We start from the raw sequence: 51,388 nt of genomic DNA, 5'->3' as shown, positions 1-51,388 counted from the left end.
AGAGCCCACTCAACCACTGCGTCTTGCTCGACAATCCAAAAACAATTGAGAGGCTAGGACTTTTGTCCCAGCCTCTTCTACGAGGAAGTAATTTCCTCTATTTTTTCATTTGCTTCATTAGGCTAATTTGATACAGAAGGCATCCCAAGGGGCCAACTTGCCTGATTCGAGGACTTGTTCTACCTTGGTATTGGCAATGAGAACCTCTTCAACCCCATTAACGAGCGGTAAGTCTTGCTCTTGACTGGAGAGATTGACAACCACCAAATAGGCTTGCTCTCCTTCTACCCGCTTGTAGGCAAAAACCTTGTCTGCTGCATCCACCAATTCATAATCAGCAGTCACAAGCCAAGGGTGTTCTTTTCTCAAAGCAATGAGGGCTTGGTAGGTATAGAAAATAGAGTCTGGATCTGCGAGGGCAGCCTCTACATTGATCTCTTTGTAGTTTGGGTTGATCGCAAGCCATGGACGACCTGTCGTAAAGCCAGCTTCTGCTTCACTATTCCACTGCATCGGTGTCCGGGCATTGTCCCGACCAATATGGCAGATTTGATCCATGATCACTTCGAGCGGCACGCCTTTTTCTAAGGCTTCATGAGCATAGTTGATCGACTCAATATCTTCTACGTCCTCAAGGGTCTTAAATGGATAATTGGTCATCCCGATTTCTTCCCCTTGATAGATATAAGGAGTTCCCTTCATCAAGTGAAGCAGAATCGCTAAAGCCTTGGCAGATTTGACACGATAGTCGCCATCATCCCCCCAAGTTGACACAATCCGTGGCAAATCGTGGTTGTTCCAAAAGAGGGAATTCCAGCCTTCCTCTTCTCCTAATTCCGTCTGCCACTTGGTGAAAATTTCCTTCAATTTAGGCACATCCAATTCCTTAGCGTAGTGCCACTTTGGTTGACCCGGTTGGTATTGAAGGCCGATGTGTTCAAATTGGAAAACCATGGACAATTCTTGATTTTTTGGATTGGAGTATTGCTTGGCAATCTCTGGAGTTGCTCCCCAAGTTTCTCCCACTGTGAGCAGATCCTTATCGCCAAAGGTCGCTTGATTCATTTCCTTCAAGTAAGGATGGAGCATGGGACCATTGCTGATGATTTCCTGATCTGGGATCTTACCGATCATATCGATCACATCCATACGGAAGCCACCAATTCCCTTGTCAATCCAGAAATTCATCATGTCATAGATCTGATGGCGAAGCTCCTCATTTTCCCAGTTAAGGTCTGGTTGCTTCTTGCTAAAGTTATGCAGGTAGTATTGACCAGAAGCTTCATCGAACTCCCAAGCAGAGCCACTAAAAGCAGAAATAATGCCATTGGGCTCATCGCGCCAAATATAGAAATCCCGCTTTGGACTGTCTGGATGTTCACGCGCCTCGATAAACCAAGCATGCTCATCAGAGGTATGGTTGACCACCAAGTCCATGATGATTTTGATCTTACGTTTCTGACCTTCTGCGATTAATTCTTCCATATCTTCCATGGTACCAAAGATGGAGGCAATATCCTCGTAATCCGAGATGTCATAGCCGTTATCATCCATGGGACTCTTGTAGACTGGTGAGAGCCAGATAGCTGTGATCCCTAGCTTTTCCAAATAGTCTAGCTTGCTCGTGATCCCCTTGAGATCCCCGATGCCATCGCCATTACTATCCTTGAAACTTTTTGGATAAACTTGGTAAATTACGGCATTATGCCACCATTTTTGTTCCATTTTTTCTTCTCCTTTATGATTGTGAAATCACTTTCATCATACAAAAATAGGAGTGAAATTGCAAGAATTTACAAGTCTTCATTCTCTTCACTGGAATAAATCACTTCAAAGAGACGTTGGCGCAAGCCTTCCTCCAAAGGCGTGATGACCTTCATCAACTGTTTCCAATCCTTCGCTCTTGAACAAGCCGCAAATAATTCATTTTTCCTATCGTAGGCCAGGTTGGCAGATTTTAAGAGTTCAAACATCCGATCTTCTTTGGCAATCGGATGCGATTGCAGCTCACCCATCGCAATTTCCTGACTTTGATTGTCCACTAAAATAGGGGCTGTCTCAAAGGTATGGAGCAAGAAACGGTGCTGTCTCTTTTCAGGAAGCAAGGCAATCTCACCTGTTAAATCCAGCATAATCTTTCTTTCATCCCAATCGACTGTTAGGCGGGTTTCAACCTTGCTAGCTCCTTCTCCTTCGACGAGTACGAAGGAACGATTGTCACCTGGGAAGAGATGCCAGTCCAGCATTTCTGGAAGGTCCACTCCTGTCTGTGGTTGTGCATCCATAGGGATGATGGCTCCCGCACGTGCAAAGACTGGAATATCCTGGCTGGTCCTAAAGACCGTGAGATTGCCTCTTCCTTCATACTTCCAGTCATGGAAGAAATCATACCAAACGCCGTCTGGGAACCAAACACTCACAGAAGCACTATGAAAGACCGGATCCAGTGCTTCGGTAATCGGTGCCACCATGAGTTCACTGCCAAAGAAATATTGATTTTTCGCTTCATAAGCCTCTTCTTCATTTGGGTAATGGTAATAGAGGGGCTGAACCAAAGGCAGTCCTTCTTCATGCGTCGCCACATTCATGGTGTAAAGATAAGGCAGTAAGCTGTGACGCAGGCGCAAATACTGCTTCATCCAGCGACAGGTCTCAGGCGAGTAAAACCACGGTTCCTTGCTGTTAAAGGCATTACAAGAACTATGGAGACGATTGATCGGGCTAAAGACCCCAAATTGCAACCAGCGAAGAGCCAAGTCTTCATCATAGTAACCCCGCATATGGCCACCAATATCGTGACTCCACCACGTATAACCGATATTGGAAGCTGTGCTGGTAAAATAGGGTTGAAAGGCTAGGGATTCCCAAGTCACAATGGTATCCCCTGAAAAACCGATCGGATACCGGTGGCTGCCAGGACCCCCATAACGCGATAAGATGAGACCAGCTTGGCCTTTTCGACAATTGTCTAGATAATGATAGTGATTTAACAACCAAAGGGGATCCATCTTGCCATGACTACCTTGCTGCCAATCAATCCACCAAAAGTCCACTCCTTGATCTTCCAAGGGATGGTGGACATCTTCGAAATAGGCTTCGCGAAAGGCTGGACTGTAAAAGTCAAAGCTAGCCGCTTCTTCTTTTTTCGCATCTAATCCCAAGCGTTTTGCGACCATGGGATAAGCATCTTCGAAGGCGCGAATGCCATCTGCTGGATGGACATTTAAGGTCACCTTTAAACCACGCTCATGAAGACCATGTAAGAAGGCAGCAGGATCAGGAATCAAGTCCCGGTTCCAACTATAGCCCGTCCAACCACTTCCAAAGCGAGCAGGAATTGCTGTCTTGTGCCAGTCCATATCGATCACACTGACAGCCAAAGGCACCCCTTCAGCCTTGAAACGATCCATCAAATCTGTGTACTCCTGACTGGTATAAGGCCAATACCGACTCCACCAGTTTCCCAGAGCATAACGTGGCAAGAGGGGTGGTTGTCCCGTCAGATGGTAAAAATCTTTCAAGGCCCCTAGATAATCGCGCCCATAACCGAAGAAATACAGATCCACTTCTGGACATGGCCGTGCTCTAAATCCGCTTTCGACATCATACAAGTAGGAACTGGAATCATCCAAAAGAGCATAACCGGCCTTGCTCAAGATCCCATCTTGCAACTCCATAGCCCCATCGACCTCGTCAAGCGTCCGACTGGTCCCCTTCAAGGTCTCAGGCTGATCTCCATAGTGCCACCGGCTACCATAGACTGCATACTGACCCTTGAGCTCGATAAAAAGTCGATCCGGTGTAAAAGGTCCCTTTTCAAAATGAAGGTGGAGATTCTCCGTATGCAGATCGAGGACCTCTTCTGTCTCTACGACCTCACAGGCTACAGGTCCAAAATCACGATTTTGCACAACTTGCGTCTGACCATCCTCAAAAACACCATCCTCTGAGTATTCCAAGCGCACCAAAGATTCCGTTAATACGGAGATTCGGTAGTTCTCTCCCTGTATCACTGATCCTGCCATTTGTCGTTCCTCCGCTTTTATGGGCATCTGACTGCCCGCTTTTTATCTGCTTCGCCTCGCTGTGTAAGCGTTTACGGTTATACTATAGCACTCAAAAAAAGGCCTGTCAACACCTGACAGAGCCTTTCCTAAAATTTTATAAGATCAACTTCCCCAACGGATCAAGAGATACATGAGACTCGAACCAAACATATCTGCCAAGGCATGCATGAGGAAAAATGGCAAGAGATTCTTGACGACCTTCTTGTACATGAAGTAATAAAAGAGTCCATAAATGACGCCAATCACAAGGGCCTAGAGAAGCCCCTGATAGGTGTGGAAAGAAAAACGGATCAAAGTTGAAAAGGCCAGCGCCTTCTATTTGTTCTTCTCACTTACCGAAGTCATTAAGCCCAAAAAGAATGGCCGTCACAATACCAATATCAAACCATTTGAGCTCTTTTAAGGGCTGTTTGGGTCGTATTCTGTTAAAAAATATCATCTTTCATCCTTCTATTCCCACAATGGAAGTGTTTTTGTTTCTCTTACTTTAGCAATCAACGCTTAAAGAAGAGTTAACCTAGAGAAGAAAAAAACGACCTTTCGGCCGTTTCCATTACACTATTAGTCTAACAAATCTTGGATTCTATCTAAATATTGGTTGTCTGTCACTGCCATCACACGCACCCCTTCAGGCCAGATAAAGTCGGGACCAATCTGAATATGAAGCGGTTGGTCTTCCGCATCTCGATAGCCGATAATATTGAGATGGTGCTCCTCTCTGACAGCCAAGTCCTGAAGGCTTTTTCCTACCCAGCTAGCTGGAACCGTAAACTCAGCCACCACCACTGCTTCATCCAACTGGAAGACTTCAATCCCGTGTTGGAAGAGGATCATCTTAGCTAGAGACATCCCCGCTTCTACCTCTGGTAGGATGACCAAATCAGCCCCAATCTTCTCAAGGACTTCCTTGGTCACTTCATTCTTGACCTTGGCAATGACGTGCTCGACGCCAAGTGCCTTACAGTGCATGACCGCCAGGACACTTGATTCCAAGTTTTCTCCCGTCGCAATGACGACTGTGTCACAGTTCCCAATATCTGCCGCATCCAAGAGGTCCATTTCCGTAATATCTCCAACAATTCCAGTTGTAATCATAGATTCATACTGGTTGATCACATCTTCATGATCGTCAATTGCAATGATATCCACATCCTGGTCCTGCAGGGTTTTTAAGACACTCTGTCCAAAAATCCCTAATCCCAGAATTCCAATGGTTCGATTTGCCATAAGTCTCTCCTATCCGATAATGATGTCTGCCTTGGCATACTGCAAGGCGTCTGCCTTTTTGGCCTTGTAATTGTTCAAGCTGACCATAAGGGTCAAGGGGCCGATTCGACCGATAAACATGAGCACCATGATGATCCCCAGACCTGCTCCATTTAAGGTTGAGGTCACATTGGCCGTCACGCCCACTGTCGCTAAAGCCGATACCACCTCAAAGACCAGGTACAGAAAACGTTGACCATCCGGCGTCACAAGACAAAGGCCAAAGAGACCCAGGATAAAGGTCAACTGGAAAATCACTGCTGTGCCCAAAGAACGTTGCACCAAGTCTGGTGCGATGGTTCGTTTGCCTAAATTGGTATGTGGCAAACCCAGCAATTCCTTGCGAGCTAAGAGGATCAAGACCAAGAAGGTGGTGATCTTCATCCCTCCTGCTGTCCCACCTGGTGCCCCACCTAGGAACATCTGGAGGATATAAACAAAGAGTGTCACAGGTCGGACTGCTGTATAATCCAGTGAGGCAAAGCCAGCCGTCCGCATACTGACAGTTTGGAAGAAGCTGACCAAGATCTTCTCTCCCAATGGAAGGGACCCAATCGTTGCTGGATTATTAAACTCTGTCAAGAGGCTAGTTACGGTCCCAAAGAGAAGGATAGCAGCTGTCAACCAGAGAACCACCTTGGTATGAAAGCGAAGAGTCCGGCGTCCAGATTGGTTGCGGGCCTTGGTCGCTAGGTCAAACCAGACCATAAAGCCCAAGCCCCCAGTAATGATCAGGGCAGATAAGGTCAGATTGACCAACCAATCGGTCTGGAAACTCATCATACTATCGCCCCCAAAATTATCAAAGCCCGCATTACAAAAGGCGGAAACCGCAACAAAGATGGAGTTGAAGATTCCATGACCCCAACCAAAGCGAGGAATAAAGCGAGTCATGAGAAGCAAGGCCCCGACACCTTCGATGGTAAATGTGGTAATAAAGATGGAGCGGACAAAACGGGTCAAACTTTGGTTATTGCTAAAACTAAAGCTATCCCGAATGGTCTGCCGGTCCTTGAAACTGAGCTTTTGGCGACTTTCCATAAAGAAGAGACCGATAAAGGTCAAAATCCCTAGGCCCCCAATCTGAATCAAGAGCATACAGATGAGTTGCCCCCAGCCGTTATAGGTCGAAGCCACCGACTGGGTAAAGAGTCCTGTCACACAGACCATAGAGACTGCTGTAAAGAGGTGGTCGATATAGCCTGCTGTTGAGCTTACTTGCTGGACAAAGGGCAAACTCAATAAGAGCGAGCCCACCAGGATAACCAAGGCAAAGCTGAGAAAAATTCGCCTTGCCGGAGACAGGCGAGTCAGTTTGGCCCGCCATTGTTTAAAAAATATTTTGTCTAACATAGCTTCATTGTATCATAAAAAGAGAAAAGACTTATAAGTGATGAACCATCTCTAGGCATAATTCTAAGGCCTTCTCAAAAGCTTCTGAGCCCCAGTCACGCTGGTCATAATTTTCCAGATCTGCTAGAGAATCTGCGGTAAATAGGAGCATGCCCCAAATCGCCCCACGAAGTTGGGCCACTGCAGCAAGTGAAGCACACTCCATCTCCACCACACTACACCCTTCTTCGATGCGATAGGCCACCTTGTCAGGTGTTTCCCTATAAAAACCGTCCGTCGACCAGGTCATGACCTCTTGATAAGGAATATCTTTTCCTTTCAAGACAGTTTCGATGGCGGTCAGTGCACGACTGTCCACTTCGATATAACGAGAAGGCGCTACATAATGGTAACTAGCTCCCTCATCTCGCAAGGCCTTGGTCGGGATCAAAAAGGCATTTTCTTCCATGTCCACCAAGACGCCACAGCTTCCTGAGGAAATGATTTTCCTCACCCCATAGCCAATCAACCAATCCATGAATTGGGCAGCAGGTGCAGATCCAACTGGCGCTTGTGCCAAGCAGAGTTTCTCCCCTTGGTGCTCCAGAACATAGACTGGATAAGCCTTGGTAGCTGAGACAAAGGTAGCCACTTGCTCAGCTCCAACAGTTTTGGCAAAGCGGTCAATCTCATCCGCTAAGAAAGCATAAACGCATTTTTCAGGCAGGTGCAGGTCTAACCCCTCATGGGTCGGCATCAGGACTGCCTGTGGGTTGTCGTCAAACTCTAAAATAGGAATTTCATGTTTTTGGATCATCCCTTCTCCTTTTTAATGGGTATTTCTTTAATGATACGGGCTGGGTTTCCTCCAAGAACTACATTATCTCCAAAGGATTTGGTCACGACTGCCCCAGCGCCAGCGACCACATTATCACCCAGCGTGACACCAGGAAGGATGGTGACTCCTCCTCCTGCCCAGAAATTGTCTCCTATCGTAATCGGAGCTCCGTACTCAAGACCCGAGTTGCGCTCATCTGGATCCAGCGGGTGTAAGGGGGTCAAAAATTGGCAATTAGGGCCAATCATGGCATTCTTTCCGATCGTAATGGGACAAATATCCAACATGGTCAAATTGTAATTGGCATAGAAATACTCTCCCAAATGGATGTTGACCCCATAATCCACAAGAACCTGACGATTGAGATAGAGGTTTTCACCAGTAGAGCCAAACCACTCTTTGATGATGGTGGCCCCTTTTTTAGGGTCTACTTCTTGGTTAAAGGCTTCTTGTTTCTCCCGAGAAGCTTTGGCCAAAGCCCGTAATTCAGGGTCCGCAGGTCTATAATAGTCACCTGCAATCATTTTTTCATATTCACTGGCCATAAGGAAACCTCCACGTTATTTTGACATATTATAGCAGAATTCCCCCCTTAAAACAAACGTCAGGAATAAGATTTTCTAAGAAAGAGATCATAAACACTTAAATACACTTAAGAAAACTTGCATCCGCTTGCAAAATGATGTACAATAAAGGCAAGAACAGCAATAAGGAGCGAATTCATGTACCAGGAACAACGGCTTGAAAAAATCCTAGAACTTTTAGAAGAGCGAAAACAGCTATCCGCTAAAGAAATGGTCGATTATTTCAAGGTCTCAAAAGATACTATCCGCAGAGACTTTGCCCTTCTGAGCCAACGCCAGCTAGTACGTAGAACCCATGGTGGACTTCTCCCCTTAAACAAAGAACCCGGACCTTCTTACCTAGACCGCAGTCAAAAGGCTAACAAGGAAAAGACTGCCATGGCTCAAAAAGCCCTGCAATGGATCCAAAATGGACAAGTGATCTTTCTCGATGCCTCTACCTCAATCACTTTGCTGGCAGGCCTACTTGATGGAGATCTTACAGTCTATTCGCACTCCCTTGACAATGCTATCCAACTCAGTAGCCATTCCCAGGTTGACTTTCATCTCTTAGGAGGAAAATTCTATCCCAAAAACCGCTTCTACTATGCTGCGGACCAAGCACAAATACTGGACAATCTTCGCTTTGATCTTGCTTTTTTTGGAGCGAGTAGCTTAGCCAATGGCGAAGTCACCTTTGAGGATGCTGAAGACGTTGCGGTCAAGTCTCTCGTTTTTGAGCGGACTCGTACAAAGGTGCTGGTAGCAGAAAGTGCCAAGTTCCACCAACATGCTAACTACTATCTCGCTCGTCTCCAGCAATTTGATTATTGGATAACCGACAAAAAACCAAGTCCTGACATCCTTAAACAAATCGGCAGTGAAACCACTATTCTCTATTAGGAGGGAATCTTTATGTCTCATATTCGTCTCATCATCAGCGACATCGATGGCACTATCTTAAATGACCACCATCGGATCGATCCACAGTTGGCAGCATTGATCCCGGATTTAAAACGCGAAGCCATTCCTTTCGTACTGGCTTCTGCTCGTTCTCCAAAAGGGATGGCTCCCATTGCCAAAGAACTCGGCATAGAAGACTTCCCCATGGCCTGCTATAATGGGGCCCTGATCCAAAAGGGAGAACAGGTTCTTTTCGAGCATCCTTTGAACAAGAATGAAGCTCGGCAGTTCATCAACTGGGTCCGAGAGCAATTTCCTCCAGTTTCGATCAACCTCTATAGCGGAAAAGACTGGATGACCGACTGCCTGGACCAATGGAGTCAAGAAGAGGCCCGTATTACAGGAGAAGAACCTCTCATTCTCCCTCTATCGGATCCTTTGCTCGATCCGACAAAGCCCCTTCACAAATTGCTCTTAATTGGAGAGCCGGAAGAGATCCAAGATCTCTATCGCGCTATTGCTACCAACGACTTCCCTTCTACTGCCTTTTATCTTTCCAAAGCCAACTACCTAGAAGTCACTGCTAAGCAGGTCTCCAAAGAGGATGCCCTGGTTGAGCTCGCCAACCACTACCACTTAAACTTGGAAGAAGTTCTCACCATGGGGGACAACTTCAATGATCTCCCTATGCTCAAAAAAGCTGGAATCGGGGTCGCTATGGGCAACGCTCCTCAAGAAGTGAAAGATGGAGCAAGAGTCGTCACAAAGACCAACAATGAAAACGGGGCAGGGCAAGCGGTTGAGACTTATGTCTTGATTTAGGGACATAAATAAAGTGACTAGCTAGTATTTTTTACGAATAAAAAATAGAGTAGAAATGCCGATAAAATAAGGATTCCTGCAAATTTGTGGAAATCCTATTTTCTTTCTTGTAATTTGTATATTTAAATTATTTTGTGTATATTTTTCTGATTCAACTTTTTATCAATAATTAGGGATATAAAAGTCGACAAAACCCTTGATTATTATACCGTTGACAAGCTTTTCAAAAACCTGTATGATAGAAAAAAGTTTATTAAAAAGGGGACGTATTTTGAAAAAATATACTATTTCACGTAAACAAACTTTAACTTTAGCTTCCGTTGTTTTAGGAACTGTCTTCACAGGAACGACTATTGCTTCTGCTGATGACGTTGCACCTGCAACAACCCAAGCTGCTCCTGCAACTACTACAGCAGCAAAATCACCTATTACGGCTGCAACAGAAGAAATCAACGCCAAAGCCAATACACCAGTTGTTCCTGCTGATAAAGCAAAAACTGGAGATGTAATCGCTGTGGACGTTAAAAAAACTGGCCCATCTGCTAAAACAGACGGCGCAGACACAACTACTATCTCAACAGCAACCATCAAAACGACTAGCTTAGCCGATCCAAACACACCTGTTGGCACTTCAAAACCAGTCTCTTCTACCAAGACAGCTACATCCACAAAAGAAACAGCTGACTACACTGAGACAACTACAGAAACTGTCAATAAAACAACTGTAGTCGAAGTGACAAAAGAAGCAGATATCGTCAATAAAAAAGAAGTCCAAGCAACATCCGACATCGTCTTTGTCATTGATAAATCAACCTCGATGGATTCACATATCAATGATACAATGAAGAACGTTGAGACCTTTGTTCGTAATTTATCTGCAAAAAATATCCAAGCACGCTTGGGATTGGTTGCATTTGAACGATCAGATCGTATACAATACTTTGATTTTAACGGATCAAAATTCACAACGGATCCAGAAAGTTTTATTTCTGCTCTGAAAACTATCAAAACCTATGGTGGTTATGAAAACACCACTGTTCCATTGCGCCACATCGCTACTTCAGAGGACTACAACTGGGGCACCGGAACAAACAATCATCGATTTGCATTCGTCATTACAGACGAGCCAATCGATATGAATACTCCATATAAGAATCCTCTCCCATCAAAAGAAGAAACTCTTCAATCATTGAAGGCAGCGAATATTTCCTTAACAGTTGTAGGACGCACAGTAGACCAGTCTGACTTTGCTCCATTGGTCAATGGAACAAATGGTCTCTACTTAGATATCGACAAAAACTTTGCTGACTTGTTGAACGTTCAATTTGCCAACAAAGTCGTTGAAACTGTCCAAAAAGGTCGTGTCTTCAAAGTCCAAACAGACAAGTATGAGTTGATCTCAAAAACTCATCGTGTGGCGAAAGTAAAACCACAAACTCCTAGCATCCAAACGCCTGCAACACCGACCCCTACCCCTCAAAAACCGGCTGTTGTAACCCCTGCGAAACCGACTGTATTCACACCTGCTAAAAACGAGCCTGCCAAAACAGCAGTCTATATCGCACCTGCAGCTCTTCCTCAAAAAGAAGCAAGTCTTCCAAATACAGGAAGCAAGACCTCAATTGCCTTGACAACTCTTGGCCTTGGTCTTCTTAGCATGAGTGCTGCCTTTGGCCTCTCTCGTAAAACAAAGAAAGACTAACATGAAAAGCCTAATCCGTTGATTGGGCTTTTTATCACTCAAAATTTCCCCTTTGCTATTTTCATTAGAAAGCGGAAATCTTCAACTTCTACCAAGAGATTCTTGTCCTCCGCTATGATATAATGGGGACAGTACAAGGGAGGAAACCAATGTTACAAGAACTAGCCTTTACAGGCCAATGGAGACGCTATCAAAAACGCGTTCTCGATAAGAGTGACGCTTTTATGGCGGATGGCCATCTGCATTTGGTAGCAGCACCTGGCTCTGGGAAAACAACCCTGGGTATCGAATTTATCCGGCGCTTTGGTCAGCCAACCCTGATCTTAGCTCCTACTGTCACCATTCGTCAGCAATGGGTGGACCGGATTATCCAGGCATTCTTGAAAGATGAAAGCCAAGTGGAGCAATTGATCTCTCAGGACCTCAAACATCCTAAGCTGATTACAGTGGCTACCTATCAGGCCCTACACAGCGCCATGAACCAAGTCGTCGGTCAATCGCAAGCTGAAGATACCGATGACCAGGCAGAGATTGAAACATTTGATTTCAAAGGCTTTGATATCTTTACTACTTTCAAGGCCACCTCACTTGGGACCCTTTGTTTAGATGAGTGTCATCACCTGCGCAATGAATGGTGGAAGAGTTTGGAAGCTTTTCGTCAAGCCTTCCCTGACTTAAAGATGATCTCCCTTACCGCGACCCCTCCCTATGAAGGGGATCCTGCCCTTTGGGATCGCTATATCCGCATGTGTGGTGAGATCGATGAGGAAATCACCGTCCCAGAATTGGTCAAGGAAGAAACCCTTTGTCCCCACCAAGACTATGTTTACTTCGCCTTTCCAACCAAGGAAGAGCAAGAGCAGTTGGATGCTTTTAGCCAACAAAAGAATGCTCTCTTGCAGCAACTGACTTCCGATCCCCTCTTTTGCCAACACCTCCAAACCTGCCAGGCCTTATCGGGTCAGATCAGCGATGATGAATTGCTCAATGAGCCCAAGTATCTCTCTGCTACCCTGATCTTTCTTCGAAGCAAGGGAATTGAGTTTCCCAAACGTTTCCAGGAGCTTTTAGGAGCCAAGAAACTACCTGCTTTCACCATGGACTGGCTTGAAACTCTTCTGCAAGGCCTGCTCTTTCAGGTTCCCCACTGGTACAATCTACCAGAAGAATACGAAAAGCAACTCCTCCATGAATTAAAAGCAGCTAGTTTAATCGATCGAAAACAAATCAAACTAGTCCGCAACAAAAAACAAGACCTCCTGCTCAATCAATCCCTCGGAAAACTCAATGCGGTTCGAGAGATTTTCAAGGCGGAATACCAGGCTCTTGGAAGCCGACTGCGCCAACTGGTGCTAACAGACTATATCCGTCAAGACTTTGAAGTTCATCTAGGAGATAAGGACGCCCAATTCACTCAATTGGGAGTTCTCTCCTATTTTGAATCTATTCGCAGGGAAAGCTTAGAGCTAACTAGTCCTCCTGCCATTGCTGTCTTGACCGGTAGCATCGTCATCATCCCGACAGTCGCTAAGCCAAGATTAGAAGACCTTCTAGGAGCGGACAGGTTGACTTACCAAAGTGTCGGCCAATTATCTCCTGATGACTTTCTCAAGGTTCGTTTGGTTGGTTCTCAACATGATTTGGTGACAGCTGTGACCCAGCTCTTTCAAGAAGGGCTCATCCAAGTCGTCATTGGAACCAAGTCACTTCTAGGAGAAGGCTGGGATGCTCCTTGTGTCAACTCTCTAATCCTAGCGAGCTTTGTCGGCAGTTTTATGCTCAGCAACCAAATGCGGGGTCGTGCCATCCGAGTGTGGCCTGAGGATCCAGACAAGACCAGTAACATCTGGCACCTGGTCTCCATCAATCTTTCCCTAAAGAAATGGTATGAAAAGTCCGATCTTGAAAAGGAAGAGATCGAGGCTATCACTGATCAACTGAAAGAATACAGTCCTGATCTGGAGCTCTTAGAAAGACGGATGAAGCAATTTTTAGGTCTCCATTACAAGGAGCCCTTCATCGAATCCGGTATCGAACGCCTAGCCTTTGACAATATCCGCTATACCAAAAAACAGCTGCAAAAACTCAATGAGGAAACCTTAGAGCGCTCCACCCATCGCCAAGAGCTCCGAGACGGCTGGCAAAAAGCCCTTCCGATTCTGGAGAATATGGAGATTGCAAATGAGGTCCAAGTGGATAAACACTTCCTGCCCCTAGCCCTATTTTTTGACGCCAGGAAGCTAGCTCGTTGGCTGACGGCCGCCACTTTGACCGATGCTTTCGCCAACCTTTTTTACTATTCACATAGAGGAGGAGGGAATAAAGCGTCTCTAATTCTTCTATTCTTCCTAGCTGTTTTCGCTCTCCTTGCTTGGCTCCGCTACTATCTCTATAAGAGTCCTTATAAACGGCTAGAAATCTTTGGCCAGGCTATTCACCAAGCCCTGCTCCTTTCTGGCCAGATCCAGACCCAGGAGACCCGTATCCAAGTCGTACGAGACAGAAAGGATGCCATCAACACGCTGATCTATTTGAAGGGCGGAACCATGCGGGAGAAGGAACTCTTCTCGCAAACCATGATCGAGTTTTTCGCGCCGATTGAAAATCAGCGCTATATCCTGAAAGCACAGGAAAAAGTATCCGATCAGACAGAATATTTCGCTGTACCAAGCCTCTTTGACAAACGGAAAGAGGATGCTCAAGCCTTTGTGGCGCAAATTCGAAAGAGTCTGGGCAAGTATGACCTCGTCTATACCCGAAGTGCCGAAGGCCGTGCCATTCTCCTTGATGCGCGCATCAAGGCCCTAGCCAACAAACAAGAGCGCACCTTCACCAAGAAACAAGTGATGTCGGATTTGAAATAAGATTTTATTTCACTACAAAAAATTCTAGTAGACAGCCTCTACTAGAATTTTTTTGTTAGTCAAGTACAATCATGGCCTTGATAGTCTTGCGTTCATCCATGTCTTTATAGGCTTGATCAATCTCATCCAAGCTATAGCTATCAGTAAAGACACGACCCGGATTAATATCACCGTCAAGAACTGCTTTTAACAAAACTTGTTTATCATAAGTAGTAACTGAGGCTGCTCCACCTGCCACAGAAATATTTTGGGCAAAGGTTGAACCAAGGGCACGGTTATTGTAGTGAGGCACACCGACAAATCCCATGCGTCCTCCATTATGGAGGACTCCAAGGGCCTGCTCAACAGCTGCTGCGGTACCGACACATTCGAGAGCAGCATCTGCTCCACCACCGAGAATTTCTCGCACCTTGGCAATGCCTTCTTCACCACGTTCAGCCACAACCGCTGTCGCGCCTGACTTCAAGGCCATCTGTTGACGGTCTTGGTGGCGACTCATAAGGACAATTTGAGAAGCTCCACGCATCTTAGCTGCGATCACCGCACATTGACCCACGGCACCGTCCCCGATAACGACTACCTTGTCACCCTTTTGCACATTAGCCACACGCGCTGCATGATAGCCCGTCGGCATGACATCAGCAAGTGTCAAGAGGGATTTAAGCATGGCTTCTGTATAATCAGATGGTTGACCTGGAATCTTGACAAGGGCCCAATTAGCAAAGTGGAAACGGATGTACTCTGCTTGGACCCCGTCAGACCAGTTGGTGCCAATGTGGCGGTCACATGTCCCATCATAGCCAGCACGACAGGCATCACACTCCCCACAACCATGGGTAAAAGGCGCGATGACAAAGTCTCCTGGTTTGACCGTTGTAATGGCCTCACCGATTTCTTCGACAATCCCAATGGCTTCGTAGCCACTATTTTGGTGCCCCGCTTCAATATCTGGATTACGGTAGCTCCATAGATCGGATCCACAGACACAGGTGCGAACGATACGGAAAATGACATCATCTGGCGCTTCGATCTGTGGACGTTCCACTTCTACAAGGCCCACTTGCCCAGCTTTTGTATAGACTGTTTTCTTCATAAGAACAACCTACTTTCTATTGCTTACTTACCTACAGTATACACTTTTTCTTAGGCTTCTGCTCGTACCAACTCGTCATTAATGGTGGTGATGATCATGCCCATGTTGTTGATCCACTTCCAACTCTTCGATCTTGCGTTTATGGGCTCGGTGGGTTGCCAAGTCTTCATCGACCTCAATGGTGACGTTTTGAAAGCCACAATCTTTGAGCAAGGTACGAATCGATTCTTTACAAACCTCCATGTGGTTGACATGCTCTAGACAAACATGGACAATGGCGTTTTTTTCCAAACCATCCATGGTCCACAGATTGAGCTGGTTGATACTAGCCACATGGTCCAACTGCTCCAAATCACTCTTAACTTGCTGGATATCTACTCCTTCTGGTACAGCATCGAGGAAAATCCTGAGCGTGCTCCAAAAACGTGGAATGGCTTTTGACAGAATAAAGATGGAAATGGCAAGAGATAAGAGCGGATCCAGAATATACCAGTCAGTAAATCGTAGGACAATGGCCATTAGGATAACAGCCACCCAACCCAAGGTATCTTCCAGAAAATGCAGGCTGAGAATGGATTCGTTCTTGGTTTGTCCTTTGCGAATGACGAGACTCGCTAGCACATTGATGCTGACGGCTATGATTCCAAGCCAGAGGATGCCCTCATCGTTGACAGGTTGTGGGTGAACCAATTTCGTTATATTTTCCAAAATAACCAGAACGGACCCTGTCATGAGAATCACAGCTGTTACCATGGCCCCTAAAAGGCTAAAGCGCTTGTAGCCCAAGGTATAGTGGCTGTCTTCTTCACGATTGGAAATACTCTCCAAAAAGGCGGAGATCCCAATAGCGATTGCATCCCCCAAGTCATGGACCGAATCCGCAAGGACTGCACTGGATCCAAAAATCCCTCCTGCAATAAACTCAACAATGGCATAACTCAAATTCAAGAAAAAAGCGATCCAGACCGCATGTTTTGTCTTCATAATCCTTAATCCTCTGATATAATAGATTCATGAACATCATGTTCATTATCTATTATCCACTACTATCAACAGAAAGGATAGGAGCAAACTGTTTAGGGTGTACGTTACTGAACAATTTGTTCAAATTGTCCATATGAATACTCAGGATCGTCGCATCACCAAAACTCGAAAAGCTATCTATCAAGCTTTCTTACACTTACTCAACCAAAAAGACTACGAGGCCATCACCGTTCAGGAAATTATAGACCTTGCTGATGTGGGGCGCTCGACCTTTTACAGCCATTACGAGAGCAAGGAATTATTGCTAGATGAACTCTGTCAAAAACTCTTTCACCATCTCTTTGAGCGTGCTGAACACCTCTCACCACAAGACTATCTGGCCCATATCTTTCAGCATTTCAAGAAAAATCAAGATCATGTGACCAGTCTCTTGCTCTCTAAAAACGATTATTTTATACGGCAACTGCGAAAAGAACTAGAACATGATGTCTACCCAATGGTAGCCGACGAACTCATCAAGGCCCATCCAACTCTCCCTCACTCTTACCTCAAACACTTGGTCGTCAGCCATTTCATCGAAACCCTCAGCTGGTGGTTGAAAAAAGGCAAGTCCTACACCGAACAAGAAGTGATCCAATTTTATTTGGAGATTCTAAAAGTGGGCTCGAACTAGAAGGGAGTATTTTCAATGACCAGCGTGCAATTTTACTTTCTATTTCCATCACTCTTCATGCTTCACGAACTCGAAGAAATCGTTTGGATGCCATCCTTTGTCAAAAAAATATCAATCCAGTATCCAAACAATCGAATCCTAACTTATTACACTCCTTTTGCTTTCAACTTTATTGTCTTGGAACAATTTCTCATCCTAATGACGTCGCTATATCTTAGTTACCAGTTTAATAACTATAGCATTTACGCAAGCATCATAATCGCTTATATCTACCATGTGTTCGGACATCTGATTCAGACAGTCGTTATTCGAAAATATGTGCCTGGGTTGTTAACGGGCATTTTAACAAGTTTGTTTGCTCTTTGCAATCTCAAAAATGAATTTCCAATTAAACTTTATGGTTACTCTCTTTTTACCTTATTGGTTATTATTTTAAATCTTGTAGTATCATTTATGATTCTTCATAAAATCAGTCATAAAAAATAGTACTCAGGCAATCATATCTTAGAAAGGAAACCCTATGTTCTTCCCCATTCTTCTCGGCTTTTTTACAGCCTTCTTTGCCCTTGCTTTTGTTCTTCTTCACTTATTGGCCTCCCTTTCAGAATTTAAAAAGGGAAATCACACTTTAGGAAATACATTTCTCCTCATCGGAAGTAGCCTTGCGACCTTATCTCTCATCCTCTACTTCTTTTTACCGATTGTCTCTCTAGCCCTTTGGCTGATCGGATGTGGTTTGATTTGCTACGGAGCCTATTGGAATGGAAAACACAAAGGAAACTTCCACCCAGTCCACCACCTGATTCGGATGGGCATCGCTCTGGTGATTACAATTTTATTAGCTCTCATATAAGAAAAGCTCAGGTTTTCAAAAAACTTGAGCTTTTGTAGTTTCTATTTATTATGCCATCAACACCATGAGTATCGGAATGACCACCATGGTAGCAAGGGTCGTCTCTGTCACCATGACCGCTGCGTAATCACTATCAGCTCCGTAGAGTCTGGCAACGACCGGGGCATTGGTCATCACTGGCATAGCGGACTGGATGATAAAGACTTGCTTCATCAAGCTTGGTAGAGGGGCCCAGTAAACAATGGTCGCCATTAGGAGTGGAGCAACCAGGAAGCGTCCTAGTAGAATGAGGAGCTGATCTTTTCCAAGCACCAACTGCTTCACGCCTACATGAGATACCGACAAACCGATGAAAATCATGGATAAGGGGGTTGTTAAATTGCCCAGATACTGCAAATCACTGGCTAGAAATGCAGGGAGCTTTATCTGCAGCATCACCATGACTAGTCCTAAGATGAAGCCCATCAAAGGAGGTGAAAAGACTTTTTTCACACTTGTTTTGAGATCAAACTGAGCTTCTCCCTCACCATCCCGCTGGATCAGGTAGGTCCCCAAAGTCCAGAAAAAGGTCGTATTACACATGTAATAGATCAAAACATAAGGAATACTATCATCCCCGAAGAGAGCTTGGTTAATGGGGAGTCCCACGAAGATGGTATTGGAGTTAAAAAACATGGAAATAAAGAGGCCACGGCGGTCCTGTCTCACTGCAAAGATCTTAGCTACTGCTGTCGCTATTCCAAGCAAAACGACCATAGACAGGGCAGGAAATCGCAAGGCTGGCAACATTTTTAGGAGGTCAGCCGCTGTAAAACGCTGTGTGATGGTGTAGAGCATATAGCAGGGAAGAGCAATTTGAGTAACTAGCTTTGCGATCAAGCCACGTGACTTGTCATCAAACCAGCCTTTCTCACCTATGACAAAGCCCACTAAAATCATGCCCAGGATGACGAGAATCCCTGATATGCTCCTCAAAAAGATGTCCATGTTCTCCCCTTTTCTTTTTTAAATTTGAACTAAAAAAAAACATTTTTTACAAGTCTCAAAAACTACTCTAGTATATCACAAAAAGAGGTGGCGCAACATGCCCAACCTCTTGTATTTTATTGATTGTTACTAGTAGCCTTTCTTGGCCGCCTTGGTCCATTGGTACCAACCAACCAGACTATTGATCAAGTAAATAAAGTATTTCCCTTGAATTTGAAGGCTTTTTCCCCACCAAAGATAGATGGAGAATACATTGGTAGCCGCCCAGAAAATCCACTGTTCGCGGTAGACAGCCGTCATCAAGAGTTGGCCGACACCATTGGTCGCATCTGTAACGGAATCCCGGAAAGGCCGATTGGCTCCAACTGATTGGTAAATATAGCCAAATACCAGCCACCAAATGGCACTGATCGACAAGTACTTGGTCCAGCCTACCGCATCCAGCTTACGAGCAACAAACTCTTGCTCTTCTTTTTTAAACTGGGCTTGGTAAATCAAAAAGTGTTAAAAATAAGACAGTAACCTCAGAATAGATACTGTCTTATCTCTTTTTTTTACTTAAAGCCTTGATAGACTTGACAAATGGTAGAAAAGAACCGTGAGTTCTTGCCAGAAGCTGAAGTTAATCCTTCAACCTGGAAAACCCGCAGAGGTGACTTTTTCTATACATCTCGATTTTTCTGGCAATAATCATTAACCGATAAATATGTCTGTGAATCACCCAGCGACTCCGCTATGTCCATAATCCGCGGTGGTAGTAATCCCACTCGCTGGACAAGTTCGCGATCGCTGAACAATTCCCGTGGACTGCCGGCGAAGCTAAACTTCCCGTGTTCCATAACATACACCGACTCAAACTCGGCGGCGACCCAATCCATGTCATGGGTGATGGTCACAACTTGGTGGCCCGAATCAGCCAACTCATGGAAAATTGCGGTCAACTTGCGCCGGCTTTCCCAATCAAGCGACATCATCGGCTCATCAAATAAATAAATCGCCGGATCCACTGCCAAAACTGTGGCAACACTCAACAGCTTGCGTTCCGACAATGACAGGTCATATGGACTTTCAGCTGTTTTATCATCCAAGCCAACTCTTTTTAGAGCCGCTAAAGCCCGCCTCGTAATCGTGTCGTGGTCATCCATGACCTGCGCGACACTCCACTCCACCTCTCGTTGAACGGTCGGGTTGAAAAGCTGATCGTCAGGATTCTGAAAAGTAATCCCAACCTTCAGTAACTTTTCAACTGGTTTAAGATCATTAAAATTTTCTCCATCGATCTTAATCACACCGGTTTGTGGTGTCAGCAAGCCCGTCAACAATTTGAAGAGCGTTGATTTACCGGCACCATTTTGGCCGACAATCGCCACCATCGGATCGGTGAAGTGTTTGTCTTCAACATCCAAGCTAAAGGACCGTTCCGGATAAGTGAACGTCAGGTGGTTCAGTTCAATTGTGGACATAACAAGCCTCCTTCAGATCAGCGTCATTCACCGGATACCGGCCATCAGCCAAGTGCCAATCCATTTTTTGAGCAAGTTGCTGGATTGTCGGGGCTGGAATCTGCCAGTCAGCTGCCAAATGATTAAACACCTCACCCGGCCTGCCCTGGGCTACCATTTGACCCTCGTGCAGCACCCACACAACGTCGGCGACTTCGCACAAATCGTCAATTTCACTGGTGACAATGAAGACAGTCGTCTCTTTGACTTGGGCCAGCCATTGGAAAAATTGCCGGCGGCCAAGGGGATCCATCTGACTGGTCGGATCATCCATAATCAAAACAGCCGGATTAGCCACAATCGCCGTGGCAATTGCCAACCGCTGGACCTGACCACCGGAAAGGCTCTCGGGACTCAAATTCAGCTGTTCAATCAGCCCCATTTGCGTGGCAACTTCTTCAACCCGTTTTTGAATCAGTCCTTCAGCCATTCCCTGATTAATCAAGTCAAAGGCGATTTCATCGGCAACCGTTTCTGCCAACCCGCTTAGTTGGCCAGCTGGATTTTGCAGTACAACTCCATTCATGGCATTATAAACGGGCCAATTGTCGGACACTCGCTGGCCAAACATGTGCCAGTCGCCCTCAATCTCAGCAGACACAATTTTGGGAATGACCCCTGCCAGCACACGGCACAAAGTCGATTTGCCGGAGTGGCTATTCCCGATAATCCCAACCACCTGGCCGGTATGAACCTCCGCGTTAATCTGACGCAGTTGTGGTTGCTCAGTACCCGGATAACGGGTGGTCAAATTTTCAATTACAATCCGTTTATCTTCGTCCATATCTTCCACCCAATCAATAAAATTGCCAATCCAGTCAGACCAATGTGCAGCGTCCGCGACAGGCGATACACGCGCTGGGAGGTTCTGACAGTCCGGTTGGGATTATCAAAACCTCTCAGTTGGAGAGAAATCGACCGCGCCATCGATTGATCCAAGGTCTTAATCACCAATGGAATTAGAACCGGCAGGACTGACTTTAATTTCTGAATCAACGTTTTTTGCGGATTGGTTCCGCGAACTTTTTGTGCCTGCTGGATTTTCCTCATATTGCGCATCATTTCCGGCAAAATATAACACACCGACATCAGAACGTAGACGGTTTTATAAGACAATCCGGACAGTTCCAAATAGGCCGCGTTTTCTGAAATACTCGTGGTCACCATAAAAAAGCCACTGGTCAAAATAATCACCAATACTCGACAACCCAGAGTGGTGGCGTAAATCAGGCCTTCTTTGTAGAACGACACCCCAAGCACAGAAAACAGCACAGTTTGATTCCGACTGTAAAATAACCCTTGGATGATCAGCATGGTGCAAATCAGAAACAGACTGAATCCCAGCGCCTTAAAGATGGTAGAACTCAATTTGGAAAATAACAATAGCAGTGTTGCGACAAGAATTAATCCGGCCTGAAGCAATAAATTCATACTGGCAAAGCTCAACAACGTCATGTCCAAGATGAACAAGAGCTTAGTAATCGGATCGATCACCTGGTACCACTTGAGCTTGACCCGTGGCGCTCCAGAAATCAATGTTTGATCAGTCATCATTTATCACCGCTAAAGAAGTGCACCATCCGCTTCGGCAGCTGACGATAGATGAAGAATGCCAGGTAGGCCACGCAGACTTTATCCAAAATATCCAAGACAAACTCATCGGTAAATGAGGCCAGCCACACTGGTGCATGATTGGCGACCATTACCGCAAACAATGAGTCACCCCAAGCGATACCGGTCTGACCACCCCAAAAGATGACGTTGAGTGGCGTTGAAATGACAGCTGAAACGATGGCAATAATAATAGCAGAAACAAATACTCGTCGCGCTGACGAGAACCACCCATTGGCGTGCAAAACTCCGACAGCAATCCCAATTCCGATGCTGGTAATCGCATACACGGTTGAAATTGGCGATAAGGTCAGTCCATAGATCACGTTGTTGATGAAACCACTGATGGCACCGGCAACCGGCCCAGCCAACATGCTGGCAAGAAAGGTTCCCAAAGACCCCAGCCAAACGGGCAACTTTAACCCCTCCGCCAAGGCTTTAGCAACATAGTTAATCCCCACGGCAGCGGGAATCAAAGTCATGGTGGCAGCACTTAACTTAAATTTCCACATACTGGTACGATGAATCGGTTCTGTTTTCATAATCTTCTCCTTTTGTTTTTAAAGAGCCGTGTCTGTTTAGACTTTCGGACGCAACGCTCTATAGATTTTCGATTTGAACCGCTTCTCCTTTCACAGATCCCTTAGTCGACATCAGGGATTTTCTTGAAAATGATTGTTCAACAGTTCACAACTAATCATACTCCGATTTTCATAGAAGTCAAGAATTTTCTGAATTTTTTTTGAAAACGTTCGGGAATTAAAAAATAGAGCAAGCGCCCATGAGAATGATCGCAAGACAATTATAAGAGGCCACTATAAAAAAACAAACACCATTTCTGGTGTTTGTTTCATTTTATAAAGGAAGCACTAGCTTATTTTTTCTTTTTCTTCAAAATATAAGCTGCAATGCTTGCCAAGACAAAGGCTAAAACTAGGCTAATAATAGAGATGGTCGTACCCGTATTTGGTAAGAATCCTAAGATCTTGCCTGGTTTCTTCGGCTCTGGTTGGCTTGGTTTTTTAGGTTCAGGTTGACCCGGTTTCTTTGGTTCAGATGAACTTGGAGGAGTTGGTTGTTTTGGAGTTTCTTTTGGAACATGCTTGTTAGTAATCACAACATTTCCTTTACCATCCTCGTCGTTACGAGCTTCATAGCCCTTTGGAACACTGACTTCTCTCACTGTATAAGTGATGGTGTTTCCATTTGCTTTTTCATCTAAATCTGCAAAGGTATGGGTCCACTTGTTTTCAGCTGACAATTCTACTTCTTGACCGACTTTTTGATCATTGGCATAGAGTTGAACGCGAATACTCTTCGGACGAATTCCATCCTTGTCATTCTCGTCATCCCACTTCTTAGTGACCGTGACGCTTGTCTTACCAGGTGCATGGGTATTGGTAATGGTATAAGCAGCCTGATCAATTGTAGTCGTATATTCAGCTACCTTCTCTTCTTGAAGAGTATAGACGATTTCTTTTCCATCCTTGAATTTTGGTAGAGCTGTGAAGCTTTCTTTCCAATCTGTCGCATTCGTGAGTTCTTTTTGAGCAACTTTTTCACCATTGGCAAGAAGATTCACCACGATACTTGCTGGACGAAGACCATCTTGATTGTCTTGGTCATTCCAGATCTTGGTCACTGGAATATCGATTACTTCTGGCGTATGGGTATTGGTCAAGATCGTGTGAGCAGCGTCAGAAGTATCAGCAGATACTTGGTAGCCTTCAGGAACAGAGACTTCTTCCACACGGTAGCTGATAGCTTGACCAGCTTTCTTTTCAGCTAATTTGCTAAAGGTATGAGTCCATTGATTGTCCGCTGACAATTCAACTGGGTCTCCTACTTTTTCATCCCCAGCATAGAGTTGAACCTTAATGGATTTTGGACGAAGACCATCTTGGTTGTTGGCATCTTCCCATTTCTTCGTGACTTTCATCTCTGTCAAAGCTGGTTCATGCGTATTGGTCAAGACAACATTGGCCTTGTCCTTATCATTTACCGTTACTTTGTAACCATCTGGGACAGTTACTTCTTTGACTGTATATGCAATTGCTTTTCCGGCTGCCTTGGTATCAAGGTTTTCAAATGCACCTTTCCAGTCATTCGCTGCTGAAAGTTCTACCACTTGATCCGTCGCAAGACCATCTTTGTATAATTGAACTTGAATGCTTGCTGGACGGAGACCATCTTGGTCGTCTCCATCTTCCCACTTCTTGCTCACTTCTACTTTGGTCTTTTCTGGTTCGTGCGTGTTGGTCACGACTACTTGACCTGGGTTAGTTGCTTCGACAGCTTGTGTGTAGCCTTCTGGAACATCGATTTCCTTGACTGTATAGTTGATAACTTGGCCAGCTTTCTTCTCATCTAGGTTTGAGAAGGTATGGGTCCATTTGTTATCTGCTGACAATTCAACAGCCTTACCAACCTTTTGATCACCAGCATACAATTGAACCTTGATTGTTTTTGGACGAAGGCCATCTTGGTTATTGGCATCCTTCCAGTTTTTCGTAACAGTCAGGCTTGTCTTACCTGGTTTGTAAGTATTGGTAATTGTAGTGCCATCAATCTTAGTGGTGTAATTGTCCACTTTGTCTTCTGTCACTGTGTAGACAACTTTTTGACCATCTTTATAGACGGGTAGGTCTGTGAAGGTATGAGTCCATTCATCTCCTTCACCAGTCAGATCAAGAGCTTGCACCTCTGTTCCATTTGCCAAGAGGTGAACTTTGATGGTAGATGGGCGAAGACCATCTTGGTTTTGTGCATCATCCCAGACTTTCTTGACTGTAACCGTCGTGGTCTCAGGAGTGCGCTTGTTGGTGATGGTGGCTTTTCCATCTGTAAAGCTAGCTTCTTCTGTATCGACCGTATAATGAGTCGGAACTTTCACTTCTTTAACAGTGTAGGTAATGAGCTTGCCATCACTGTCTTTATCTGGAAGATTCGTAAAATGGGCTTTCCAGTCTGTTGCGGCTGAAACCGTGACTGGTTTTCCTTGAGCTTTGCCATTCTTGTAGAGTTGGAATTCCACACTTGCTGGGCGAAGCCCTTCTTGGTTGTCTTGGTCATCCCAAACTTTTGAAGCTTCAAGATCGATATACTTGATATCTGCTTCATTAGCGATCTCAACTGGGACTGCTTTGGATCCGACTGATTTTCCATCCACCGTGACGTGATAGATTTGTTTGTCCGCATCATAGGTGACAACCACAGCATGTTCTGTTTCATCCAACTTGTAGTTTTCAGATGCTTTGGTTTCTTTGAGCGTATAGGTTCCTTCTGTTAAGGTGTTAAAGGAAAGTTCCCCTTTTTTATCAGAAGTTGCCGTCGCAACAACCGCACCGTTTGCATCAGTTAAGGTAAATTCAGCACCTTCAAGAACTTTCTTAGGATCATCCTTGTCCACCTTCTTGACGTGGAAAGCAGCCGAGAAGATTTGTGCAGTTACGGTATTAGACTCACGATTTCCTTCATGACCTTTCGCCTTGTATCCAAATTGGTTATGGGCTTGAACAAGACCGGAACGACCGCCGTTGTCTTCGTTGTCTTTGGTACGTTCTTGCATCAAGGCCTTGACTTCATCGGTCAATTCACTTGGATTCACAACTGGGACACCAAAGCTGGCTTCGCCACGCGCAGGAATCGTGGTTCCTGCATTTGCAACTAACTTGATTCCTGTTACTTGACTGTAATCAGTCACAGCTGTCGTCCAGATATCCTTGTCAGCAGCTTGCGCCATGGTATCTGTCGTAACGCCTGTATCAGTTGTATAGTAGACCGTCCATCCTTCTGGAGCTGTCACTGGTCCACGAAGGCTGACCGTGTATTCTGTCATCCGACCAGATCCGTCTAGTGTGTTAACGTCTTTTACTTTTGGTAGGACATCATAGACGACTCCGTCTTCTACTGCCTTATCCGTATTATTTTTAATGGTGAGTTTGTAGTTAAAGGTTTCACCTGGTTTGAAGGTACGTGTCACAATCGAAGCGTCTGACAGGTCATCATTTTTAGCGATATATTTGCGTGCATAGATTCCTTCAGCAGCAACAATCGTATAGTTTGATTGAGCATATGGAATTTTATCCGTTGTTGAACCATTTCCGTTCAGATCATACACATCTTCCGTGACCCGATCAGGGTTGGCATTTTCAAGATCGTGGATCCCATTTCCAGCGACATAAACTTTATTGGTGAAGGTCCCACCATCGTCTTTCCCTTTCAGATCGGCCACGATAAATGGTAGACGCACGCGATTAAGATCTTCAAGAGAAGCTTTAATAAACTCTTTTTGGTCCAAATGCATCACAATAGCGGTTCGACCTGAATTGTGGTAATTTTCAATGACCTCGTAGCTCTTAAGGAATTTCATACCTTTTTCACTAGAGGCAAGGTTTCTCTCAAAATCTTTAAAATCGACTTTAAGGGTATTCGGATCATAAAGATCAATAATCCGTAGGTCTCCATAATTCTTATCAGGATCTAAAACTACTTTGGTTGCCATCAAACCAAAACGAATATTTTGTCCATCAGTATAGCGAACATCATTGTAATCAGTCGTTTTTGCAATTTCAAAGCTTTCCTTCATAGGGATCAGCTTGAAAGTCCAATCTGCTGACTGATCTTTGGCAACATTTGACTGTGTTTTATAGGTCACACGGCCTGTGTTCTTGTAAACATTTTTGGTCGCATCCGTTTCATCGTAACGCGTCTTTTCAGGATCCTTGAAGCTTGTATAGCTATTGAGGGTAATTCCCTGACCAGATTGAAGGACAAAATCATCCTTCATTTCCATCCGCCAGCCCACAACGGTTCCATACTTGGTCAAATCAATTAGACCGTTCCCGTCTTTATCTGCTTCTGACTGAATTTCTTTCGTACTACCATCTTCCATAGTCAGGATGATTCGTTTGACAATGGTATGGATTTGTTTCCCAATCCCATAGTTTCCTTCCATCAGGCGACTATAATCGATCCTGGTAAACTTCAAGCGAGGGTCCACAGTCTCATCGTAAAAAACAAAATTCTTCTGAGGTGAAGGGGTGTTATTATGAAATTTTAGAATCCACTTGTAATTAGCAGCCTTGTAGTCTGTTGAATCATAAACATCCCCATCAGCCCGTTTGGCAAAGCTTCCGGCTCCTTCAAGGTCACGTGAAGTCAAACGGAAAATAAGGGAATCTTCCGCAGTAATATCTGGTTCTCCCTCTCCACGGTTGGCAGGAATTCCTACGATGCTACCAGTATTGGTCAAATCCTTACTAAGAACGTCCTTGAGGGTTTGGTCTTTTTCTAAGACCAAATCAGGGAATTTCAAGTAGAGGTAACTTGTATCCTTGATTTTGGTCATAAATTCTTGGTGATAAGCTGCTGGATTGTCGTTTGCATCCGCCTTGAACGTCTTCGTAACGGTACCATCTCCATTGTCTACCCAGCCTTCAGACTTGGCTGTATCGAGAACAGCTGTGCGAGTCTTCCCACTCTTATCTGTATAGGTTGGTAACTTATCAGTGATCGTTGCTGATTCTAACTGACGGTATTGACCACCGTATTGACCACGCATTCCGTCCAATTGGAAGGCAAATGGAACAGAAGTTGGTGTTTCAATATAGTTCTTTCCATCCGCACCTTTGACAATACCTGGCATTGCTTCCGCATAGTCCTTAGACATGGCTTCGTTCAAGTTTTGGTTGATGTACTTGGTGAAACGATAATCGTTGTACTTAGGCTTCCAAATGATATCATTGAGCGCTGTTTCTTGCCCATTGATGTTCAAAGTTCCTGTGATATCTAGCGAGTAATTCGTCGGTGGATACCCGATTGTAAACTTCCCGATAAAAGGCAAGGTCAACACTTCTGATTTTTGGTAATTGCTAAAGTGAAGGGTGACTTGATAATCATCACCAACCTTTGTTACCGTTGGTTTATCATGCTCTGAGGCACTATTAAAGTCTGGAATGCTGACTTCTCTGAGGTACTTGCCTGGTACTTTCAAAGTAATCGCGACATCGTTAATGTCGGTTGTCAAATTTTTAGGGGTAATCTGGATATAGCCAGACATGGTATCCCCTGTAAAATAGGACATGCCACCTGGATGGTCTTGTTTGTCCCCATACAAGAGGGTAACATCCAAGGCCCCGTTATCTCCAACTGCTAGCTGGTTGGCATAGGCAGTTACAGCCCCTTGACCAAGCTGGCCTAGCATCATGAGAATCGTTAAAATGACAAAACCTTTGTTCAAAAAGTTTTTCCATAATAAACTAAGCTTTTTCATGTTTTATCTCCTTACTTTTCTTAGCCTTCCAAAAAGGCCCTCCCTTTAATTTTATCAATTATTTTTTAGAATATCTATTGCTTTTCAAATTAAATCATCACTATTCAATAATATAGACATTATTTACAATGATGTCTATATTATAAATCACTATCTGGTACTGATTTCCCCTTTCTTATATCCAAGGGCAAGAAAATAAAACATTTATAAACAAGGAGGAGCAGTCTGCCAATTCTTATTCTTCCTTGATTTTCTTCATACAAAAAAACTCAAACACATCTGCTTGAGTTTTGTACACCCTACTATTGGTTGGTTATTTTATCTAACTCTTCACCATTTGAAGGAATCTTTTGTTTTTCCCTTCTATCTCGTACCCACAGCATGGCCATTCCAAAGAGATGGCTTCCAAACAAGGCCGTCACAAAAATCAGCTTGCCTCTGTCTGGATAAGAGAGAGGGAGAGTCCTAAAGCCATAGCGCGCCCACTCGATAAAGATCGGATGGGAAAAGTAAAGGGCCATACTCATCTGTTTTAAATACTGTAGATCATAGGTTTTTAGAAAAGACGATCGCAGGCAAGCATTGACCAAATAGACCGTCACAAAAGGAAGGAGAAAGAAAAAGTTCTTATCGATTCCTTCATTTCGAAAAATGATCATGCCTTCTAAACAGAAGAGTCCAAAGGCAAGAGCTACTTTTTGCCAACGGTGAACCCTAAAGGTTTGATCATAAAAATGATCATACAGATAGTAACCCATATAGATAAAAACAGGCGTGTAAAAGAGACCATTTCGCGCTGTGAAAAATAAGTTGCTGTAGAGCTGGTAGCCTTTGAGAAGACTTGTGGTGTCCAGATAAGCCGAATAGGTCTCGATCAAGCCCCAGCAATAAAGGATCAAGGTGATCACACCCGTCCAACCCATACCTAGGCGTTTGACCAATTGGTTGACTAAAAACAAGCCCAGCAAAAAGGCCGGGATATACCAGAGTTGGTAGCACATTCCCAGATAGATCAGTGCAATGAGAACACCTGCTGGAAAAAGATAGACAGGGAGTTTGAGGCTAGAAAAAAAGATCCAGGCATATGGTAAATAGACACAACTCCAAAATAGATAGGTTTTAACAATTTTGACCAGATAGGCCTTCATTTTCTTAGAATTCCCTAGGGATTGCTTGAGGAAAAAACTGGCACAGACGATAAAAAATGGCACCGCTAGCCGTCCGAGCATACTCTTGAGTCCAAAATGCAGTGGCTCATAGGAGGTTAAGCGACCACTATGCACCAAAATCACTGCAATCGCAAAGAGGTATTGAAAGAGACTAATACTAGAAGTATTGTAGAGGGGATTCTTTTGCATGGTCCTACTCCTTGCCCAAAGCAGTTTCTATGGTTATTTTAGCATGAAAGGGAAGAGCAAGCAAGGAATCTTTCGAACCTGATCTACCTTTTTCCCTCTATTTTTGATATACTCAAAGCATGCATAAACAAACGATTATTGATTTTAAAGAACTTGGATTGAGACACCTTTTCACCGAGCCTATAAAAGAATTAAAAACAAGAGACCTCGACCAGGTAGAGACTCTTCTAAGAGAGGTAGAAGCCTATCAGGAGGCTGGTTTTTATGCTGTTGGCTATGTCAGCTATGAGGCTGCTCCTGCTTTTGAGAAAAAATTAGCTGTCCATCCTGCACCCCTCATGGGAGAGTATCTCCTCTACTTCACCATCCACCAAGAGGTCGAAACCCTTCCTTTCCCAGAGGACTACGAGGCTGTGGACCTTCCAGCCAATTGGAAGGAAGAGGTCGAGGCTCCTGCCTACCAAGAAGCGATCAAGACCATCCATCACCACATCCGCCAGGGAGACACCTACCAAGTCAACTACACCGTCCAGCTTTCTCAAGATCTAGAGGTGGATCCTTTGGCCATCTACAATCGCTTGGTGGTAGAGCAGAAAGCCCATTACAATGCCTTCATCCAGCACGATGATGTCGCCATCCTCTCCATCAGTCCTGAGCTCTTTTTTGAGCAAGACGACCGACTACTGACCACGCGCCCTATGAAGGGAACGACTCGTCGCGGTCTCACCAACCAAGCGGATCTCAAAGAGGCAGCCTGGCTAGAAGCAGACCCTAAAAATCGGGCGGAAAACATGATGATTGTGGATCTCCTGCGCAATGACATGAATCGGATTTCGGAAATTGGAAGTGAGCAGGTGACCCGCCTCTGCCAAGTCGAACAATACTCCACCGTTTGGCAGATGACGTCGACCATTAAAAGCCACTTGCGACCCGAAGTCGATCTGGTCCAAGCCTTCCAAGCCCTCTTCCCTTGTGGATCCATCACAGGCGCACCAAAGATTTCTACTATGGAAATCATCCAAAAGACAGAAATTGCTCCTCGTGGCGTCTACTGTGGCACGATTGGGATCCTTCTTCCAAGAGGGAAACGGATTTTTAATGTGGCCATCCGGACCCTTCAAATGCAAGGCACCAAAGCTATCTATGGCGTTGGTGGTGGCATCACTTGGGATAGTAAATGGGAAGGCGAATACCAGGAAACCAAACAAAAATCGGCTGTCCTCTACCGACAAGAGCCTCGATTTGAGCTTTTGACGACCGGTCGCATCCATCAAGGAGAGCTGACTTTCCTAGAGCAACACCTGATCCGTTTGAGAGAGGCCAGCCGCTACTTTGCCTATCCTTTTGACGAACCAAAACTCCTGAACGACCTTCAAGAAGAGCTCGCTCATGTAGATCCTAGCCTTGACTACCGTTGTCGCATTGCCTTGCAGAAAAACGGAAGCTTCCAACTGACGATCACCGAGCTAACAGACTTGCCAGCTAGCTATCTGCAGACCCAACTGACCGAACAAAAACTTGATCTAGCAACTCCGTTTACCTATTTCAAGACTAGTCAGAGAAATCATCTAGCAGCTAACCATCACGAGCAGATTTTCTATCTGCCAGACGGAAGCTTGCTAGAGACGACGATTGGCAATCTTGTCCTTGAAATCAAAGGCAAGCTCTATACCCCACCAGCTCATCTCCCATTATTAGATGGCATCTACCGGCGCCATCTTCTTGAGACCCAGCAGGTGGAAGAAAAACTCTTGACGCTGAAGGATTTAGAACTTGCTGACATAGTCTATGCCTGCAATGCCCTTCGTGGCCTCTATCCACTCGATTTTCAAAGAAAGGATTCCTAATGAAACTGATTTTTTTACATGGACTAGGGCAGGATGTCCTCTCTTGGCAAGGAGTCCAATATGCCCTTTCACCCTTGCACTCCAAAACTTTTGATATTTTCTCTCATCCAAGCGAAAGCTATCAGGAGGTCAAAGCAAGGCTGATGGAGCGCCTCCAGCAAGAGAGTGAACCCTTTATTCTGGTAGGCCTCTCACTAGGTGGTGTCCTTGCACTTGATCTCTCCAGCCAAGACTTTCCACAACTCAAGGGATTGGTCCTTGCAGGAACACAATACAAACTCACCACCAATCCCCTCTACAGGCTCCAGATCCTCCTCTTTCGTCTGCTTCCCAAGCATGTCTTTGCAAAGCAAGATGCCAATAAACAACAGATGCTTCAAATCTTGACCGAATTAAAAGGACTCAATCTAACCGATACTGCTAAAGCTTGCTCTCTCCCTAGCTTGGTGATTTGTGGCAGCAAAGATTGGGCCAATCAGTCTTCTTCTAAGAAGTTGGCCAAGCTCCTGCCCAAAGGTCGCTATCAAGAAATCGCAGACGGAGGCCATCTACTCAATACAGAGAAACCCTATGAACTCGCGCAAGCCATCAAGGAGTTTGTTGGTGAATTTAAAAATGAAGAGGCTAGCTTAAAAAACAGTTCCTCTTAATGTAGATAAAGTCATTTATAAAACTTTCCTTAGGTGAGTCCGGACGTCAGCGAACTTCGAAGAAGTTCCATGACTTAGTTTTGGACCTAAGGTTCCAAAACTCCCGAGTGCTAGAAACAATCATGTTTCTAGCACTTTTCTCACAGCGGAAAGTTTTAGTATATTTTGTATTGAATATTAACATTAGAAATTCTTTTTATTTCTTTGCAGAACTACCTATTCAATTTTTTAATTTTTAAGAATTCTATTCCGCGATTTTTTAGAAATATTTGAGAATTACTTGATAGTTATTTGAAAAGCAAGCTGTATACTAAGAGTGTAAAGAAAACAACTAGTCATTTGGACGAAGGAGAAAACCATGGAAAAAGTATTAGAAATTTCCCATTTGAGTAAAAAGTTCGGTCATCAATACGCCTTAAATGATGTGAATCTCACCATTCGCAAAGGCGACGTCTACGGACTGATCGGTAAGAACGGAGCTGGGAAAACCACCCTCATCAAGGTCATCACCCAGCTAATTCAGGAAACTGACGGAAGTGTCTCACTCTTTGCTTCTACAAATCGCTACCAGTGGACGCAAGCCCTAAAACGGGTTGGTTCCGTCATTGAGAGTCCCGTGGCCCATAAGCATATGACCGCTTATCAAAATCTGGTCTACTATTGCAAGGCTCGCCATATCCCAAATCCCGACCAGGTCATCAAAGAAACCCTGAACTATGTCGGCCTGAATAATACGGGTAAGAAGAAATTCCGCGATTTTTCACTCGGGATGAAACAACGGTTGGGAATTGCGATTGCGCTGATTGCCAAGCCCGACTTCCTCATTCTAGACGAACCCATCAATGGTCTCGATCCTGTCGGAATCAAGGAATTCCGTCAAATGATCAAGCGCCTCAACGATGAACTCGGTATGACCATCCTCATTTCCAGCCACATCCTCTCTGAACTCTATCTGGTTGCCAATCGTTTTGGTATTGTCGACCAAGGACGCCTGATCAAAGAAATTAGCAAGGCTGAATTCGAAGAACAAGGAGAAGATTACATCATCCTCAAGACTAGCCAGCTAGCCCTTGCGAGTCAACTGATTCAGGATCAGCTCCATCACCGCATCAAGGTCATCGATAAGGACGGCGAAATCCATATCTTCGGACAGACTCATGATATTAAAGTCATTGTCAAAGCCCTCGTTCAAGCGGATATTGATGTGGACGAAATCTACTATGCCCGCCAAGATCTGGAAAAATTCTTTACGGACTTGGTAGACTAGTCAAACCACCGTCTTGTATTACTTATCCCACATATTTCATTTAGGAGATTTATCATGTTGCATACCATTCAAGCAGATTTTTACAGACTTTTTCGCTCCAAAGGTTTTTGGATCACAGAAGCCATTCTCGTACTCAACATCCTGTCTGGAGTCATCTTTGGAGCTACCGGCCACGTCGGCGTCAATACGGAATCCAAATTGCCCCAAGCGACCGAAGTTTGGACAGGCTTTAAAGCCCTGACCAACTACTCTTCCAGCATCAGTGTGACTATCCTCTTTACCATTATTGTCATCACCTTGGTCCTGGGAACAGACTTAACGCAAAACTTATACAAGAATAGTCTGGCCTATGGCGTTTCGCGCACCAGCTACTACTTTGCTAAAAGCGCTGTTGTCCTGACCATTGCTCTCTTTCAATTTCTTGTTTCTTATGGTCTCGTCTTCTTGATCGCGACCCTCTACAATGGACTTGGCACCATGCCAGAGCACTTCCTTGCTCATTTTGGACTGACCGTGCTGATTCAATTCCTCTGTACCTTGGCTTGGGTCAGCATCATTTCCTTCCTTCTCTATGCTAGCCAATCCATCACCTTGGCCTTCGTTGGCTACTTTATTGGAAATATCCTCTTAAGTCTACCTGCGCTTTTCTTTAAAGATATTGACATTCTCCACTATCTAAACTTGGAGTTCCAATATTCCTTGGTACAGAGCACCACAGCAACAACCAACACCCTCTCAATCGCCCTTGGATTCATCCTTGTTTTCGGCTTCCTAGGACTCGCTACTTTTAAACACAAAGATTTATAACAAAAAGGCTTGAGCAATGCTCAAGCCTTTTCTCTTAGTGTAATGGTCAAAACAAACCAATCTGCCTCCGTTGCCAGTTGCAAGTCTCCGCCTAAGATCTCTACAAAATTTTGAATGATATAGAGACCCAAGCCAGATGACTCTTCTGTATCCGATAGATTTTCTGAGTAGAAGCGACTAGCCAATTGGTCTAAATGCTGAATCGGTTGTTGCACAATATTGCGCAGCTCGACCCGAATCGTGTCTGCATCCGACATCAAGGTCAAACGCGCCTGCTCCTTTCCATGTTTGAGGACATTGCTGAGCATATTTTGCAAGAGGCGCTCCCAGAGCTCTGGATCCGTAGCATAATGAAGATGCTCCTCTATCTCCACCTCTAAGGCAATCCCCGCCTCAGACAAGCTATCATAATACTGGAACAACTGCTGGGTCAGGACTTGGCTGAGATTAACGTCTGTAAGCCGAGGCTGAATAGCTCCCTCCATCAAGCGTCTGTATTCCAAGAGAGATTCCAGGCGTTTTGAGACGACTTGAAGATTGGAAGCAATTTTCTTCAGCTTTTCCTCTTCCTGCGTCCCACCCTTGATGATTTGTTGGGTATAGCCCGAAGCAATGGTCAAAGGTGTCCGGATATCATGAGCAATATTACTGATGGCCATATCCAAGGTTTTCTTCTCTTGAAAGGCAATCCGATTGGTCCGCTCGATCTGTTCAAACAGATCACTGACCTGCTTGGTCAAGGCGACCAATTCTTTTTTTGAGACCTGAGAGGTCAACCGTACCCCACTCCCATTTTGGAGCTTCTTTTGAATCTGCTCCTGCAAATCTTTTAAGGCAGAAAGCAAGCGAAGGTAACCTAGTCCCAAGAGAAGGACAAGGACGACTAGAACTAGAACCAATCCCCACATTACTTGTCTCCTTTCAAGCGAACACCCAAGCCCCAGACGGTTTCAATGTAGTCCTCATCTGGATCGAGCTGAGCAATTTTCTTTCGGAGGTTGCTCAACTGGGCATTGAGTGTATTGTCTCCAGGCAGATAGACTTCTTCCCAGACCGCCTCATACAATTCTTCCTTGGTGAAAATCTTCTTTGGATGCGCCAGTAAGGTTTCAAATATTTGAAATTCTTTTTTGCCCAAGCGAAGCGTCTGTTCGCCAGATTCCAGTTCAAAGGTTTCTGGATTCAGGACCAGATTTTTAAAGGAGAGCTTTTGCGACGCTTGAGCTTCCTGTGCCGGAGAGACGTGATTTCTCAACTGCACCGTCACCCGAGCGGCCACTTCGTCCAGATTAAAGGGTTTGACAATATAATCATTGGCCCCTGCAAGGAGATACTGGCTAATGAGGTGTTTGTCTCCCAGAGCGGTCATCATGATAACCGGTGTCTGACTCTGCAAACGGATCTCCTCAAGGACCTGATCCCCATTCTTCCCTGGAAGCATGATATCCAGAAGGACCAAATCAACAGCTTCTTGCTGGAAGAGCCGCAGCCCTTCTGTACCTGAAAAAGCCTGAAGGACCTCATGATCTTCACTTAAGAGACTGTATAAAATTTCTTGGATATCATCATTATCCTCGATTAATAAAATCCGTGCCACTTGCCTCGCTCCTTTTTTCTTTTCTTGCGAAATCAGTTCTATTCCCCTAGCCTATCAAATAAAGGGACCTTCGTCAATGAAAATCTGATAAAATTCTATTGTCCCCAGGTAGATCTGCATGTTAGATCATCACAAGATGAACTTGACGATCCTTTCTTTCAAAGGGTATAATAGGACCAATGACACAATAGGGAGACTCATCTATGAAAAATAATGCTAAAACTAAAATCAGTCTTGTATCCATCCTTGTCATCCTGGGCGTTGCTGCAAGAATGATGCGAGTCATCCACCGCCAGCAAATCAGGGAGCAAAACAGACAAACCATTCAAACGACTAAAAAGGTTGCAGAGTTTCAGAAAACACTAGACGAGGAAGAAACGAAGAAACGGAACGAAACCTTCAACAAGATTTATAATGAATCCCTTGTTCGGAATAAGTTTGAGAATTGGCAAAAAGTCGATGAACTTCATGGTTTGGGGCAAAGAGCTGGGCAATTTTATATCTATAACTTTGAAAAAAAGGAAGAAATCCTTTTAGAGAATACAGATCAAGCATTTGTTCTACCCATTCGAGACAAGAGCAATAACGTCACATTTGAGGCTATCTTTGCCCACAAGGACGGTCAGTGGCACATCATGAAGCCAGACGGAAGTTCGCAGTTGCAACTAGGAGAAGCCAGCATTTCCGCTGAATCTAAGTTTGTCATCGAGAACAATGTCTTAGACTACGACCAGTAAATAAGGACTTGGCTTAGCTACATACAAAAAGCTTAGGACCCCAGCTTGTGGTTGGGATTCTAAGCTTTTTCGTTTATAGGAGAGAGTCGGCCAGCAAGTACCGAAAACTTTTATTCAACAGAAGCCCCATTTGTCGCAATGACTTCTTTGTACCAATAGAAGGATTTCTTACGTGAGCGCTCCAAGCTTCCCTTGCCTTCATTGTCCCGATCGACATAAATAAAGCCGTAGCGCTTCTTCATTTCTCCAGTCCCGGCAGAGACTAAGTCAATACAGCCCCAAGTCGTATAGCCCCAGAGGACAACGCCATCTTCATGGATGGCCTCCCGCATGGCCTTGATGTGAGCTGCTAGGTAGTTAATCCGGTAGTCATCCTCAATCTCCCCGTCTTCATTTGGGGTATCAACGGCGCCTAGTCCATTTTCCACGATAAAGAGAGGTTTTTGATAGCGATCCCAGATGGTGTTGAGGGTAATACGGAGCCCAAGAGGGTCAATCTGCCAACCCCATTCCGAGCTTTCTAGGTAGGGATTTTTCAGGGAGGCAAAGATATTGCCCGCTGTTTTCTCCCTTTCAGCTGGATCCCCTGAAGCGACCCGACTGGCATAGTAGGAGAAGGAAATAAAGTCCACTGTATGATCTTTCAACAATTGAAGGTCCTGCTCCGTCATCTCAACCGTGATTCCCTGACGTTCCCACTCTTTCTTGGCATAGTTAGGGTATTCCCCACGCGCCTGCACATCGATAAAGAAATAGTTCTTGCGGTCTTCTTCTAGACCAGCCCATACATCCCGCGGAGCACAGGTATGCGGATAGTTTTGACCCGCTGCTAGCATACAACCGACCTTATTGTTAGGGTCAATCTCATGGGCTAGCTTGGTGGCAATGGCTGAAGCGACCAATTCATGGTGAGCCGCCTGGTATTTGACCTGCTCCTCATTCTCCCCTTCTTCAAAGCAGAGACCCGCTCCCATAAAAGGCGCATGGAGGATCATATTGATCTCATTAAAAGTTAGCCAGTATTTGACCAAGCCCTTGTAGCGAGTGAAGAGAGTTCGGCAGAGACGTTCATAACATTCCAACATCTTGCGACTGCGCCAACCTCCATACTCGGTAATCAAATGCATGGGACAGTCAAAATGGGTAATGGTCACCAAGGGCTCAATGCCATACTTGTGGCACTCATTAAAGAGGTCTTCATAGAACTGTAGACCTGCTTCATTTGGCTCTAGTTCATCTCCTTTAGGGAAGATCCGAGACCAGGCAATGGACAAGCGATAGGTTTTAAAGCCCATTTCCCCAAAGAGCGCAATGTCTTCCTTGTAGCGATGGTACATATCAATGCCATCTTTAGCCGGATAAAAATAGCCCTCTTCAAAGTCGAACATCTTTTTCTGACCCGTAATAATGGCATGACGATCAGGACCAATCGGTACCACATCCACATTGGCCAAGCCACGGCCGTCTTCATTATACGCTCCCTCACACTGGTTAGCAGCCGTCGCCCCACCCCAAAGGAAACCATCTGGAAATTGAAGTTTATCGGTCATCTCTCTACCTCACTTGATTTGATAGTTCTATTATACCCTTCTCTTTCCAAAAAATCCTACAAGATCTTATGGAAAACTAAACCTATTCTAAGGTAACTCATACACTTTGGAACATAAAAAAGACTGGATTGCTCCGATCTTTCAAATAGTTCATTTTCTCACATTCTGTTTTAAGAATAGCTAAGGTTGACGTTAAATGACCACGCCTCCTATTTCATACGATAAAAATCAATCACTAAACCAGCTGGGCCTTCAACTAGCAGGCTTTCGGTTCCCCAATCGGTTACAACTGGACCGTTTAAAACTTGGATACCAAGCTCTTTCAACCGTTTGTAGTTCTGGTCTACATCCTCAACCTCGATATGAAGAATGATTCCTGACTGAAAGTTTTCCAAAGGAACCAAATGATTTTGAGACAACATGAGACAGTGACTGCCAATCGTGAACTGAGCAAAACTGTCGTCAACATAATCGGCTTTTTTATCCAAAATATGCTCCAAGTCAGCACAGACCTGGGGAATATTTGAAACGATGATATCTAATTGATTTAAATTCATTTACTATCCTCCACAAAAAGACCGGATTCCCCCGGTCTTTTAAGTTTCTCTCTATGAAAATCAAAGCATAAAATCTACAATGTTTACATTTGATTTTCCACGAGAGGAATTATTTGATTGCGCGTGATTGCAATCCTTCTTCTTCCAAGAAGAGGCGGAATGGTACGAGTTCTTCTGCTTCGTATTTTTCCTTGAAGGCTTTGATCGCTTCTTCTGAGTGTTGTTTTGGATCCAACTCAAGTACTTCTACTGGAAGTGGACGGTCTTGAGTGATGCGAGCATCGATAACAACAGTTTTACCTTCTTTGTTCAATTTAACAGCTTCAGCAACGACTGCGTCGATGGCTTCGATACGGTTTACAGTGAATCCTACAGCACCTTGCGCTTCAGCGATTTTCGCATAGTCAGCATTAGGGAAGTCACAACCAAACAAGTGTTTGTTTGTGTCTTCGTATTTGTCCTTGATGAAGGCATATTTACCATTTGAGAAGACAACATTGATAACTGGAAGGTCGTATTGAACGTTTGTGATAACGTCTGGGTAGCACATGTTGAATGCACCGTCACCCATGATGTTCCATACTTGGCGATCTGGATTGTCTTTCTTAGCAGCGATACCACCAGGAAGGGCAATACCCATTGTCGCAAAGAGTGGAGATGTACGCCACATGTTCTTAGGTGTCATGTGAAGGTGACGAGTAGATGTTTGAGTAGTGTCACCGACGTCGATTGAGTAGATAGCGTCTTGATCAGCATGTTTGTTGATTGCATTGTAAACTTGATACAATTGCAATTCACCCTCAGTTTTACCTTCGAGTTTGTTCATGTAATCACGCCAGTTTTGGTTGTTCTTCACGTTTGCACGCCACCATGGAGTAGACTCAACTGGATTCACTTTATCAAGGATTGCTTTCGCTGCTTGACCTGCATCACCAAGGATGGAAGCGTCAAGAGCATGGCGTTTACCAAGTTTGTAAGGGTCAATATCCACTTGGATGAATTTTTCAGTGTTCTTGAATGCTTCGTAAACTTCAGCAAATGGGAAGTTTGAACCAAGGAAAAGAACTGTGTCTGCTTCAAAGACAACTTCGTTGGCTGGCTTCCAACCAACACGGTAAGCAGAACCTGTCAACCCTTCGTAGTCCCATTCGAAGGCTTCAAAGTTTTTACCAGTTGTAATAATTGGTGCTTTGATCTTACGAGACAATTCAGTGATCACATCACCAGCACCAACACCACCGAAACCAGCGTAGATCACTGGACGTTCCGCATTGTTCAAGATTTCAACAGCTTTATCGATTTCCACTTCGTTCAAGGCAGGAGCGATAAAGCGACGTTCATAAGAACCTGATCCATAGTAAGAGTTTTCGTCGATTTCTTGGAATCCAAAGTTTACGGGGATTTCAACAACGGCTGGACCTTTTTTAGAAACGGCAGCACGGCAAGCTTCATCGATTACTTTTGGCAATTGTTCTGCGTAAGCTACACGTTTGTTGTAAACAGCGATACCGTTGTACATTGGGTTTTGGTTCAATTCTTGGAAGGCATCCATGTTCAGCTCGTTGTTTGGACGTGATCCAAGAATGGCAAGGAATGGAGTGTTATCCATAGCTGCATCGTAAACACCGTTGATCAAGTGAGTCGCACCAGGTCCACCTGAACCAACTGCAACCCCGATAGAGCCACCAAATTTAGCTTGCATAACCGCTGCAAGAGCACCAGTTTCTTCGTGACGAACTTGCAAGAAACGGATATCTTTGTCTTCAGCCAAAGCGTCCATAAGTGAGCTAAGTGTTCCAGATGGGATACCGTAGATCGTATCTACGCCCCATGTTTTCAATACATTAAGCATTGCTGCAGATGCAGTAATTTTCCCTTGAGTCATTCTAACTCTCCTTTAATTCTATTTTGATCCCTTAAAATGCAGCATAGCGCTTCTACTTCATCTTTGCGATCATCTCGCCTTGAAAATGAGTTTTTTCTGACTTTTCTCATGAAAACGATTTACAAAACGATTACAGTATTAATTTATCACAAAGAGATTCACATGTATAAGGATCTGCTCAGAGATGCTCAATCCCTATTCCATAACAGATGCTCTTTTTGAGAAATTTTCACAAACTATCCTACAATAGGGTATTATACTATATTTTCTTACCCTCTATTTTCCCTTAGAGCTGTAAGGAATGATAAAAAAGTACTACAGCATGCTGTAGTACTCAAATTGATGGCAAAGTATTTTTAAAAAAACTTTCCTTAGGTGAGTACGGACGTCAGCGAACTTCTTCGAAGTTCCATGACTTAGTTTTGAGCCTAAGGTCTCAAAACTACCGAGTGCTTGAAATGATAATGTTTCAAGCACTTTTCTCACGGCGGAAAGTTTTCTGTATTTTCTTGATTCAATCTAAAAATTGGAACTTATTTTACTTTATTCGTTGAATCACTTAACTTATATTACTTAAAAAAGTTTGACTACGTTCTAATCGCTACTGCATACTGTATCACTTCTTATTTTCATTAATCAATCTTTGCGACATTGAGGAGCAGCGAGCTGGTCAAAACAGACAAAGAACTAAGGGCCATGGCAAGACCTGCTAGTTCTGGATTGAGGGTCAATCCCAGTCCTACAAAGACTCCAGCAGCAATTGGAATCCCAAGGATATTGTAGATAGAGGCCCAGAAGAGATTGAGTAAGATGCGACGGAAGGTCTTTTGACTCATGTCAAAGGCGCGCACAACGCCAAGCAAATCATTTTGCGTGAGCACGATGCCACCGGACTCGATCGCAATATCCGTTCCAGATCCCATGGCAATTCCAACATCTGCAATCGAGAGAGCTGGAGCATCATTGATCCCATCTCCAACAAAGGCTACCTTACTACTTTCTTGCAGTTTTTGGATGGCGCTAGCTTTTTCTTGAGGAAGGACATCAGCAATGACGGTGTCAATTCCCACTTGCTTAGCAATAGCTTGGGCCACCCGTTCATTATCCCCTGTTAACATGACCGTTTTCAAGCCCCGTTCTTTGAGCTTTTTGATCGCTTCTTTTGAGCTGGCCTTCGGAGCATCTTGAATGGCAATCAAGCCAATCACTTGCCCATCCACAGACAAACTGATCACTGTTTTGGCCTGCTCTTGCAAGTCTACCATCCGTTTTTCAAGCTCCGGATCCATCGCTGTCCCGTCATGAAGTTTGCCATTTCCCAAGGTCACCAACTGCTGGTCGATCTGACCTTGGACCCCTTTTCCTTCAATCGCTTGGAAGTTTTCCACAGGGGATAGCACCAAACCTTTTTCTTCTGCTTGGGATAACACCGCTTGGGCTAGTGGATGTTCTGAAAAAGTTTCAAGACTAGCAGCCAGTGTCAAGACACGCGCTTCATCTCCTACCACATCGGTTACGAGCGGTTGGCCAATGGTGATGGTCCCTGTCTTATCAAACACAACGGTTTGAATCTTTTGCACTTCTTGAAGAACTGTTCCATTTTTAATCAGAACCCCCATCTTGGCACTACGACCAGTTCCGACCATAAGGGCTGTTGGCGTCGCCAAACCAAGGGCACAAGGACAGGCAATAATGAGGACAGAGACTGCATAGAGCATGGCCTCTTGGAGCGACGCGCCCAGAAGCACGGACCAAACCCAGAAAGTCGCAATGGCCAAAATCGTCACCACTGGAACAAAGATACCTGAAATCTTATCCGTCAAATCTTGAATAGGAGCACGACTGGATTGGGCCATTTTGACAAAGTCCACAATTTGAGATAAGAGGGTCTCACTACCGACTTTTTCAGCCTTAAAGAGAATGGTCCCATTGCTGTTGATAGTGGAGCCAATGACTGCATCACCAACTGATTTTTCCACAGGCAAACTTTCACCTGTCACCATCGACTCATCAATGGTCGTACTTCCTTCTACAATCGTCCCATCAACCGCGATCTTTTCCCCAGGACGGACCCGAATCAAATCACCAATGTGGATATCTTCCGCCGCCACCTCGACATAGTTCCCATCACGAAGAACTTGAGCCGTTTTTGCCTGCAAATCCAACAACTTTTCCACAGCCTCGGAGGCATTGTTACGCATCCGTTCCTCAAAGATTTGCCCTAAGAGGATAAAGAAGATGATAAAACCCGCAGCCTCAAAGTATACTGGCTGACCAGTAAAAAGGGCAAATACACTATAGACATAGGCTACCAGGGTTCCAAGAGCTACCAAGGTATCCATATTGGAATGGTGCTTCTTAAATGAGGCCCAGGCACTCTTGATAAAAGGAACTCCTGCCACTAGCATAATCGGCGTTGTCGCTAGAAAAGTCCCCCAGCGACTGACTTGATGGGATACAAATCCTGCCATCATCCCGATCATCAAGATCAATAAGGGAAGGGTAAAGATACTAGTAATCCAAAAGCGACCCAGTAAACCTAAGACACGACGGCGTTTTTCCACAACCGTGTAGGAACCCTTTTGCATCTTCATTCCACATGAAAACTCGAAGTCCCCTGTTTCTGTCGGGGTAAAGGAGATCACCTTATCCACACCGACTTCCAAAGGCTCTAAAATCCCCTGATCTTCAAACAAAATTTCCTTGTAACAGCCGGAAGGATTGACCCGATGGAAGGTGATTTCAGCAGGGATCCCTTTTTGAAGTTGAAATTCCTTTGGACTATAGCCTTTTTCTGCTGTAATACGGATCTTTTGCACTCCGTTTTCCACAACTGCTTTTTGTTTTTCTACCATACCTACTCCTTTATTCCACAATCATGTGACCATGCATCATGTTCATTCCACATGAATACCCATATTCGCCCGCTTTTTCTGGCGTAATTTCAATGACATGTTTTTCACCCAAAGGCAAATCTTCATGAACGCCAAAATCCGGAAAGATCACTTGAGCCAGACATGAAGATGGATCCTTGCGATTAAAGATGATCCGGGCTGGAACATTCTTTTTCAGAACGATGGTTTCAGGCGAATAGCCCCCCATGACTTCGACTTCAATTTCTTGATAACCTGATTTCTGACGAGCGTGGTCGCTTACCTTTTCATGCTCTGCAAAGAACCACCAAGCAATAAAAGCAACCCCAAGTAAACAAACAATACTAATTAACAATCCAAACATTGAAATTCCTTCTTTCTATTACATACAATTGCAAGGGACTGTTTCGACAGCCTCTGCTTTCTTTTCTTCCAGGACCTGCTGCAGCTGATTAAGATCTGCAAGCGTAAAGTCACTCTCCTGAATCAAGTTTTCAAGCACCTGGACAATTCTTTTTGAGCAAACCTTGTCTTTCACCTCCTCAACCACCAAGTCTAAACTCTGGTCCTGCTTCAACAAAGCCGAGTAGACAAAGGCTTTGCCAGATTTTTCTCTGGTCAGACAGCCCTTTTCAACCAAGCGCGTCAAGAGGGTCTTGATGGTCGACTTCGACCAGTCAAAGCGCTCGGACAAGACGGCGATCAAATCCCTGCTGGTCTGCTTGCCTTCCATCCAGATAATTTTCATGATGCGCCATTCCGCATTGGAAATTTGCATGGCTTCTCCTTTCTAAATCTACATTTGTAAATCTTATGATGCTATTCTACTCCTAAGATTTACATTTGTCAACCAAAAAGACAAAAAAATTTCCTCTTGGAAATAGAGGAAGGTAGACAATCTGTTTTTACAAAAAATCATCTAAAGAAATCTAAAAAGAAATAGAATTGATTTCAATTATAAGAACCATTCAAATATTTCCTGAAACTTTCCGCCGTGAGAAAAGTGCTAGAAACACTATTGTTTCTAGCACTCGGGAGTTTTGGAACCTTAGGTCCAAAACTAAGTCATGGAACTTCAAAGAAGTTCGCTGACGTCCGTACTCACCTAAGGAAAGTTTTTAAGAAGACTTTATCTTCAATCTGAAATTTTTCTTTGAAGATTTGTCTAGTTGGGCTTTTTCGCTCCCTATTTTGTCTCTATAATGTCTCCTGCAGAGCTTGGGCTAGAACTCGGTAACCAGCCACACTTAAATGGAGACCATCTGTCGTATAGGCTTCTGCTAACTGCCTCTTTTCATCCAATAAAGACGAATACACATCAATATAGCTGACCTGGTGGTAGGCTTGGGCCAATTCGCGATAGGCCTGGTTAAGGGATTGAATTTTTTCATTGGTCCGCACATAGACCTTTTGCTTGTAGCGCTCTTCTTGACTCACCGGTAGAACCGAGATCAGGTTGATGTGAGTTAGCGGAAAATCCCGCATAATTGCTTGTAAGACCGCTTCTACATTGTCTAGGGTTTCCTTTTGAGGAATTTCTTTTCCAATATCATTGGTCCCGATCAAGAGAAAGATCTGATCCACCGCCGTTCCAAAGACATGGGCGTCTAGATGTTCACGAAGGAGATCTGTCTTATAGCCTCGCACTCCCCGATTGACCATGTGCTTCGGACTTTGTAATAGTTCATGAATGGGGAAATACTCCACGATGGAATCTCCGATAAAGATCAAACCAGGCTCCTTCAGAGGGGCTTGATTGAGTTCCCGATAGGTTGTTACGATCTTCTCCTGCTCCTTTATGAGCCAGTCTTCTAACAGTTGTACTGCCATCTAATTCTTTCCTTTCACTTGTTCCCAGGGGGTCAATCCTAGATACTCTTCGATCACCTGGTAGACACCACCTTCTTGATGGCTCGGCGCTAAGTGTTTGGCAACAGCCTTGACAGCTTCTTCTGCATTGGCCACAGCATAGGAGTGAGTAGCCATTTCAAGCATTTCGATGTCGTTTCCGCTATCCCCAAAGGCCATGACCTGGCTAGCATTAAGCTGCCACATTTCCATTAATTGAGCCAATCCCCAAGCCTTGTGAATGCCTGCTTGTAAGAGATCCATGCTGCCAAAACCGCTCGAAACCGCCATGAGCTGATCTCCAAAAGCCTGCTGGACTTCCCGACGCACTTGATCGAGACGATCCAAGCCAACTACTAAGCTCATTTTAAGCACCTGGTCAAACAAATCGGCTGTCAATTCCGGAACAAACTTCATCCGCTTGTACAAGGCTTCAATCACTTCCGGCTGCATGAATTTCTCAACTTCTGTAAAGACCGTTCCTTCCTTGACAAAGCCACCACTGACAGCTGACACAACCAGCTGGTCTGAAATTTCCCGCCCCTTAAAATAAGCAAGAACCGCCTCTACTAGCTCTCGATCCCAGAATTTTCCCAGAATCATCTGGTCATCCTCAAAAATCCGAGCTCCATTGGCTACGACTAGGGTCACCCGTTTGACCAACGGACCCAAGAGCTGGCGCATGCGATGGATTTCATTTCCCGTCGCAATGACAAAGCGAATCCCTTTTTGATCCAAGTGGTCCAATAGCCTTTCCAGACGCGGAAGATCCACCTCTCCTCGCTCATCTAATAAGGTTCCATCCATATCTGTTGCTATCAACTTAATCATACAATCTAACCTTTTCCCTTTCAAAGGGTGTAAATTATCTGGTTCCATTATACCACAGATCAAGCCAGTCAAAACCACCCATGAAAACAGGTGCCTTCCTCTTAGGCTGAAGGTTGCTACTGATGGCCAAGGGAACTTATGAATATAAGCCCTTTTCTACACTTTCCTGAACCAACTCTTCCGTCAGTTTCCATAATTCTTCCGATTCACTTTTTATAAATTTTTTCTTTTCTAATACCATCTCTGAACGGATATGATCAGGATTATAATTGACTTCTGATACTTCCAAGTGATTGATCAGTGGTACCAATGCGTCAATCACTCTTGCATATCTTGCCTCAGGACTCTGGCCTTTTTCAAACTCCAACCACGAATTTTTCATATTCACATATGTTGCTTCTGGAAGGAGGCTCATTGTTTTTTCTATAGATGCTAACTCTCTATCATGAGCATGAAGCTTTTTTTCATCATCAAACACCCAAGTATCTCCGGCATAAATCTCACCTAAATCATGAATCAGTAACAGAAACATGACCTTTTCCATATTCAATTTTTCAGGATAATAATCTTGCAGAACCATCGCAGCTATCGCACCCTGCCAAGAATGCTCGGCACTATTTTCAGACCGTCCATCAAGGGTTCTATTAAACCTTGTTACCGACTTTAATTTCTCGATTTCTTTAATAAATTCAACTGTTTGATTCAAATCACTCATGGCGACTCCAACCTCCCTATTCGAAATTACGACTATCATACCAAAAATCAGGTTTTCCATAAATGAATTCCCGTATTTGCAAAAAGACAAAGGAAATCATTCAGATTGAATACAAAGTTATCTTAGAAACTTTCCTTCGGTGAGGACGGACGTCAGCCAACTTCGAAGAAGTTCCATGACTAAATCAAGATACTAAGGGCCTCTGGGGATAAAGTTAAAATAGGGAGCAGGACAGAAGCACTGCTGTATGGGATTGCTTCGTTGTCCTGCCCCCACAAGGCTGATTAGGATTCTTCCAAGCTTAGAAAGCGACAGAAGAATTCAATCAGCTACTGTGTCTTGGATTTATTGTTATTGCAGCTTATGTTTTGACACAATCCGTAGCCCGTGTTCAATTCATATTGAGCCTCTTCGCTCTTGAATTTCTGGGCTCAGGCTAAAACAGTTTCCCAAACTGTTTTACTTCCAAAACTCCCGAGTGCCAGAAACAATCGTGTTTCTAGCACTTTTCTCACGGTGGAAAGTTTCAGTGAGTGTTTGAATGAGCCTAATAGTATATATCATTTTAATTTTTTTAAGATCTCTTAAATTGTTTTATGTATAAAAGTCTGCAATCTATTTCCACTGACACCGTGATTTTTTTAATTTCTTGTCTCATGTGAATTTCAAAAAAAGCTAACCTATCTTTACCGGTTAGCTTCTATTTTTTAACCAAGAAAGGCCCAAATAATGGCAATCAGCACTGCAGGCAGGAGATTAGCGACCTTGATTCGTTTACCCCAGATGAGGTTGATCCCAACACAGAGAATGAGGCTGGAGCCGACCAGTGAGAGATTCGACAGCGCTTGTGGGGTCATGATCGGTGCGATCAAATGGGCCAACAGCGTAATCGCCCCCTGAAAAATCACGAGTGGAACCACCGCAAAAATGGCACCCTTTCCTTTCGAAACAGTCAAGACCAGAACAATGACCATATCCAGAATAGCCTTGGCCAACAAGGTCGAGGCGTCCCCTATCAAGCCATCCTGAACAGCTCCGACCACCGCCATAGCCCCGATACAAATGGTCAAGGCCGTGGTCATAAAGGCATCGACAAAGCTGGTATCACCTTGATTGCCCGTCTTTTCCTTTAGCCAGGTTCCCAGGCGCTCAAAACCCTCCTCAATCTTCAAGAGTTCCCCGATAACGGTCCCGATTACTAGACTCAGAATCAACATCATACTGCTGTGACTCTCCACATGACTTCCATGCACCACCAGCATCTTTTCCAAGGTCCCTGCGATGCCCAAGACAAAAACAGCAACTCCTGTCACTTTCAGAAGGGTCTCATGAAAATCTTCTGATAAACGTTGACCGATGAGCAGTCCTAAAAGCCCACCAAATACAACTCCTAAGGCATTATAAAAGGTCCCTAAACCGATCATTTACAAACTCCTTCGTTCATTTTTCATTCTTTTTCAATTTCTTTCAAAGACCAGTGTCCCGTCTCTTCATACTGGTCAATCAAGTCCTTGGATGTTTGCGTAATCTCCTCAGGATAATGTAAGCTTTCTAGGGTATTGACCGCATTCTTGGTCACGGCTGACCCTGGCTTGATCTGGTAGTCAAAGACGATCTTGCCATCCACATAGCGACTATCAAAATGGTAATTATCATTGACTTCACCGGAGGCCGCGACCAGCTCAATATCATGGCTGGAAATCATGTAGAGACAGTTTTGGGCAGCCAACCAGCGGACAATTCCAAGGCCTGATCCGATCCGCTCGATGGTATTGGTCCCCTTAAAGAGCTCGTCAATAAAGAAATAGTGAAAACCTGGCTCTTTGAGGTGCTGAATCATACGCAAAATAGCTTTACTTTCAGTGATAAAGTAGCTATCTCCAACTTCAATATCATCGCTCACATCCATAGCCGTTAGGACATGACCGTAAGGAAGGGCCAAGGTTTCTCCATAAGCAAAGCCCAGCCCTTGAGCCAGAATAGCATTGATAGCGACGGTCTTCAAATAGGTCGATTTCCCAGACGCATTGTCCCCACTGATGACCATATTTTTTTGAAAATGCACATCATTTGCAATCGGATTGGACAGCAAGGGATGATAGAGCGTCTCACCTTCAATTCCACCCGTCTCTGTAAAGACTGGCTGACAGACAACTTCTAGATCCCGCTTATGGCGCAAGAGACTAATAGCAACTTCCATCTCCCCTAGCAGATCCAGAAGCTTCTGGGCCTCTTTTTGATGAGCTTTCACCTGATTGTAAATATAAACCTGAGCGATCTGCGGGAGTAAAAAGAGGACATTGAGGTAGAGGAGAATAATTTCCATCTCAGAGGTCCCCGTTGGACTCTGCAAGACACTGGCAAGGATCCGCGTTTTCTTAAAGGGTTTGACCGCCTGCTTGAGCTCTTCTTGTTGTGGCAAGGCTAGATGGCTCAAGCGTTCTGCCGAAGCAAAGATGCGGACCAGATAACTAACATTGTCCAGACGGATTTTATTGGACCAATTGCGCAAACTTGAAAAGACGATATTAAAAACCACACTGATTACCAAGAGGGTAATCGCCCCAACCGGCTCAAAGGGGATGACAAAGAGACAGAGGATGGGAAGACAGGCCAAGGCTATATAGAGGGGCAAACCTACATAATGCTTGCCAGGATTTGCGACAATACTACGCGCCATGTTGTGGTTCTTCTTGCCCAGTTGGTTGAAAATGACCTGGACCTGGAGCCGCAAATCCGGTTTCTCTTCAAAGAAGGCTTCTAAGTCATGAAGTTGATCCTGAGGCTGGAATTCCAGCAGGCGCATTTTTTGATAGAGAGCTTCTGCCCCAAGGCTCGATTGGGTGTAATTGAGCTGATCAAAGACCGCATCCAAAGCCAAATCATGCCAGGTCTGATCATCCACTTGGCTATCGATCGTCCTTCCCTTAGCTGGATAAGCCAGACTGTCTATCAAACTTTCTTCCGTGTCTTTCTTACGAAAGAAAGGCGCTCCATCCCAAGCTTTTTTCAGCTTTTGCTTGAGACGGATGGCCGTCAGAAATTTGGTTGCCCAAATCACCACCATCAATCCTAGAATCCAAAGTGGGAGCCAGTTTACATTTCCTTCCATACTCTATTCCTTTCCACTCTGAGGCCAATCCAATTGAACATGTTCCTTCATTTCTCGGTAAGCCGTGTCCACTCTCTCCTTGGTCTCCTCATCCAGCTTGTCGCGGTATTTGCCACCCTGGATAAAATCTTCCAAAATATAGGTCTGGTACTTGTACAACTCATAGCCTTCAGGAGAATAGGTCCCCTTCGGAGTTCGACTAACCCAGGTTGGATGAGCAGTCGCTGTCTTAATCTTTGTCTTGCGGCCGACCTTTTCGATGGTCACATCCATCAAGATTCCTCGCTCTGTCCACTGGGCAGTCTCCACGTCCCCCATGGTTTCCAGACGCTGATTAGAAAGGAAATTCCCCATCGAGTAGATGATGAGCTTGTTTTGACCATCTTTATTGACCACTTCAGCAGGCTCTACAACATGAGGATGTCCGCCAAAGACAATATCAGCTCCCCATGAAATCATCTTATGGTAGAGTTCTTTTTGCTCTTCTGTCGGCTCCAACTGGTACTCGATTCCCATCTGGGGCATGACAATAGTGATATCAGCTTCTTGCTCTGCCTTTTGGATCTCCGCCTTCATCCGCTCTTCATCCAAATCAGACAAGACATCTGCTTGCTCCTCTGGAGTGAGCGTCGTTTCCATCCCATTAAAGCCGTAAGCATAGGCTAGAATAGCAATCTTGATGCCATTCACTTCCTTGATCACCAAGGGAGCCTGGCCTCTCTTTTCATGCGTGTAGACACCGACAGGTGTGATGCCTGCATCTTCAAAGGCCTTGGCTGTCGAATAGACCCCTTCTAGACCGGAATCCAAGATATGGTTATGTCCCAAATCCATGACATCATAACCAGCATCCTTGATGGCTGGTACGACTTCGCTCGGCGCATTAAAAAGAGGATATCCTGACAAATAATAATTCGGGTTAATGGTTCCCTCAAAATCGCCCAAGGCTAGATCCGCTTTTTGTAGCCAGGGTTTGACATACTCATAATTTTCATGAAAATCATAGCTTCCATCTTCTTTTTGCGCGCTCATATAAAGCAAATCATGGTAGAGCTGGTCTCCATTCGCCATGATCCGCGCTGTATGAGGAATCTGATCAGCCGGTGTTTTTGCCTTATACACAACCTCTGGCCGTTCGGTTGCGGTGATCGGAAAGCCTTGGAACTTTTGCACCCACAAAATGGCATTGGCCACTATGAAAACAACAGACAAGAGCACATAGACAAACTGCTCATTGGTCAGCTGAATCCTTGAAAAGAGACGATCAAAAACCCAGTCAAAGGCTGCCGATAGCTCTTTTCCCATCGTTTTGATGGTTCCTTTCACATTCTCCCACTTCTCTAACATTCCTACCTCTTCTTCGTATCTGATTTCTCCAATGATCCGCCAACAGATTGAGCTGTCATTGAAATACTTTCTA

General features: G+C 44.6%; 41 protein-coding genes and 2 pseudogenes. 12 read left to right on the top strand and 31 right to left on the bottom strand.

The genetic code is table 11. The annotated features are described in order from the left end of the window. Nucleotides 1-117: 117 nt before the first annotated feature. The 7 genes and pseudogenes from K1I56_RS05275 to K1I56_RS05245 all read right to left on the bottom strand — a co-directional run bounded on the left by K1I56_RS05275 (nucleotide 118) and on the right by K1I56_RS05245 (nucleotide 8,048). The gene (locus tag K1I56_RS05275) at nucleotides 118-1,725 is read right to left on the bottom strand and encodes an alpha-glucosidase (RefSeq protein ID WP_223325454.1); all 1,608 of its coding nucleotides are present in this window, start codon (nucleotides 1,723-1,725) and stop codon (nucleotides 118-120) included. A gap of 68 nt (nucleotides 1,726-1,793) precedes the next feature. After that, on the bottom strand, nucleotides 1,794-4,025 hold the full coding sequence (locus tag K1I56_RS05270) for a glycoside hydrolase family 31 protein (protein ID WP_223325453.1): 2,232 nt from the start codon (nucleotides 4,023-4,025) through the stop codon (nucleotides 1,794-1,796). A 144-nt stretch (nucleotides 4,026-4,169) separates the two neighbouring features. Next, nucleotides 4,170-4,427, bottom strand: a pseudogene (locus K1I56_RS05265) (CPBP family glutamic-type intramembrane protease); the annotation flags it as partial. A 201-nt stretch (nucleotides 4,428-4,628) separates the two neighbouring features. Then, nucleotides 4,629-5,294: a potassium channel family protein gene (locus K1I56_RS05260; protein WP_070586917.1), complete on the bottom strand. Its 666-nt coding sequence runs from the start codon at nucleotides 5,292-5,294 to the stop codon at nucleotides 4,629-4,631. Nucleotides 5,295-5,303: 9 nt separating this feature from the next. Further along, nucleotides 5,304-6,686 (bottom strand): TrkH family potassium uptake protein, encoded by a 1,383-nt coding sequence (locus tag K1I56_RS05255; protein WP_223325452.1) that lies wholly within the window; start codon nucleotides 6,684-6,686, stop codon nucleotides 5,304-5,306. Nucleotides 6,687-6,717: 31 nt separating this feature from the next. Continuing rightward, complete coding sequence (locus tag K1I56_RS05250) at nucleotides 6,718-7,482, bottom strand: nucleoside phosphorylase (protein ID WP_223325451.1); 765 nt, start codon at nucleotides 7,480-7,482, stop codon at nucleotides 6,718-6,720. Beyond that, entirely contained in the window at nucleotides 7,479-8,048 is a 570-nt protein-coding gene (locus K1I56_RS05245; RefSeq protein WP_223325450.1) for a sugar O-acetyltransferase, read from the bottom strand. Before K1I56_RS05245 ends, K1I56_RS05250 begins: the two co-directional genes overlap by 4 nt. Nucleotides 8,049-8,225: 177 nt before the next feature. Between K1I56_RS05245 and K1I56_RS05240 the strand changes: the two genes are divergently transcribed. The 4 genes from K1I56_RS05240 to K1I56_RS05225 all read left to right on the top strand — a co-directional run bounded on the left by K1I56_RS05240 (nucleotide 8,226) and on the right by K1I56_RS05225 (nucleotide 14,357). Then, nucleotides 8,226-8,969, top strand: coding sequence for a DeoR/GlpR family DNA-binding transcription regulator (locus K1I56_RS05240; protein ID WP_223325449.1), 744 nt, complete (start codon nucleotides 8,226-8,228; stop codon nucleotides 8,967-8,969). A 12-nt stretch (nucleotides 8,970-8,981) separates the two neighbouring features. After that, nucleotides 8,982-9,791 carry a Cof-type HAD-IIB family hydrolase gene (locus K1I56_RS05235; protein ID WP_223325448.1) on the top strand — a complete coding sequence of 270 codons (810 nt, stop codon included), beginning with the start codon at nucleotides 8,982-8,984 and terminating at the stop codon, nucleotides 9,789-9,791. Nucleotides 9,792-10,062: 271 nt separating this feature from the next. Beyond that, nucleotides 10,063-11,493 (top strand): vWA domain-containing protein, encoded by a 1,431-nt coding sequence (locus K1I56_RS05230; protein WP_223325447.1) that lies wholly within the window; start codon nucleotides 10,063-10,065, stop codon nucleotides 11,491-11,493. Between the two features lie 149 nt (nucleotides 11,494-11,642). Continuing rightward, nucleotides 11,643-14,357, top strand: a complete 2,715-nt coding sequence (locus K1I56_RS05225) for a DEAD/DEAH box helicase family protein (RefSeq protein ID WP_223325446.1) — start codon at nucleotides 11,643-11,645, stop codon at nucleotides 14,355-14,357. 55 nt (nucleotides 14,358-14,412) lie between these two features. Here K1I56_RS05225 and K1I56_RS05220 read toward each other — a convergent pair whose 3' ends face one another. Further along, the gene (locus K1I56_RS05220) at nucleotides 14,413-15,450 is read right to left on the bottom strand and encodes a zinc-binding dehydrogenase (protein ID WP_223325445.1); all 1,038 of its coding nucleotides are present in this window, start codon (nucleotides 15,448-15,450) and stop codon (nucleotides 14,413-14,415) included. Between the two features lie 78 nt (nucleotides 15,451-15,528). After that, nucleotides 15,529-16,434 (bottom strand): cation diffusion facilitator family transporter, encoded by a 906-nt coding sequence (locus tag K1I56_RS05215; protein ID WP_223325444.1) that lies wholly within the window; start codon nucleotides 16,432-16,434, stop codon nucleotides 15,529-15,531. Nucleotides 16,435-16,567: 133 nt separating this feature from the next. On the opposite strand from K1I56_RS05215, the gene K1I56_RS05210 reads away from it, so the two are divergent. From K1I56_RS05210 to K1I56_RS05200, 3 genes are read left to right on the top strand one after another with little or no spacing between them, the layout of a single operon-like run. Continuing rightward, the gene (locus K1I56_RS05210; protein ID WP_223325458.1) at nucleotides 16,568-17,107 is read left to right on the top strand and encodes a TetR/AcrR family transcriptional regulator; all 540 of its coding nucleotides are present in this window, start codon (nucleotides 16,568-16,570) and stop codon (nucleotides 17,105-17,107) included. A 15-nt stretch (nucleotides 17,108-17,122) separates the two neighbouring features. Then, on the top strand, nucleotides 17,123-17,593 hold the full coding sequence (locus K1I56_RS05205) for an HXXEE domain-containing protein (protein WP_049497947.1): 471 nt from the start codon (nucleotides 17,123-17,125) through the stop codon (nucleotides 17,591-17,593). Between the two features lie 34 nt (nucleotides 17,594-17,627). Continuing rightward, the gene (locus K1I56_RS05200; protein WP_049497946.1) at nucleotides 17,628-17,960 is read left to right on the top strand and encodes a hypothetical protein; all 333 of its coding nucleotides are present in this window, start codon (nucleotides 17,628-17,630) and stop codon (nucleotides 17,958-17,960) included. Nucleotides 17,961-18,008: 48 nt separating this feature from the next. Here K1I56_RS05200 and K1I56_RS05195 read toward each other — a convergent pair whose 3' ends face one another. The 8 genes and pseudogenes from K1I56_RS05195 to K1I56_RS05160 all read right to left on the bottom strand — a co-directional run bounded on the left by K1I56_RS05195 (nucleotide 18,009) and on the right by K1I56_RS05160 (nucleotide 29,692). Continuing rightward, a complete protein-coding gene (locus K1I56_RS05195; RefSeq protein ID WP_223325443.1) occupies nucleotides 18,009-18,947 on the bottom strand; it encodes an AEC family transporter in 939 nt (312 codons plus the stop codon). A 129-nt stretch (nucleotides 18,948-19,076) separates the two neighbouring features. Then, nucleotides 19,077-19,442: pseudogene (pnuC, locus tag K1I56_RS05190) on the bottom strand (nicotinamide riboside transporter PnuC); the annotation flags it as partial. 167 nt (nucleotides 19,443-19,609) lie between these two features. Further along, nucleotides 19,610-20,410: an energy-coupling factor ABC transporter ATP-binding protein gene (locus tag K1I56_RS05185; protein ID WP_195968620.1), complete on the bottom strand. Its 801-nt coding sequence runs from the start codon at nucleotides 20,408-20,410 to the stop codon at nucleotides 19,610-19,612. After that, nucleotides 20,397-21,233, bottom strand: coding sequence for an ABC transporter ATP-binding protein (locus tag K1I56_RS05180; protein ID WP_223325442.1), 837 nt, complete (start codon nucleotides 21,231-21,233; stop codon nucleotides 20,397-20,399). Before K1I56_RS05180 ends, K1I56_RS05185 begins: the two co-directional genes overlap by 14 nt. Further along, nucleotides 21,209-22,000: an energy-coupling factor transporter transmembrane component T gene (locus K1I56_RS05175; RefSeq protein WP_171963570.1), complete on the bottom strand. Its 792-nt coding sequence runs from the start codon at nucleotides 21,998-22,000 to the stop codon at nucleotides 21,209-21,211. The genes K1I56_RS05180 and K1I56_RS05175 overlap by 25 nt, the downstream gene beginning before the upstream one ends. After that, entirely contained in the window at nucleotides 22,000-22,602 is a 603-nt protein-coding gene (locus K1I56_RS05170) for a hypothetical protein (RefSeq protein ID WP_021153833.1), read from the bottom strand. Before K1I56_RS05170 ends, K1I56_RS05175 begins: the two co-directional genes overlap by 1 nt. 332 nt (nucleotides 22,603-22,934) lie before the next feature. Further along, nucleotides 22,935-28,334, bottom strand: a complete 5,400-nt coding sequence (locus K1I56_RS05165) for a Cna B-type domain-containing protein (protein ID WP_223325441.1) — start codon at nucleotides 28,332-28,334, stop codon at nucleotides 22,935-22,937. A 302-nt stretch (nucleotides 28,335-28,636) separates the two neighbouring features. Continuing rightward, a complete protein-coding gene (locus tag K1I56_RS05160) occupies nucleotides 28,637-29,692 on the bottom strand; it encodes an acyltransferase family protein (protein WP_223325440.1) in 1,056 nt (351 codons plus the stop codon). 119 nt (nucleotides 29,693-29,811) lie between these two features. On the opposite strand from K1I56_RS05160, the gene pabB reads away from it, so the two are divergent. The 4 genes from pabB to K1I56_RS05140 all read left to right on the top strand — a co-directional run bounded on the left by pabB (nucleotide 29,812) and on the right by K1I56_RS05140 (nucleotide 34,263). Then, entirely contained in the window at nucleotides 29,812-31,539 is a 1,728-nt protein-coding gene (pabB, locus tag K1I56_RS05155; RefSeq protein WP_223325439.1) for an aminodeoxychorismate synthase component I, read from the top strand. After that, on the top strand, nucleotides 31,539-32,189 hold the full coding sequence (locus K1I56_RS05150; protein WP_223325438.1) for an alpha/beta fold hydrolase: 651 nt from the start codon (nucleotides 31,539-31,541) through the stop codon (nucleotides 32,187-32,189). Before pabB ends, K1I56_RS05150 begins: the two co-directional genes overlap by 1 nt. A gap of 358 nt (nucleotides 32,190-32,547) precedes the next feature. After that, nucleotides 32,548-33,456 (top strand): ABC transporter ATP-binding protein, encoded by a 909-nt coding sequence (locus tag K1I56_RS05145; protein ID WP_223325437.1) that lies wholly within the window; start codon nucleotides 32,548-32,550, stop codon nucleotides 33,454-33,456. Between the two features lie 54 nt (nucleotides 33,457-33,510). Continuing rightward, nucleotides 33,511-34,263 (top strand): ABC transporter permease, encoded by a 753-nt coding sequence (locus K1I56_RS05140; RefSeq protein ID WP_049506404.1) that lies wholly within the window; start codon nucleotides 33,511-33,513, stop codon nucleotides 34,261-34,263. Nucleotides 34,264-34,283: 20 nt separating this feature from the next. Here K1I56_RS05140 and K1I56_RS05135 read toward each other — a convergent pair whose 3' ends face one another. Beyond that, on the bottom strand, nucleotides 34,284-35,171 hold the full coding sequence (locus K1I56_RS05135; protein ID WP_223325436.1) for a sensor histidine kinase: 888 nt from the start codon (nucleotides 35,169-35,171) through the stop codon (nucleotides 34,284-34,286). Next, nucleotides 35,171-35,860, bottom strand: coding sequence for a response regulator transcription factor (locus K1I56_RS05130; RefSeq protein ID WP_223325435.1), 690 nt, complete (start codon nucleotides 35,858-35,860; stop codon nucleotides 35,171-35,173). Before K1I56_RS05130 ends, K1I56_RS05135 begins: the two co-directional genes overlap by 1 nt. A 203-nt stretch (nucleotides 35,861-36,063) precedes the next feature. On the opposite strand from K1I56_RS05130, the gene K1I56_RS05125 reads away from it, so the two are divergent. Further along, entirely contained in the window at nucleotides 36,064-36,597 is a 534-nt protein-coding gene (locus tag K1I56_RS05125) for a hypothetical protein (protein ID WP_223325434.1), read from the top strand. Nucleotides 36,598-36,707: 110 nt separating this feature from the next. On the opposite strand, the gene K1I56_RS05120 is transcribed toward K1I56_RS05125, so the two are convergent. The 12 genes from K1I56_RS05120 to K1I56_RS05065 form a co-directional block, all read right to left on the bottom strand. Continuing rightward, a complete protein-coding gene (locus tag K1I56_RS05120; protein WP_223325433.1) occupies nucleotides 36,708-38,147 on the bottom strand; it encodes a 6-phospho-beta-glucosidase in 1,440 nt (479 codons plus the stop codon). Between the two features lie 209 nt (nucleotides 38,148-38,356). Next, nucleotides 38,357-38,704, bottom strand: a complete 348-nt coding sequence (locus K1I56_RS05115; protein WP_003008740.1) for a VOC family protein — start codon at nucleotides 38,702-38,704, stop codon at nucleotides 38,357-38,359. 109 nt (nucleotides 38,705-38,813) lie between these two features. After that, nucleotides 38,814-40,589, bottom strand: a complete 1,776-nt coding sequence (gene spxB, locus K1I56_RS05110) for a pyruvate oxidase (protein WP_150906538.1) — start codon at nucleotides 40,587-40,589, stop codon at nucleotides 38,814-38,816. Between the two features lie 632 nt (nucleotides 40,590-41,221). Next, nucleotides 41,222-43,444: a heavy metal translocating P-type ATPase gene (locus tag K1I56_RS05105; protein ID WP_223325432.1), complete on the bottom strand. Its 2,223-nt coding sequence runs from the start codon at nucleotides 43,442-43,444 to the stop codon at nucleotides 41,222-41,224. A gap of 10 nt (nucleotides 43,445-43,454) precedes the next feature. Beyond that, complete coding sequence (locus K1I56_RS05100) at nucleotides 43,455-43,826, bottom strand: cupredoxin domain-containing protein (protein WP_118227837.1); 372 nt, start codon at nucleotides 43,824-43,826, stop codon at nucleotides 43,455-43,457. A gap of 18 nt (nucleotides 43,827-43,844) precedes the next feature. After that, nucleotides 43,845-44,240: a CopY/TcrY family copper transport repressor gene (locus K1I56_RS05095; protein ID WP_049506522.1), complete on the bottom strand. Its 396-nt coding sequence runs from the start codon at nucleotides 44,238-44,240 to the stop codon at nucleotides 43,845-43,847. A 419-nt stretch (nucleotides 44,241-44,659) separates the two neighbouring features. After that, nucleotides 44,660-45,292: an SGNH/GDSL hydrolase family protein gene (locus K1I56_RS05090; RefSeq protein ID WP_070586870.1), complete on the bottom strand. Its 633-nt coding sequence runs from the start codon at nucleotides 45,290-45,292 to the stop codon at nucleotides 44,660-44,662. Beyond that, nucleotides 45,293-46,141, bottom strand: coding sequence for an HAD family hydrolase (locus tag K1I56_RS05085; RefSeq protein WP_223325431.1), 849 nt, complete (start codon nucleotides 46,139-46,141; stop codon nucleotides 45,293-45,295). 136 nt (nucleotides 46,142-46,277) lie between these two features. Further along, nucleotides 46,278-46,856 (bottom strand): HD domain-containing protein, encoded by a 579-nt coding sequence (locus tag K1I56_RS05080; protein WP_223325457.1) that lies wholly within the window; start codon nucleotides 46,854-46,856, stop codon nucleotides 46,278-46,280. 707 nt (nucleotides 46,857-47,563) lie between these two features. After that, nucleotides 47,564-48,280 carry a DUF554 domain-containing protein gene (locus K1I56_RS05075; RefSeq protein ID WP_223325430.1) on the bottom strand — a complete coding sequence of 239 codons (717 nt, stop codon included), beginning with the start codon at nucleotides 48,278-48,280 and terminating at the stop codon, nucleotides 47,564-47,566. 23 nt (nucleotides 48,281-48,303) lie between these two features. After that, on the bottom strand, nucleotides 48,304-49,968 hold the full coding sequence (locus K1I56_RS05070) for a MutS-related protein (protein WP_223325429.1): 1,665 nt from the start codon (nucleotides 49,966-49,968) through the stop codon (nucleotides 48,304-48,306). A gap of 3 nt (nucleotides 49,969-49,971) precedes the next feature. Next, nucleotides 49,972-51,315, bottom strand: a complete 1,344-nt coding sequence (locus K1I56_RS05065) for a CapA family protein (protein WP_411575283.1) — start codon at nucleotides 51,313-51,315, stop codon at nucleotides 49,972-49,974. Between the last annotated feature and the right edge of the window lie 73 nt (nucleotides 51,316-51,388).

This window comes from Streptococcus parasanguinis, assembly GCF_019929185.1.
Classification (GTDB): domain Bacteria; phylum Bacillota; class Bacilli; order Lactobacillales; family Streptococcaceae; genus Streptococcus; species Streptococcus parasanguinis_O.
This window is presented reverse-complemented; position numbering and strand designations above follow the sequence as displayed.

Coding starts and splice junctions, on each gene's coding strand:
- K1I56_RS05185 (WP_195968620.1), bottom strand. CDS start 20,410: ATGTCCACAATTGAACTGAACCACCTGACGTTCACTTATCCGGAACGG.
- K1I56_RS05115 (WP_003008740.1), bottom strand. CDS start 38,704: ATGAATTTAAATCAATTAGATATCATCGTTTCAAATATTCCCCAGGTC.
- K1I56_RS05175 (WP_171963570.1), bottom strand. CDS start 22,000: ATGACTGATCAAACATTGATTTCTGGAGCGCCACGGGTCAAGCTCAAG.
- spxB (WP_150906538.1), bottom strand. CDS start 40,589: ATGACTCAAGGGAAAATTACTGCATCTGCAGCAATGCTTAATGTATTG.
- K1I56_RS05095 (WP_049506522.1), bottom strand. CDS start 44,240: ATGCAAATTTCCAATGCGGAATGGCGCATCATGAAAATTATCTGGATG.
- K1I56_RS05065 (WP_411575283.1), bottom strand. CDS start 51,315: ATGTTAGAGAAGTGGGAGAATGTGAAAGGAACCATCAAAACGATGGGA.
- K1I56_RS05210 (WP_223325458.1), top strand. CDS start 16,568: ATGAATACTCAGGATCGTCGCATCACCAAAACTCGAAAAGCTATCTAT.
- K1I56_RS05125 (WP_223325434.1), top strand. CDS start 36,064: ATGAAAAATAATGCTAAAACTAAAATCAGTCTTGTATCCATCCTTGTC.
- K1I56_RS05100 (WP_118227837.1), bottom strand. CDS start 43,826: ATGTTTGGATTGTTAATTAGTATTGTTTGTTTACTTGGGGTTGCTTTT.
- K1I56_RS05145 (WP_223325437.1), top strand. CDS start 32,548: ATGGAAAAAGTATTAGAAATTTCCCATTTGAGTAAAAAGTTCGGTCAT.
- K1I56_RS05080 (WP_223325457.1), bottom strand. CDS start 46,856: ATGAGTGATTTGAATCAAACAGTTGAATTTATTAAAGAAATCGAGAAA.
- K1I56_RS05195 (WP_223325443.1), bottom strand. CDS start 18,947: ATGGACATCTTTTTGAGGAGCATATCAGGGATTCTCGTCATCCTGGGC.
- K1I56_RS05255 (WP_223325452.1), bottom strand. CDS start 6,686: ATGTTAGACAAAATATTTTTTAAACAATGGCGGGCCAAACTGACTCGC.
- K1I56_RS05205 (WP_049497947.1), top strand. CDS start 17,123: ATGACCAGCGTGCAATTTTACTTTCTATTTCCATCACTCTTCATGCTT.
- K1I56_RS05140 (WP_049506404.1), top strand. CDS start 33,511: ATGTTGCATACCATTCAAGCAGATTTTTACAGACTTTTTCGCTCCAAA.
- K1I56_RS05260 (WP_070586917.1), bottom strand. CDS start 5,294: ATGGCAAATCGAACCATTGGAATTCTGGGATTAGGGATTTTTGGACAG.
- K1I56_RS05225 (WP_223325446.1), top strand. CDS start 11,643: ATGTTACAAGAACTAGCCTTTACAGGCCAATGGAGACGCTATCAAAAA.
- K1I56_RS05150 (WP_223325438.1), top strand. CDS start 31,539: ATGAAACTGATTTTTTTACATGGACTAGGGCAGGATGTCCTCTCTTGG.
- K1I56_RS05245 (WP_223325450.1), bottom strand. CDS start 8,048: ATGGCCAGTGAATATGAAAAAATGATTGCAGGTGACTATTATAGACCT.
- K1I56_RS05135 (WP_223325436.1), bottom strand. CDS start 35,171: ATGTGGGGATTGGTTCTAGTTCTAGTCGTCCTTGTCCTTCTCTTGGGA.
- K1I56_RS05250 (WP_223325451.1), bottom strand. CDS start 7,482: ATGATCCAAAAACATGAAATTCCTATTTTAGAGTTTGACGACAACCCA.
- K1I56_RS05070 (WP_223325429.1), bottom strand. CDS start 49,968: ATGGAAGGAAATGTAAACTGGCTCCCACTTTGGATTCTAGGATTGATG.
- K1I56_RS05220 (WP_223325445.1), bottom strand. CDS start 15,450: ATGAAGAAAACAGTCTATACAAAAGCTGGGCAAGTGGGCCTTGTAGAA.
- K1I56_RS05105 (WP_223325432.1), bottom strand. CDS start 43,444: ATGGTAGAAAAACAAAAAGCAGTTGTGGAAAACGGAGTGCAAAAGATC.
- K1I56_RS05075 (WP_223325430.1), bottom strand. CDS start 48,280: ATGATCGGTTTAGGGACCTTTTATAATGCCTTAGGAGTTGTATTTGGT.
- K1I56_RS05120 (WP_223325433.1), bottom strand. CDS start 38,147: ATGACCGATAAACTTCAATTTCCAGATGGTTTCCTTTGGGGTGGGGCG.
- K1I56_RS05170 (WP_021153833.1), bottom strand. CDS start 22,602: ATGAAAACAGAACCGATTCATCGTACCAGTATGTGGAAATTTAAGTTA.
- K1I56_RS05160 (WP_223325440.1), bottom strand. CDS start 29,692: ATGCAAAAGAATCCCCTCTACAATACTTCTAGTATTAGTCTCTTTCAA.
- K1I56_RS05085 (WP_223325431.1), bottom strand. CDS start 46,141: ATGATTAAGTTGATAGCAACAGATATGGATGGAACCTTATTAGATGAG.
- K1I56_RS05240 (WP_223325449.1), top strand. CDS start 8,226: ATGTACCAGGAACAACGGCTTGAAAAAATCCTAGAACTTTTAGAAGAG.
- K1I56_RS05235 (WP_223325448.1), top strand. CDS start 8,982: ATGTCTCATATTCGTCTCATCATCAGCGACATCGATGGCACTATCTTA.
- K1I56_RS05165 (WP_223325441.1), bottom strand. CDS start 28,334: ATGAAAAAGCTTAGTTTATTATGGAAAAACTTTTTGAACAAAGGTTTT.
- K1I56_RS05270 (WP_223325453.1), bottom strand. CDS start 4,025: ATGGCAGGATCAGTGATACAGGGAGAGAACTACCGAATCTCCGTATTA.
- K1I56_RS05275 (WP_223325454.1), bottom strand. CDS start 1,725: ATGGAACAAAAATGGTGGCATAATGCCGTAATTTACCAAGTTTATCCA.
- pabB (WP_223325439.1), top strand. CDS start 29,812: ATGCATAAACAAACGATTATTGATTTTAAAGAACTTGGATTGAGACAC.
- K1I56_RS05215 (WP_223325444.1), bottom strand. CDS start 16,434: ATGAAGACAAAACATGCGGTCTGGATCGCTTTTTTCTTGAATTTGAGT.
- K1I56_RS05200 (WP_049497946.1), top strand. CDS start 17,628: ATGTTCTTCCCCATTCTTCTCGGCTTTTTTACAGCCTTCTTTGCCCTT.
- K1I56_RS05180 (WP_223325442.1), bottom strand. CDS start 21,233: ATGGACGAAGATAAACGGATTGTAATTGAAAATTTGACCACCCGTTAT.
- K1I56_RS05090 (WP_070586870.1), bottom strand. CDS start 45,292: ATGGCAGTACAACTGTTAGAAGACTGGCTCATAAAGGAGCAGGAGAAG.